This window comes from Streptacidiphilus jeojiense (assembly GCF_000719095.1).
In the GTDB taxonomy this organism is placed as follows: Bacteria; Actinomycetota; Actinomycetes; order Streptomycetales; family Streptomycetaceae; genus Streptacidiphilus; species Streptacidiphilus jeojiensis.
Genome location: NZ_JOEH01000051.1, coordinates 1 through 46,292 on the forward strand (window position 1 = coordinate 1; position 46,292 = coordinate 46,292).

Below are 46,292 nucleotides of genomic sequence, written 5' to 3' on the forward strand. Positions count from 1 at the left end.
GAGCACCACCCGAAGCCGCCTAGGCCGACTCGTCCGCCAAGGCGTCCTCACCCAACCCGGACGAGGCATCTACCAAAAACGGACTTAACGCCCTCTCAGAGATCCTCGACCTGTTGGCGGGTACCTCACGCGAACGGGAGAGCCTGCGCGCGCCATCCATGCCCGAGCCCCTGTCGGATGCCGAGTTGCGCGTCCTGCGCTACCTGCCCTCGCACCTCAAGACCGGCGAGATCGCGAGCGAGCTGTTCGTGTCGCCGAACACGGTCAAGGTCCACCTTCGCCACATCTACGGCAAGCTCGACGTCAACAGCCGGCGCGAGGCCGTCGAGCGCGCCCGCACGCTCAGACTCCTCGCGCCGTCCGCGCGGGCGCGGTGAAGACGCCCAGACGATGCTGGCGGCCGGGTGGCCCCTTCCTCGACCTCACCTTCACCCGTGCTCGGGAAGCAGGACGAGTTTGCCCTGTGCCGAGCCGCTTCGGCTCTTGCGGTGTGCATCGGCGACATCGTCCAGGGCGAACGTCTGCGTGACATTGACCTGCAGTTGCCCGCGTTCGACGAGTGCAACGAGTTCGGAGCGCGCCGTCATCCGGATGTCGTTGCCGTGATCGGGGCCCACTCCGCCGATGACGCGCACACCGAGCTCGGAGGTGACGTCGTTGTGGACGGTGGACAGCAGGCGATCGCTGTCGCGCAGGCATCCGTTCGAGACTTCGACCGCCTCCCGGGTGCCGATGAGGTCAATTGCTGCGTCGACTCCGCCGGCGGCGGCGGCGAGCTTGCGGACGCGGTCGGCCAGCCCGTCTCCGAACATCACGGGCACGACGCCCCAGCCGCGGAGCATCTCGTGGTCGCGCTCGCGCGCGGTTCCGATCACCTTGACACCCCAGGCGGCCGCGATCTGGCACAACATCTGCCCGACGCCGCCGGCGGCGGCGTGGACCAATACCGTCTCGTCCTTGCGCAGCCTGGCTGCGACGACGGCGTGCATGGCGGTCGTGCCAGCCAGCATCAGGCTCGCCGCCTGCTCCCAGGTCATCTCGGCCGGTTTCGGGACCAGGGCGGCAGCAGAGACGGTGACCTCGCTGGCGTACGCCCCGCCCACGGGGAACACGATCACTTCGTCACCGGTCCTTACCAGGCCTGCGGGTCCGGTTGCACCGTATGCGGCATCGACCACGACGCCCGCGGCCTCGGAGCCGAGCCGCAGCGGCAGCCTGTCACGATCGCCGCCGTAGAAGGCGGGTGCGTACTGCTTCCAGTCGATCGGGTTGACGCCGGCGGCCATGATCCGAACTCGTGCCTCGCCCGCTCCGACCGGGGTGGTAGGCACCTTCACTACGCCCAGGACCTCTGCCTCGCCGTAGTCCCGTGCGACGACCACCCGCGGCATTAGTTGCGCCTCGTCATATAGCCCTCGGGCACTTCGCTCGGCGGGCGATCGATCACCTCGTCGTTGTCGCGCCCGCGGTCTTCGATGAAGGTGATCTGGGCGAACTCGTCCATCACCAGCTTCGGGTATGTGGGCCCCTGGTCCCGCAGATGCGCCATTGCGTCCAGATGCTCGTTCTGGTGCAGTGCGATCTTGTCGTAGTTCAGCGGGATCCATGCCGGGAAGAACGTCGCCCCGTGGAAGACGCGCTCGTTGAGGTTGACGGCGAGGCTCACGATGGTTCCCGTGGGCTCGTCCCATGACCACTTGTAGACGCCGTCGGCCAGTCGCACGATGTGCGCTGCCTGGTTGTTGACCCAGCGGCCGGCCAACGGGCCGTCGTGGATGCGGTAGTCGAACGCGCGCTCATTGCGGATGTAGATCTCGTACCCCCAGCCGTTGTCGTAGGTGTAGATGAGGTGCTTGCCGATCAGAGGGGCGATCTCATCCGGTCTGGTCGACTCGAACTCGTCCTGGTACGCGGGCTTGTCACTCATCCCAGGGCTCCATTTCTCCGGTGGCGACTTGGGTGGATACGTCGAGTAGGAACTCGGTGCCGGGGAACCCGACGGCGTCGGGAAAGGCGACGCGCAGCAGGTCGGCCATCTCCCTCGATGAGGTGGCGGCCTTGGCCGCTCTCTTGAACTCGTTGAGGTAGCGGCGGCTCCAGTCGATCGCGCGGCTGTCGTCGGGCAGCCCCGGCTTCGAATGCCCGGCGATGATGCGTACGGGCTGCAGCGATTCCAGGTCGTCCAGGCTCTTCAGCCAGTCGTCGTACTGCGGGGGGCGGTGCTCGCCCAGAAACAGGAAGACCCCGTTGAACAGCAGGTCACCGGCGACCAGCGTCCGGGAGCCGGGGTCCCACAATGCAGTCGCGTGAACGTGGTCGCCCTGCATCGGTCCGAGGATCTTGAGCGTGCGGCCCTCGACCTCGATCTCGTCCTTCACCCATGGGGTCGGCACGACACCGCGCTGAGGAGCGTTGGCCCCCATCCCCTCGGCCCAGCGCTCGAACTTGAGCGGGATCGAGCGCCCAATGTCGGCGACGACCACGGGATGCGCGACGACCGCGGCCTCGGGGAAGGTGTCCCTGAGGAGGTCGAGGCTGAAGAAGTGATCGGGGTGGTCGTGGGTGATGAAGACGGTCCTCAACTCACGGCCGCTGTCCAGGATCATGGCGATCAGCCGGTGCGCGTCGGAGCGCGCGAACGGCACGTCCACCAGAAGGGCCTCGCGCTCACCCAGCACGAGCGTGTAGTTGGCGGGCTGATTGCCGGACAGGCCGTAGTCGCCGGCGACGACCTGGAAGGTGAGCGGGTCGTTCATGAGCGGCTCCTCAGTGCGCCGTCTGGCCGCCGTCCATGACGAAGACCTGGGCATTGGTGAATGTCGCCTCGTCCGAGCACAGATGCAGCACCAGGCCGGTCATCTCCTCGGGCTCCGCCGGGCGGCCGATCGGGCTCGCGGCGAGGAACGCCTTGGTGAACTCCTCGTCGGCAAGCCAGCGGTCGGTCATCGGCGTGTGCACCAGACCAGGGGCGATCGCGTTGACGCGGATCCCATTGCGCGCGTACTCGACACCTGCCGCCTTGGTCAGGCCGACAACCGCGTGCTTGGCCGCGACGTAGGGCGCCATGCCCGGGTCGGCGATCAGGCCGGCCACCGAGGTGGTGTTGACGATTGCGCCTCCGCCGTGCCCGAGCATGTGCCTGAGCTCGGCCTGCATGCAGTTGAACACGCCCTTGACGTCCACATCGATGACGCGATGGAAATCCTCCTGCGACATCTCGTGGAAGGCCTTGGTCGGTGGGAGCACGCCGGCGTTGTTGAACGCGGCGTCGAGGCCGCCGAACTCTTCGATGCACCGCTGGACGAGTGCCGCCGCCTGAACTGGATCAGACACGTCGGTGCGCTGGAAGACAGCCGCCCCTCCGGACTTGATGATGATCTCGGTGGTTTCCTTGGCCCGGTCGTCGATGTCGCCGATCATCACCGCCGCGCCCTCGCGCGCGAACGCGAGGGCAGTGGCTCGGCCGATACCTGTGGCACCGCCGGTCAGAACGACCCGCTTGCTGGAGAACCGGCCCATGGTCAGTTGACCGCCCAGCGGGCGTCCGGGTGCGCCTTGCTCAGTTCCTGCAGCGCAGGCAGGTACCAGGGCTTCAGGATCTCGTCGCGCCAGGCCGCGCCCTGCGGAGTGCGCCAGTCGCGGAAGAGTTCGTCGACGCAGGCGCGTGTGGTGGTCGGTGCGGCGCCGGCGGCGGTGAGGCGCTGAATGCCGGTCTCGTGCGCCAGTTGGGAGGTGCCGCCGACGGCGTCGACGACGACCATGGCGTCGTAGCCGTCGGCCAGTGCCGAGATGACCGGGTAGACCAGGCAGATCTCGGTCCACAGCGCGGCGAAGATCAGCCGAGGGCGACCCGTCGCCACGACCTGGTCCTTGAACGCCGTGTCCTCCCAAGCGTTCATCGTGGAGCGATCGAGAATCGGGTAGTCGGGGAGCTCATTGGCGATCGACTCGAGCGTGGCGGCGTTCGTGCCGCTCCGCACGCCGACCGAGCTGAGCACGACCGGCATGTCCATGGCTTTGGCCGACTTGATCAGGGCGCGGACATTGAGCTCGACCACCTCGGCGGGGATTTCCGAGCGGATTGCGGCGAACATCGGGGGCTGGTAGTCGATCAGTACCAGCGCCGAGTTCGCGTAGGTGAACATGCCATTCGGCTGGCCCATGATTGGCTCCTTTTTGCAGTCGGGATTTCTGAAAGAACACTGCGCCGCTACGGGGTTAGCTCACATCACCCGGGACGGGGTATTTCACAGGTCATGACGACGTGTACAGCCATCGCTTCAGAACGCGCGCCAGGACGGGCATCAGCACATAGGTCATCAAAGTCGCAACAATGACGTTGGTAAAGATATTGGTCACGTAGAACGACCATGACCTGGGCAGCCACGCCATCTCTCGTGGAATGATGACCGCCGTCAGGCAGTAGACGACGACAAACGTGATACTGGCCATCTTCCACTTCTTGGGTGCTGACGATCTGGCAGCGGACCCGATCGCGAACCAGGTCTCCATCCCAGTCGCTTCCTGGCGCTGAAGGGTCGAGAACGCGTCAGCCTCGACCGAGAGGCTACGGCGGATCTCGGAGTCCTCCCATGCCTGCAGCGAAGCCTCGTCGGCGAAGCGGTGAACGATGTGGAAGACGTTCGACTCGCCGGGCTCCGGGGTGAGCACCACCGCCCCGAGGTTGTTGGGGAAGGCTTCTGCTGCGCTGATCAGCCGGCTCAGCCACCCCATGTACTCCTCCTCGTGACCCGATCGGACGGTGCGACTGATCACAACGGTCGCGTGGTCATCCGCACTGGGATCGGCGGGAACGACTTTCCGGATTTCGCTCGGCATGGCAGCGCTCCGTTCAGGGATTCTCGGAGGGCAGGAACATGATGAGCTCCACGACGAAGCCGGGGACGAGCTCGAAGCGGCCCTGCATGGCCACGGGGGTGCGGCCCAGCTTCTGGACGATTTTGAGGCCGTGGCGCTCGGCTGCTTCCAGAACGACGGGAACATCGTCCACTTCGAACATCACCTTCGTGTCCTTCCGCCACTGGTCGAACGACTCGGGATCGTCAGTGAACATGGCCGAGACGTTCCCGTACGGGGATTCCAGCCCGACCACCCGGGTGTTGATGGCGGGCCAGTCGAAGGCGTAGGCCACACGGCCGTTCAGGTTGTCCGTGTAGCGCTGGGTGAGCGGCTTCTCCTCGGAACGCGGCAGGATCACCCGGAAGTACGTGCTCTTGACGTGCGCGGTGATATCGCTCGGGACAAGGGGAGTCGAAGTCATGGAATCCTCCCTTTTCAACTAAAGCTGCACGGAAATACTGCGACGCGGCGGGGTTAGTGCACGTCACCCGGATCGGAGTATTTCGGACATGGTTCAGTCAGCGAAGAGGGGAGAACGCAGCCGGGATCGTGAGGATGTTCTCCTGGCGGAGGAGCATCCCCTCGGCGTGCGTGTTTGGTGGCCAGGCCCCGGTCTCGATCGCCCGCGCGCGGATCCGCTGGCGCTCAGCCGCATCCTGGTAGGCCCAGACGTGTACCAGTTGATCGCGTCGGCCGGTGGTCGTCCGATACGCGCCGATGAACGGTGACAGCTTGCGCCGCTCGGGGATCTTCTCGGCCCAGCGTTCGATCACCTCCGGCATGAAGCCGACCCCGTAGGTGTAGGTGCGGATCTCGTAGATGGCCCCGAACTCGCCGGGCTCGAGTGGTGGCGAGAACGGCAGCGGCTCCAGTAGCCGTACCTGCTCCTCGATCACCTGCTCGTCGATCTCTGGTGGCCACTGGGGAAGGTTCTCCGCCCTGGCCAGGACCGACTCTCGCTCGGCGGCGTTCTGGTACGGCCACAGCTGGATCACCTGGTTGAGTGTGCCGACCTCCGTTGCGAAGAAGCCGGCCAGTGGAGACAGTGCGGTGCGCGCCGGCAGGGCCTCGGCAAAGGAGGCGGCGACCGTGGGCCCTGCCGCGATCTTCAGTTGGAGTGTTCGAAGTTCGACGAGCATCAGACCTCGGCCGCCTTCCGGGAAGGGACGGCCGACGCCTCGGGCACGCCGATCATGACGAAGAAGACTGTCGCGGCCTTACTGCCCGGGTTGCGCCAAGCGTGGCGCGTGCTGTTCTGTACCACGATGTCGCCCGGTCCCAAGACGGCTGTCTCCCCGTCGAGATCCAGAGTGATCTCACCGTCGAGGACTACCCCGTAGTCGACGGTCGGTGTGGTGTGCATACCGGGGTTGTCCGGCTCGAACAGCTCAGCGAGCCCGGGGGTGCCCTCCAACTGCTCGGCGGCAGCGGCCGCCGGATCGAAAGCAGGGTCGGCGTAGACGCTGTCGGGCGGGAAAGTGACGGTCAACGCGATCGTCTCGCCGGGACCAGGAACCCAGGATCGCAGCGACATTGTGGGGTCGGCCCCGGGCGAGGCCGGTACCTGGGTGGCCCACACGAGGCAGTTCGCGAAACCGGGGGTCATGGTGGACTTCGGCGAGCGCGGAACCTCCGCATCGCTGACGATCCTGGGCCTGCCGTTTTCGCTGATACCGGTGACGATCCGACGGACCATGGTTGCCTCCTTGCCGAGGAGCGGTGGAGCACGGGTGACGAACTCGGAGGGATTGCCACTACAGCTTTGGCCGCGACCGGGTTAGGCCACGTCACCCGGTACGGGTGATCGCGACCGATGGCGGGATGCCGCCGACGCGATGCGATGTCAGGGAACTCCCACCTTCGCCCCCGGCCCGGCACATGCCGGGCGTCCAGACTCTCTGTGCAGGTAGTCGCAGAGAGGATTTCCGACCATGAACGGCTTCGAGGACGGCGGCGACACGCCGCACAGCGGGCCCGGGGACGACGGTGCGCCGGCTGGCGAGCCGGACCCCGTGCTCGCGCAGCTGATGCCGCCTGATCCGGTGGATCCGGTGGATCCGCCCGGGCGGCGGGGGTTCTTCTCCCGCAGGCGGAACATCGCGGTCGTTGCCGGGGCGGCGGTGCTCGCGGTGGGCGGCGGGATCGCCATCGGAGTGGTGGTCAGCGCAGGTTCGTCGAACACCACGGCCAGTGCCCCTTCGGGGTTCAAGGGCGGCAAGGGCCGAGGGGCCCTAGGTGCGGGTGAGTCGGGATCCAATGCCCGTTCCGTCAACGAGCCCGGAGGCACCTCGGGCACGGTCAGCAGCGTGTCCGGGACAGGGTTCACCGTGACGGGGCAGGGCACCATCGTCGGCGCGGCCACCGCCGACCAGGCGGTGGCCGCGGCACTGGCCAAGTACCCGGGCGGCCTGATCGACCGGGTCGTTCAGCTCTCCGACGGCGGCTACGAGGTCCACGACATCGGCACCACCATGCATCACATCTTCGAGGACTCGACCTTCAAGGTGATCGGCGCCAACTGACGACGAAACCCGAGCAGGCACCTGGGCCCGTGGCGGTGCCCTGCGACGGGTGCGTGCCTGTCGCGGGACACCGCCACGGGAATGGGGGCACACGTCAGCCGAGGAGAGCGAGCAGGGCCTTCTGGAGGAGGTGGAATGCCTCTTCGTCGTCCCAGACAGGGTGGCCATGGCGCCAGGCGACATAGCCGTCCGGGCGGACGAGCAGTGCCCCGGCTTCGTGGATTTCTCGGGTGCGGTGCCAGTCGTGGTAGGGGTCCTCGGCGCCCTTGGTCCCGATGACGACGGTGTGCAGGAACGGCAGGTCGAGTTTCTGCACCGCTTGTACCCATGCCCGACCCGCCAGACCGGTGATGAGGGAAAATGCGCCCCTCTGGGTTACGTCCAGGCTGGAGAGCCTGTGCCCGCTCTCGTCGACCAGCCAGACGTGCGGGATCTTGGCGCCGGGCCGAGTGGTGGCCTGTAGGTAGAGTTCGGGATCGCGCCGCCAGACCTCTTCGCCAACCTCGGCGTCAGGGATGACGGCGCAGGACCGGTAGCGCTGGTTGAGCTCTACGCCTTGGGCGTTGAACTCGGTGTTCTTCCTCTCGATGGCAGCGACGAGCGCGTCACGGGCCTCCACCCCGGCAGGGCTGGTGTCGCGGATCTTCGCGAGGCCGGCGGTGACCGGATCGGCCTGGCCTTCGGTACGGAATGCCTCGTTGACGGGGCGGTAGTCGATGCGGGACTGGTTGGCCCGGGCGACGACCTGGGCACCGACGGGAGCCCGCTCCTCGGAGTAGGAGTCGAGCAACTTGGGCCCGGCCCACCCCTTGATCACGTAGGCGAGCTTCCAGGCGAGGTTGGCCGCGTCCTGCATGGAGGTATTGGAGCCGAGTCCGCTGGACGGCGGGTGGCGGTGGACGGCGTCGCCACCGCAGAACACCCGCCCCTTGGAGTATTGGGTGGCCCAGGCCTGGTTGACCTGCCACGTGGTGATGTTCTCGATCTCGATGTCCACGCTCGGATCGCCGATCATCTCGCGGATCCGTGGCAGGACAGCCTCGGGGCTGGTGTCCGGCTCCGGGCCGTCGATGTCGTATCCCCAGCCGGCGATCCACTCGTTCCAGGGGCGTACGGCGCGGAAGGTGCCCATGCCGATCTCGCCGTATCCGGCGCCCGGGGTCATGATCCAGTGCAGCACGGCAGGTCGGTGGGCGACGTACCGGGTGAGGTCTGCCCTGAACAGGGTGTAGATGGTGCCGGCGCGCCCCATGACGCCCTCGATGGGCAGGCCCAGTTCCTGCGCGATCGTGGACCGGGCGCCGTCCGCACCGATCAGGTAGCGGCTGCGGATGGTGTATTCGTGCCCGGTGAGCCGGTCACGGACCGTGGAGGTGACGCCGGAGTCGTCCTGCACGTGGCTGAGGTACTGGGCGTTGAAGACGATCTCGGCGCCGCGTGCTGCGGCATTCTTGACCAGCACCGGCTCCATGTAGGTCTGCGGTATGTCCAACATCGGACAGGGGCTGCCCAGCAGGTAGTCGCTGGTCCGGGCTTCGCCGGTGCCCCAGGTGCGCAGCCTGGCGACTTCCTCACCGGCCAGGCTCGTGGTGAAAAGGGTGTCGCCCATCAGGTTCCACGGCGTCGCCACCGAGGTGGCCTCCTGTTCCACGCCGAGGTCGCGCAGTACCTCCAGGGCACGCTGGTTGGCGATGTGTGCACGTGGGCTGTTGGCCAGCCAGTTCCACTTGGTGACCACCCGCACGCGGATACCGAGCGTGGCCAGGGCGAGCGCGCAGGTGGCGCCAGTCGGACCGGTGCCCACGACGAGGACGTCCGTGTCGAACTCCTCGGCGGAGGGGACGCTGTGTGGGGCTGTGCTCATCGATTGTCCTTCGAGTGGGGGCAGGACGGTATCGGTCTCCTGGCCCGCGTAGATGGGGTCGGGGTGCGCGTCAATGCGGCGCAGGAGCCTAGGCGGCCGTACCCGGGGTGATCTCCGCGAGATCGGCCTGCTGCCTGGTGGCAGCGGGTACGACGCCCTGGGGGGTATGGGCGAGGGCGGTCTCGGTGCCGGCGTCGGCAGGCAGGGGGTTGTAGAGGAGGGCCAGGTGCAGCCCGAAGACCCAGTGCCACACGAAGACCGCGAGAATGTACTTCCACCCCAGGTGCAGGCTCAGGAACCCGGGGTCGGCGCCCATGGCGGGTCCGTAGACGCGCGGGGTCATGAATGCGACGGCGACGATGGCGAGCAGAGTGCCGAACGCCAGTCCTTTGGCGATGTTGCCGAGCACAGTGTTGCGCCAGGGAAGCAGGGGGTGCAGTGCACACGCGAAGACCACGGCGAAGACGATGCCATCGGCGTAGTGGAAGACACCGCCGACGGCGAACTTCTCCAGGGCAGACGCGAAGGGCACGTACACCAGGCCGTTCACGGTGTTCCAGTCCAGACGGGGCAGGCCCACGCCGGGGAACCAGTAGCCGAAGATCGTCGCCACCTGGGTGGCCACGAGGCCCGCCATCAGGGCAGCGGCGAGGCGGTGGCGGGTGGCCCACAGGCGCCACCAGGTGATTTCGCCGGTTCTGGTCGTTCTTCTACCTGTCATGGTGCGACTCCTTTGGGTGCAGTGTGGCGGCACTCAGCCACGCGGCTGGTGCGCTCCGGTCATGAGTTCGGCCAGGTCGTCGGGGCGAATGAAGGAGGGGGGTGGTGGCGGGCCCCAGTGGTAGAGGGCGTTGCGGCCGCTGAAGACTTCGGGTTTCCACAGGTCGTCGTCGACGATGACGTCGAGGTCGCTGTAGTACTCGGCGAAGGTGCCGGAGGGGTCGCGCAGGTACCAGAAGAAGTTCGAGCCGACGTGGTGGCGTCCCAGCCCCCACACGTGGCGTGCCGGGTCTGCCTCCAGCATGGCCGCGGCGCCGCGTCCGACCTCGTCGACGTCCTCGACCTGCCAGGAGCTGTGGTGCACGAAGGTGGCCGGGGTGTTCTGGACGAGCAGGTTGTGGTGGTCGGTGGAGCAGCGCAGGAACGAACCGCGGTCCTTGATGCTGTCGCTCACCTTGAAGCCGATGCCGTCGATGAAGAAGCGCATCGAGGTGGCCAGGTCGGTCGAGCCGACGACGACGTGCCCGAGCTTGCGCGGCGTGACCGGCGCTGTCCGGGAGAGGGCTTCGGCGCGGGCGTTGACACGTAGCGGCCGGCCGGGCGCGTTGGGTTCGACGAGCGGGCCGTCGTCGCTCTGCTTGATGGGGGCGGCGATCTCGACGCGTACGGTGACGCCGGTGACCGGTTCCACCGCGCTGACGGAAGCTTCCTGACGCTCGGCGGTGAACCCCTGGGCGTGCAGGCTCGATGCGACGCGTCCGAGGTCGTCCTGGTTGTCGGCGCCGATGGTCATTGCGACCAGGCGCCGGGTGGGGCGGGTGACCAGGCGCAGCTGCTCACCGCCGTCGAGGGTGGCGAAGCGCCCTTGTCCGAGTGGGTGCAGGCCGAACTCGGTGTAGAACTCCGCGACAGGAGTCGGATCGGGGACGCCGAGGGCGATGTGGCGAAGGGTGTGGAGACTCATGGCAGTCGGCTGTCCTTTCGGGCGCGGTGAAGTGAGAGGGGGTCAGATCGCGGGGTGGTCAGGACGATCTTTCCGATGTGGCCGTCTCCTTCCAGGGCCCGGTGGGCCTCGGCGGCCTCGGGCAGGGGGAGGATGCGGTCGATGACGGGGCGTACCCGCCCGGTGTCGATCAGGGGCCACAGGTGCTCCCGCACCTGGCCGACGATGCGGGCCTTCTCGGCTGCCGACCGGGCGCGCAGGGTGCCGGCGGTGAGCGTGAGGTTGCGCCGCAGCAGGGTGTTGAGGTCGATCTCGGTACTGCGGCCGCCGAGCAGCCCGATGACCAGGAGGCGTCCGCCGTCGGCGAGGGCGTCCAGGTTGCGGGCGAGGTAGGGGGCGCCGACACAGTCCAGGACCAGATCGGCGCCGCGGCCTTCGGTGGCGTCGCGGACGGCGGTGACGAAGTCCTCGCGGTGGTAGTCGACCGCGATCGCCCCGGCGGTGCGGCACCAGTCGGTCTTGCGGGCGGAGCCGGCGGTGGCCACGGCCCGGGCGCCGAGCTCGCGGATGACCTGCAGGGCGAAGGTGCCGATGCCGGAGGTGCCGCCGTGGACGAGCACGGTCTGCCCGGCCGTGAGTCCGCCCAACATCACCAGGTTGAGCCAGACGGTGCAGCCCGCTTCCGGGAGCGAGGCAGCCTCGGCGAAGTCCAGCCCATCGGGGATCGGCAGGAGTTGCCCCTGGGGGACAGCCACAAGTTCGGCGTAGCCGCCGCCGTCCAACAGGGCGCAGACCCGGTCCCCGACGGCGACGCCCTGGACGTCGGGTCCGACCTCGACGACCGCTCCCGCGCACTCCAGGCCCAGGATGGGCGAGGTGCCCGGCGGCACGGGGTACAGGCCGCGCCGCTGGCGAAGGTCCGCATGATTGACGGCGGCGGCCGCCACCTGCACCACGACCTCGCCCGGAGCGGGCCGGGGAGCCGTGGCCTCGGCCCATGCGAGCTGTTCGGGGCCGCCTGCCTGGCAGACCGTGATCGCTTTCACGGCGCCTTCCTCAGGCTTCCGCAGCGATGGGGTTGCGCAGCGTGCCGATCCCGGAGATCTCGACCTCCACCACGTCGCCGGGCTGCAGGAACACCGGCGGCTCGTGGAACAGGCCGACACCGCCCGGGGTGCCGGTGACGATGACATCGCCAGGGGCCAGAGGCGTGAACGTGGAGATGTAGGCGATGAGTTCCGGGATGGAGAAGATGAGGTCGCCGACGGAGGCCGACTGGCGGACCTCCCCGTTCACCCGGGTCACCAGGTCCAGAGCCGCGACATCCGCGACCTCGTCTGCGGTCACCAGGGCGGGCCCGAAACCACCGGTGGCCGGGAAGGTCTTGCCGGGCACCCACTGACCGGAGTGCCGCTGCCAGTCCCGGACGCTGCCGTCCTGGTAGCAGGCGTATCCGGCGATGTGCGCGAAGGCATCCTCGGCCAGGATCCGTCGTCCGCCCGTACCGATGACGACCGCGAGTTCGCCCTCGTAGTCGAAGGTCTCCGTCTCGGCTGGCCGCACCAGCGGCTGGTCGTGGCCGACCTGGGAGTCGGCGTAGCGGGGGAAGACGGTGGGATACGCACTCTCGGGACGCGAGGTCTCCTCCCGGTGCGTGCGGTAGTTGACCCCGGCGCACAGGATCTTCGCTGGATCGGGGACCGGCGGCAGCAGCTCGACGTCGGCGAGCTTCACATCGCCGGTGCGGCCCTCGGAGGCCTCACGGACCTGCTCCAGAGCTCCGGCGGCCAGAACGGCCCGCACCGAACCGAGCTCGGGGTTCAGCAGGGGGACACAGTCGATGACGGCGTCACCGTCGCCAGTAAGCCGTCCGAAGCCTGTCCGCCCGTTGCGGCGGAAGGTGACCAAGCGCATCGCTGCCTCCGTTGTACTCATTGCGTTTACAGGATCGTTTCTATGGGTCAAAAATCGATTCGTCAATAGGTAAACGTCTTTTGGTTCTGCAGTCGTCTCCAGCTAGACTGCGCCCATGGCGAGGCGTGGCACAGCGGTGACACTGAACGAGGACATCTACCGGCGCATCCGCGGCGACATCCTGGCTGGGCGACTCCACCCGGGAGACAAACTCAGTCCCGCCGAGCTGCGCGAGCGCTTCGGCGTCAGCCTCGGGGTCATCCGGGAGGCACTGACGAAGCTGACCGAGCAGAAACTGGTGTCGGCGCGCAGCGGCCAGGGCTTCAGCGTGGTCACCCTGTCGCCCGAGGAACTGGGAGATCTGACCCTGGTCCGCATCGACCTGGAGGCCAGGGCACTGCGGCTGGCCATCGAACGCGGCGATCTGTCCTGGGAGAGCGAGGTCGTCTCGGCCCACCACCGGTTGGCGCGCACCCCGATGCGCGATGCAGACGACCCGGAGCGGACCGGTGAGGAGTGGGCGGCGGCGCACGCGGCGTTCCACGAGGCGCTGATCAGCGCGTGCCAAGTGCCGCTCCTGCTGGACTTCTGCCACACCCTGCGCGCAGCCACCGAGCTGTACCGGCGCTGGTCGGGGCCGGCCGCCGCCAGGCTGTCGGCCAAGCGCGACGTCGGCGGCGAGCATCTCGCGATCATGGAGGCCACCGTGGCCCGGGATGCGGACCTCGCGGCCGAACTGCTGGCCGAGCACTACCGGCGCACTCAGCAGGTGCTGCTCGCAGGCGGCTTCACGCAACCTCAAACGCTGCGTCAGGCGCCGTCCAAGGAGCGGGACTGATGCCGGTGGCGCCCCCCTTGAGCGCCGAGGAACGGCTCTGCACCTAGTCGGCCCCGCTTCGTCATCGCAATAGCCGGCCATCGCGTTCTCGGCGGCACCAGTCGCGCCCGCGGCCTGACGCCTCCCCGTCGGGCCGCGAGCCAACGCTTGATTTCGGGAGCCGGCGCCGTAGGGCGCCATGGCCGGGGCCACGGGAATCAGGTGGCCGCCCGCCCGGGGGGCGGGCGGCGCAGCGCCGTTGCGCGGAGCAGAGCCCGGGGATCCGGCTCGGCGCGGTCGTCCTCGACCGCGGCCAGCAGGGTGCGCAGGGCGTCGACGACGGAGTCCTTGGAGCCCCCCAAGCGCTCGATGAGCTGTCCTTCGAAGCGGGTCAGTTCGTGCAGCACCGGCACGACCTGCTCCCGCGCTGCCTCGGTGGCCTCCGCGAGCATGCTGCGGCCGTCCTGCGGGTTCGGCCGACGCACGACCAGCCGCCTGTCGGTCAGCTTGTGCAGCCGCTTGGTCGTCCCGGCAGCCGAGGTCCACAGCTGGTCGCAGATCTCTGTGGGGCTGACCGGCCGTCCCGCCCGGATCAGCAGCGAGAGGATGTCGAACTCGGCCCGGGTCATCCCGAGGCGCTCCAGTACGTCATCGCTGCGTTTCTGCAGGATCCGGGCGATGCGCAGCACCCGCACGACGACCTCTGCCGGGCTGGTGTCCACGTCCGGCTCCGCCGCTGCCCACTGGGCTCGAATGATGTCGATCGCGTCTGCCATGCCCCCAATCTACTTCGGATGGGAAGAAAGTGCTGTACTAGCGAAGGAAAAACTTCTCCAGCGAAGTAGTCTCCTTGTGAAGGAGGTGGGTGACGTGTCGTCGCGCGCACAGCAGGGTCTCCCGATCGCAGAAGCGGTTCCGCGTCTGGTCGACTTCGTGCAGGTCGGTCCCAACGATGGGGCGCACCGGGTTTCCATACGTTTGGCGGTCTCGGCGTTGATGCCGGTCCTCGCGCTCGCTGCGGCGGGGCGGCTGGAGTGGTCTCCCTATGCTCTGCTGGCCTCCACGGTGGCCGTGTACGGTCGGCGGCGCCCGCCCCGGACCCGGCTGCGAGTCCAGGCAGAGGTTGCTGCCGCCCAGGTGCTGGTGATCGTCGGCGGAGCCGCGCTGGCCCTCGCCCGGCCGGCTCCCTGGCTGCTGGTGGTCTGCACGGCTTTCGTCGCCGCCGCAACCGCGGCTCTCGCGGACATCCGACGGTGGAATCCTCCCGGGGCCTTGTTCTTCCTGTTCGGCTTCGCCGTCTGCGCCAGTCTGCCGGGCACCGATCTGGCCGACGTCGCCGTCGCACTGGCCCTCTCCACGGCTTCTGTGGTGACCGTCCTGCTGGTGACCGCGTTGGATGCGCCGCTCAAGCACGCCAGCGATACCGACACTCCGATACCCGGACCCCTGCCCGGCCGCATCATCGCCGCGCAGGCGGTGGCATGCCTGGGAGCGGGGCTCGCGGCAGGACTGGCTGCGGCCGCGCTCGGCATCGATCGGCCCTACTGGGCCATGGTCTCCGCCATCATCCCGATCATCGGATCCACGACGTCCGCACAGCTCTCGCGAGCGGGCCACCGCTTCGTCGGCACCCTGGCCGGCGTCATCCCCGCGGCGCTCCTTTTCCAGATCCACATGAGCCAGCTGGTCTTGCTGCTGCTGGTGGTGGCACTGATGGGATGCACCGAGGCGTTCGTGACGCGGAACTACGCGGGCGCCCTGGTGTTCCTGACGCCCATGACCATCGCCATGGCGCTGACCACACCAGGAGTGCCCTTGTCCACGCTGCTGGTCGACCGCTGCCTGGAGACCGCGGTGGGCCTCATGGCCGCCGTGGTCGCCATCATCGCCACCCACCGGATCCGCCACCCCCGAACCGCCGACGCCACAGGCTGACGGTCGGGCCGCCGCAGAGGCGCGTGCAATCGCTGCCGCTGTGGGGGGCCTAGCGTATCTCAGGAATACATGATTAGTCATGCAAGTTGGAAGTAGTACGACCGCTCCTCGGCACAGAAAGGCCACCCATCATGCAGTTCGGGATCTTCTCCGTGAGTGATGTGACCCGCGATCCGGTCACCGGGTACACCCCGAGCGAGGCCGAGAGGATCAGCAACGTCGTCGAGATGGCCCGGCACGCCGACGAGGCAGGACTGGACGTGTTCGCGATCGGTGAGCACCACAACCCACCGTTCTTCGACTCCTCGCCCACGACGCTCCTGGCCGCCATCGCCGCGACCACGAAGAACATCGTCCTGTCCACCTCCACAACGCTGATCACCACGAACGACCCGGTCAGGATCGCCGAGGACTACGCGATGCTGCAGCACCTGGCCAAGGGCCGCCTGGACCTGATGCTGGGCCGCGGCAACACCGGCCCGGTGTATCCGTGGTTCGGCAAGGACATCCGCAAGGGCGTCCACCTGGCGCTGGAGAACTACAACCTGCTGCACCGGCTGTGGCGCGAGGACGTGGTGGACTGGGACGGGGAGTTCCGCACCCCGCTGCAGGGCTTCACCTCCACCCCGAGGCCCTTGGACGACGTCCCCCCGTTCGTCTGGCACGGCTCGATCCGCACCCCCGAGATCGCCGAGCAGGCCGCCTACTACGGCAACGGGTTCTTCGCCAACAACATCCTCGCGCCGAACGGCCACTTCAAGCCGCTGGTGGACTTCTACCGCAAGCGGTACGAGCACTACGGGCACGGGCGCGCCCAGGACGCGATCGTGGGCCTGGGCGGCCAGGCGTACATCGCCAAGCGCTCGCAGGACGCCTACGCCGAGTACCGCCCGTACTTCGACAACAACCCGCACGGCATCCGGATCCCGCTGGAGGACTGGACGACGGCCACCCCGTCCAGCGTGGGCAGCCCCCAGGAGGTCATCGACAAGACCCTGGGCTTCCACGATATCTTCGGCGACTACCAGCGCCAACTGTGGGTGGTGGACAGCGCCGGGCTGCCGCAGTCCGCAGTGCTCAAGCAGATCGACCTGCTGGCCGAGGAGGTCGTCCCGGTGCTGCGCAAGGAACTGGCGGCGCGACGTGCCCCGGGCGTCCCCGAGGCGCCGACCCACGCCGACCTGGTGCGCGCCAAGTACGGTGACAAGCCCGCCCGGCAGCCGCGTCCCAACCCCAACCGCGGGGACAACACCACCGGCACCTCGCCCTACCAGGACAGCGACCCGGCCAAGGCCGCTGTCCAGCCGGCGCTGTGACCGGCACCGGCCGGCTCGCCGACGAGGCGTGGGAGAGCCTGTTCCGCGCCCAGGTGGTCCTGGGACGGGAGTTCGCAGCCCAGGACACCTGGGACGAGATCCCACGCGGCGACTACGACATCCTGTACACCCTGGCCAAGGCCCCCGAGGGCCTGCGGATGACGGAGATCAACCGGCAGGTGATGCTCACTCAGCCCGGCATCTCCCGTCTGGTCACCCGTCTCGAGCAACAAGGACTGGTGGAGCGGCAGCCGGACCCCGATGACGCCCGCGCGCAGCGAGTCCGGCTCACCGAGGTTGGCCGCGAACTGCAGCGCCGGGTCGGCCGCCGACACGTACGGCACGTCATTCGGGCCATGACCCGCGCCCTGGACCCCGACCAGCTAAGGCAACTGCGAGAGCTGTGTACCGCACTGACCGCAGCCGCTGAAGCCGCATCCCCCGCAACCGAGAAGGGACACCACACTTCATGACCGCCACTACGGTGAACCACATCGTTCCTCGCACCTCTGTACGCAGCATCGTCGTGGTCAGCGCGGGCATAGGCGATCCGTCCTCGTCCAAGCTGTTGGCCGACCGGCTCGCGCAGAAGACCCTCGACCTGCTGCGCGAGCGCGGCGTCGAGGCACAGGTCGCAACCATCGAACTGCGTGACCTGGTGCAGGAGATCGGCAGGGCCACCGTATCCGGCTTCATCGGGCAAGACCTGCGCCCCGCTGTGGAGCGCCTGGCTACCGCCGACGCGGTGATCGCTGCCACCCCGGTGTACAAGGCAGGCGTCAGTGGCCTGTTCAAGTCTTTCGTCGACCTGCTCGACAACGACCTCCTGATCGCCAAGCCCGTCGCTGTCACCGCGACCGCCGGCAGTGCCCGGCACGCCCTGGTCCCCGACGAGCAGATGCGCCCACTGTTCGCCTTCCTGCGCGCGCTGGTGATTCCCACCGCCCTGTTCGCCGCCCCCGAGGACTGGGCCGACCGCGCCCTCGGCACCCGGATCGAGAGGGCGGCGACCGAACTCGCCGCACTCATCCACAGCGGGGTCGCCACCACCATCGCTGACGGCTCCTGGACCCGCTACCAGCACGAATTCGACAGCATCGCACAGCCTACCGGTGCCGAGGCGCAGGTGGCCTCGCCCGCCGACACCGAGTTCACAGGGATCGACTTCGACTCCGACCTGATGCGCCTCGCCACCGGCGGAACACCTGCTGCCGCTGACAGGTCGTAGTGAGCCGCCTGAGAATACGGTCCGACACCCTGGCAGGGACGCTCCGTTGGGCAGAGGGCCGTGGGGCTGGAGGTCCTGACCAAACGCGAGCACGAAGTCCTGGAAGCCCTCGCCCAGGGGCAGACCAACAGCGAAATCGCCGAACGCCTAGTGCTCTCGGAGTCGACCATTAAGACGCATGTCAGCTGGATCCTCGGGAAGATCGGGGCCCGGGACCGCGTCCACGCCGTGATCATCGCCTACGAGACCGGGCTGGTCCGACCGGACGTCCCGCCGCACAACTGACCCGCGCCGAGCAACTCGGGCTGTCTCACTATGAGCCAGGTGATGCCCAACAGCGCCCCCGCGCATCCCCCGTGCCGCTACACCCTGGTCCACCTGGGGTGGTGTTCGCCGACACCAGGTTCTCTCGCCGACCGGATGCGGCCCTTGGGGAGGAATTTCGTTTGCAGGACCGGCCCGGCCCATCCGGCCAGTGCGCCCATCAGCAACGCCGCTGTGATCGTCCACAGGACGTTGTCGCTCACCCCGGCCCGTATTCCGCCCATCTGCATGCCGAACAGGCCAAGGCTGAGATGGACCTGGCCGGTGGCCATCCACGCCACCGCTCCCAGAACGGCAGCGGTGGTCACACTGAACTTGATCGGCAGCCCGAGGGGACCGGCGAGGAGATCCTGGCGGGGCTTGCGCGGGCGGGTCGTCGAGCCGGTGCGAGCCGCGACCGCGGCGCAGCCCAGGAGTGCAACGAGGGCAACCGCGAGGGCGGCCAGCCACAGCGGCCATCCGGCTGTGGTCAGGGAGTCCAGGTGCAGGGTGCGGTCGTGCTGCCCTGCGAACGGGCTGCCTCCCGTGCCGCCCATCATGCCGGCCATCGGGTTGCCGCCCTGGGGGCTGGCGGGGTGCGTGCTGGCTGTCCACGGGGAGCCGAGGCCGAGCGTCAGGAGCACGATCACGGCGTTCGGAGCGAGCAGCAGAGCGGCTCCAGCCGCGGTCTGCACCCGGCCGCCGGCCACGATTCCGACGAGGGTGAAGACGAGCAGCGGAGCGGCTCCCAGGATGAGAAGGGTGCGCAGGAGAGCGGAAAGCCCAGGCGCCCAGTGGGGTCGGAGCCGGTCCAGTAGACCGCCGAGTTGCAGCCTGACGCGGCGGCTGATCAGACACCCCACGGTGAGAACGACTGCCAACCACAGGACGCTGCCGAACATGGCCGATACCGGGTCCACGTGGTAGCCCACAGCGAGTCCGTTCGCTCCGCTGCCGAGGAGGCCGCTGAGGGGGCTTCCGCCACCGGTAGTTCCTGTTGCGGAACCACCGGCGCCCAGTCCGCTCATCGCCGACTTGGGGAGCTTGAGCGTGCCCGAAGCGAGGCCGGCGACGATGGTGAGGCTGATGCTCGCCGCGGTCACTGTCCCTGCGATGCGCACCGCCAGCTCATTTTCGCTGAGCTGAGGTAGCCGCCGGGAGAACACGAACCAGAGCACGAGTGTGCCGAGCAACGTCACTCCCAGCGGCATCAGGTCGACGGCTCCGCTCACCGTCGGGCTCATCCCCCCGCCGAACATGCCCCCCATCCCGGTGGCCTGTGAACCTGTGCTCGACGCGGTGGAGTGAGCGCTGACGGCGCCTCCGACGGCCATGGCGGTCACGGCCAGAGCAAGGGACCGGGTCGAGCCCACAGATCCCGCGTTGACCAGGGACAGGGCGAGGACGGAGAGGAACAGCATGGCGGTGACCGCGCACAAGGACGCGGCCGCGCCCTCCAGGGCGCTGCGCCACAACAGGGCCGGGGCCGGCCTGCGGCGTGGGGGTGTGCGGCGCGCCTGGGACCGGGGGCGGGGTCGGGAGGCTGGAGCGCCTGCAGGGTGAGGACGGGATGCGGCGGGGGACATGGAGGGCACTCCGCTTCGAGGGGTACTGGGCGGCTTTCAACGGTCGGGAGGCGGCGGGCCCGGTGCGTTGCCGGGCCCGCCGCGGGCCTCTTGGCTGAGGCGGTCGGGCCGGCTGCCGAGGTCGCGTCCGGCAGAGAAGCAGGGGGCTCCTTGCCGGACGCGACATCGCAGGTGCGCGTCGGTGGTCAGCTGTGCGCGGGCTCGGCCTCGGGGGCTGGTGTCGCCTGGCGGTGGACCAGCTTGGAGGGCCACCAGTTCCATCGGCCCAGCAGCAGCACGGCGGAGGGCACCAGCAGGGTGCGGACCAGGAAGGTGTCCATGAGGATGCCGAGCGCCAGCCCGGTGCCGACGTCGCGCAGCTGGTTGTTGCCGTTGTTGGCGCCGTTGATGGCCAGGACCGCGAACGTGCCGGCCAGGACCAGTCCGGCGGAGGTGACGGTGGTACCGGTGGCGTTCAGGGCCTTGCATACGGCCTCGCGCAGCGGGAGGTGGTGGGCCTCCTCGCGGATGCGGGTCATCACCAGGATGTTGTAGTCCTCGCCGAGGGCGAGCAGGAAGACGAACATCAGGAAGGGGAGGATGAAGACCAGGCCGCCGGAGTGGTCGAGCTTGATGAACAGCAGCACCGCCAGGCCCAGCGAGGAGAAGTAGGACAGTGCGACCGACGCGATCAGGTAGAGCGGGGCCACGAGGCTGCGCATGACCAAGATCAGCAGCAGGCCGATGACGGCGATGGCGATCGGGATGACGCTTCCCAGGTCGTTGCTGGAGGTGTCGCTGACGTCGTAGAGGCCGGCCGCCTGTCCGAGGACACCGCTGTCGGTGGCACCGATCTTCTGGGCGACGGCGGTGGTCTTCGCGCGGAGGTCGGGGACGGCGTTCATAGCTGCCGAGGTGTCCGGGGAGCCGGCGGTCAGTTCCACGCGGAACTGGACGGTCGTGCCGTCAGGGCTGACGTACTGGGCGGTGGAGCGGTACGCCTGGTACTGGGCCACGGTGAACTTGCCGTCGATCAGCGCGGCCCCCGTGCCCGTGCCGCCTGCGGCCTTCGCTCCCGCTCCGGCCTTCGTGTCGGCGGGTGAGCTGTTGCCGCCGGCCGGGTTCGCCGCTGTCGAGCGGGTTGGGAGCGGGGGTGTGGGGGAGAGTTTGTCCGCGGGGCCGAGCGCGGTGTGCATGTCGGTGTAGTCGGCGGCGGTCAGGTTGACGCCGTTGGGGGAGAGCGGTCCGGTGACGTTCTTGAACTGCGAGGCCGACTGCAGCTGCTGTTGGGCGTCGGCGAGCGCGGTGGTGTCCGCCCAGGCGGATTGCGGCAGTTGGAAGACCAGCATGGTCGGGTTGGCCGTGGTCCGTGGGAAGTGCTCGGTGAGCAGAGCCTGGCCTTGGGCGGAGTCGGTGCCGGCGGGTGCGCTGGTGCCGCCGCTGAAGCCCGCGGGGGTGTAGCCGGTGGAGGCGGCCGCGAGGGCGCCGAAGAAGGCGAGGCCGATGCAGAGGGTCGCCACCGGGCGCTGCACGATGCTCCCCGAGATCCGGCCCCACAGGCCCGTCTTGGGGATGCCGGGCCGGATCCGGCTGGGCCAGAACACCGCCCGGCCCAGGATCGCAAGTAGCGCGGGCAGCAGGGTCAGCCCGGCGAGCAGCATCAGGCCGATGCCGATGGCGAGCGGGATGCCGAGGTTGGAGTAGACCCCGAAGCTGGCTGCCAGCAGTGACAGCAGGGCGGCGATCACCGTGCCCGCGGAGAAGGTGATGGACTCGCCGACCTTCTCCACCGCCGCGACCACGGCCTCCTTGGGCGCGGTGCCGGCGCGCAGCTCCTCACGGACTCGGAAGACCAGGAAGAGCCCGTAGTCAGTGCCGGCTCCCAGGACCAGGACCACCAGCAGCACCGAGGCGAGCGAGGAGATGCTCAGGCCGTGTACCGCCGCTTCCGCGATCAGCGGGCCGGACATCAGCACGACCAGCAGCGCGGGCAGCAGGGTGACCAGCGGGGCCAGAACGGCCCGGAACACGAAGGCGAGTACGACGATGATCAGCAGCAGGGACAGCCCCTGGGTCTGGCTGCTGCTGTTGCCGGACTGCTTGCTGTTGTCCACGTCGGTGGCCACGGGGCCGGCCAGGTGCGACTGCAGGCCGCTGGGCAGGGAGGTCGCCGACACCGCGGACCGCAGGTCTGCGACGATCGTGGTTTCCTCCTGCTGCTTCTGCCCCCCGGTGGCGGAGAGGTTGGCCAGCACCTGGAGCTGTTCGGCCTTACCGTCCGCGGACCTGCCGGTGTCCTTGACCTGGTGGACCGACGGCTCCTTGTCCAGCTTCTGCTGGAGGCCGGCGATGGCGCTCTCGTCCGCTGCGGTCAACTGGCCGTCGCGGGCCACGATCACGGTGATCGAGGTCAGGTTGCTGGGCTGGAGGTTCGAGGCGAGTGTGGCGGCGTGCTGGCTGGGGGCGTTGGCGGGCAGGAAGCTGGTGTTGTCGTTCTGGGTGACGCTGGACAGCGACGGCAGCAGGTGGACCACCGCGATGGCCGCGCCGACCCACAGGGCCACCAGCGGCCATCGGAACCGGACCGAGAACCGGCCGATCGCGCGGAAGACGGAATGCAAGGTGTTTCTCCTCGTCGTGAATCCCCCAGGGCGGGGCGTCGCCGCTGCGGTCGCGGCGGTACGCCTGCACGCCCGCGCAACCGGACGGACCAAGGAGGCGGAGCGCAGGCGAGCAGGCTGTGCTCAACCCTGCCCGGGCGCCGACGGGGCCCGCGTCCCGCTCAGGTCGGTTTGCCCGTACCGCGACCGCGGTATCGGGTCCTGTCACGCGCTACCCCCACCGTGGTGCCGTGACCGGTACCACGGCATGAAGCCCGGGGCCCGCCGGCCGTTTAGCGTGGGTGCCATGGACGGTTCCACCCGCAGGCCACTTGCTCCCCCCGCCGCTGGCTGCGCCCGGCAGCGAAGCCGGGACATCGCCGGGGCGGCGGGAGTCGCCTGCCTGCTCCTGGTCAGTGCCCTCGCCGCGAAGGCCACCGGTGGAGCCGAAGCCCTCGGCCCGACCCGTCAGGCGACGCACCTGACCGGGTGGCTGCTGGCCGTCATCCTGGTCACCTGCGTCGCGCTGCCCTGGCGGCGGCGCCGACCGCTGACTGTGGTCGCCGTGACCACCGCTGGCGCGGCCGTCTACCTGGCGGGACGCGGCTCTCCGCCCACCCTGCTGATCGCCCCCATGATCGCGCTCTACCACCTCGCGGCCACCTTCGACCGCCGCAGCGCCCTGGTCTACGGGCTGCCGGCGGTGGCCGTCCTAGTGGGCTCGGTCGGGCTGCTGCGTCCCGGTGTCTGGTACGACCCGATCATCCTGGCGGTGACCGCGCTGACGCTGCTGGCCCTCGCCGCAGGGGACGCCACGCGTAGCCGTCGGGCCGTGCTGGCCGCGGCCCAGGAGCGGGCTCACCGCGCCGAACACGAGCGGGACCTGGAGTCACGCCGCCTACTCATCGAGGAGCGGCTACGGATCTCCCGCGACCTGCACGACCAGGTCGGCCACCAACTGGCCCTGATCCACGTGCACGCCGGAGCGGCCGACTACGTCCTGGACGAGCAGCCCGCCCAGGTCCGGGCCTCCCTCGCGCACATCCGCGACGCGGCCAAGACCGCGCTTGAGGAGCTCAAGGACACCGTCGGCCTGCTCCGGGAGCCCTCCGACGGCATCCGGCCCACCGAGCCCACGGTCGGTCTCGACGCCCTCGACGAGCTCGTCGAGACCTTCCAGGCATCCGGCCTGCCGGTGGAGTGCCGCCGCGAGGGCCGGCCGGGACCGCTGGCATCGGCTGCGGACGTGACGGCCTACCGAATCGTCCAGGAAGCGCTGACCAACGTGTGCAAGCACGCCGGGTCCGTCCGCACCACCATCGGCCTGACCTACGAGCCCGGACGGCTGCGCATCGTCGTCGACAACGAGGGCCAGCGGCTTGGGCCGCTGAGCGACCAGAGTGACGAGGGACGTGGCCACGGCCTGCGCGGCATGCGTGAACGCACGCAGATCATCGGCGGCAGCCTCGACGCCGGCCCCCGCGACGCAGGCGGGTTCCGCGTCAGCGCCACGCTCCCGCTCTCCCCTGTGCCCGACCCGGCCGAGCAGTTCGCGTCGGCCGGGGGCCGCTCATGAGCATCCGCGTGCTGCTGGCCGACGACCAGGCCCTGCTGCGGGCCGGCTTCAAGGTCCTCATCGACGCCACTGCGGGCATGGATGTCGTCGCCGAGGCCGCCAACGGCCACGAGGCCGTCCGGCTCACCCGGCAGAGCAGGCCGGATGTGGTCCTGATGGACATCCGCATGCCCGAACTGGACGGGATCGCCGCCACCCGCATGATCACCGGCGACCCGGACCTGGCTGACGTCCACGTCCTGGTCCTGACCACCTTCGAGACCGACGACTACGTCTACCAGGCCCTGCGCAGCGGAGCGAGCGGCTTCCTGGGCAAGAGCGTGGGACACCGCGAACTCATCGACGGCATCCACACCGTCGCCCTGGGCGACGCGCTGCTGACACCGGTCGCGCTCAGATCGCTCATCACCCGGCTGCTGCCCCGACAGGAGCTGCAACAGACCCCTCACCCGGCCTTGGAGCGTCTGGCGACGCTCACCGAACGCGAGCGCCAGATCCTGGTCCTGGTCGCCGCGGGCCTGTCCAACGAGGACATCGCCACCCGACTCGACGTCAGTCCGCAGACCGCCAAGACGCACGTGAACCGGGCCATGTCCAAGCTCCATGCCCACGACCGTGCCCAACTCGTGGTCATCGCCTACGAGACCGGACTGGTCCGGCCCACGCACCTCACGCAGTGAGGTGCGTGCCGCACCTGGCGGACGCGCACCGCGCTCGCGGTACGCCGCAGAGTCACGCATACCGCGGGCGCGGTATGCGTGTGGCAACCAGAGGTGGACGCGCGCGGCATCGGGGGCGGGCAGGCTGGTGCGCAATTCGCAGTGCCTTTCGTCCGCAGCGTCACCAACACACCCTGTTCGGGAATTCCCGCAAGAATTGGGCCCGTCGCTGTTTCTGGCATGCCGGAAAACCGCCCGGTCGGTGACGCCCTGACGACATGGCCAATAAGCGCCAGTCACAGCCGTTGCCCCGAAAAGTCAGCCGTCCCTACCGTCCTCCGGTACCGGTGCACGACGTGTACCGCGTCCCCCCACGGAGGTTCCACACGTGCGTGCAAGAAGAACCCTGCGCGCAGTGGCCACAGCCGCTGCCGCACTGGCAGCGCTCATAGTGCCGCTGTCATCCGCAACTCCCGCCGCAGCCACCCCCGCGGCTGGTTCCCCGTACTCGGCAGCCCAAGGCCAGACCCCGGCGCAGACCACTGCCGACCAAGGCATCACCCAGCACCCGGTGCGCAACGCGTGCGACACCGCGCCGAAGACCGGATTCGCACGCTGCTTCGCCGAGGTCCGCACCGACGTCAAGGGACACATCGGCCCGTCGGCCGCCACGGACAGCGTCGCCGGCTACGGTCCGGCCGATCTGGTCAGCGCCTACAAGCTGCCCTCGTCATCGACGGCCGGCACCGGGCAGACGGTCGCGGTCGTGGACGCCTACGACGACCCGAACGCCGCCGCGGACCTGGCCACCTACCGGTCCCAGTACGGCCTGCCTCCCTGCACGACGGACAGCGGCTGCTTCACCAAGGTCGCGCAGGACGGCAGCAAGCACTACCCGGCCCCGAACTCCGGTTGGGCGATGGAGATCTCCCTGGACCTGGACATGGTCTCGGCCACCTGCCCGAACTGCCACATCCTGCTGGTCGAGGCGAACGACAGCTGGCTGCCGAGCCTGGGCGCCGCCGTCGACGAGGCCGTGGCACTGGGCGCCAAGTACGTGTCCAACAGCTACGGAGGCAGCGAGGACCCCGCGGATGTCACCGCGGAGAACAGCTACTACAACCACCCGGGCATCGCGCTCACCGTGAGCAGCGGCGACAACGCCTATGGCGTCGAATACCCGGCCGCCTCGCAGTACGTGACCGCGGTCGGCGGCACCTCGCTGACCCCCGACACCTCGGCCGCCCGGGGCTGGCACGAATCAGCCTGGTCAGGCAGCGGCAGCGGATGCTCTGAATACGTGACCAAGCCCTCTTGGCAGAAGGACACCGGCTGTCCCGGCAGGACCGTGGCGGACGTGTCGGCCGTCGCCGACCCGAACACCGGCGTGGCGATCTACGACAGCTTCTACACCAGCGGCTGGGCCGTCGTGGGCGGAACCAGCGTCTCCGCCCCGATCGTCGCGGGTGCCTACGCGCTGGCGGGAACCCCCGTCGCCGGCACCTACCCCGCCTCCTACCCGTACGCGAACACCAAGGCCCTGTTCGACGTCACCGGTGGCCTCAACGGCACCTGCACCCCGGCCTACCTGTGCACCGCGGGCGCTGGCTACGACGGTCCGACCGGCCTGGGCACCCCCAACGGCGTCGCCGCGCTCACCACCGGGCCGCACGGCAGCGTCACCGGGACGGTCACCAACGCGGCCACAGGCAAACCGATCACTGGCGCGGTAGTCGACGCGGGGCAGCAGTCCGCAGTCACCGACGCCGCCGGAAAGTACACCCTCACCCTGCCAGCGGGCAGCTACAGCCTGACGGTCAAGGACTTCGGGTACGCCACCCGGACCGTCGGCGGCGTGGTGGTCAAGAACGGCGCGGCCACCACCCGGAACATCACGGTCAGCGCCGTCAAGAGCACCACGCTGACCGGCAAGGTCACCGACGGATCCGGGCACGGCTGGCCGCTGTCAGCCAAGGTGAGCGTCCAGGGTACCCCGGCGTCCACCTACACCGACCCGGCGACCGGCCGCTACACCCTGACCCTCCCGGACAACGCCGCCTACAAGATCGTCGTGGATCCCGCCTACACCGGCTACCAGCAGACGACCACGGACGTGACGGTCGGTACTGCCGGCGTGGCAAGGGACGTCAGCGTGCCGGTGGACGCGTACACGTGCAGCGCCGCGGGCTATCACCTGTCCTACGACGGGGCCACGCAGACCTTCGACTCCACCTCGACGCCGTCCGGCTGGTCGGTTGCCAACGCGACCGGCACCACCTATGGCTGGGAGTTCGACAACCCGGAGAAGAACCAGAACAACACCGGCGGATCGGGCAACTTCGCGATCGCCACCAGCCTCAACTACGGCCCCGCCGGCAATGAGGACACCGAGCTGACCACACCGGTGACCGACCTGAGCAAGGACTCCTCGCCCTACCTGCAGTTCGACTCCAACCTGCTCGGCGGCTTCTACGACCAGCAGTCAGCCGACCTCAGCGTGGACGGCGGTGCCACCTGGACCAGCGTGTGGTCCAAGACCGGCGACGCAGGCGCCCCGGGCCCGGACCAAGTGGTGATCCCGCTGCCGACGGCCGCGGGCAAGAGCCAGGTGCAGGTCAGGTTCCACTACTACAGCATCAATGGCGTGTACTGGGAGCTCGACAACGTGTTCCTGGGCAACCGGACGTGCACCCCGACGGCGGGCGGCCTGGCCGAGGGAACCGTGCACGACAGCAACACCGGGGCCGGCGTCGACGGCGCCACCGTGACGGCCGCCGGACAGAGCACGACGACCGGAGCCGGACCCGCGGCCGGCTCGTTCTCCCTGTTCCTCCCGGCCACCGGCAGCCAGCAGTTCACCGCCGCGAAGACCCACTACGTCACGGGCAAGGCGACCGGCATCCTGGCCGCGGACCAGGCGACCCCGGTCAGCCTCACGATGCAGGCCGGACGGCTGACCGTCTCCGGACCGGTCAAGGCCACGGTCGCCATGGGCAGCAGCACCACCAAGACGATCAAACTCACCGACACCGGCAAGACCCCGGTCCACGTCAAGCTCTACCAGGCGCCCGGCACCGTCACCGTCCTCGGTGCCAACCCCGACGTGAACGGCGCGCCGGTCCAGCGCATCAGCGGGACGTTCAGCCCGCTGCCCGCTTCCCGCCTCAAGAAGCCCACCAGCACGCCGGCACCCTCGGCACAGCCCTACAACACCCCGTGGACCCCGCTCGGCAACCACCCCACCACCATCATGGACAACGCGGCGGCCACCGACCCGGCCACCGGCCTGGTGTACTCCGTCGGCGGCTACGACGGCCTGTTCATCACCGACGCCGCCTACGCGTACAACCCGGCCACCAAGGCATGGAAGACCCTCCCGCCGATGCCGCACACCAGGGAGGCCGCGCAGGCCGCGTTCATCAACGGGAAGCTGTACGTCGTGGGCGGCTGGAGCGTGGTCGGCGGCTGGGACATCCACACCATCACCATCCCCCAGGTCGACATCTACGACCCGTCCACCAACACCTGGTCCACCGGCGCGAACAACCCCAAACCGTACGCCGGCGCGGCGGCCGCCGTGGTGGGCGCCAAGCTGTACGTCGTCGGTGGCTGCGACCCGGACAACTGCGGCCACACCGACGTGCAGATCTACGACCCGCTGACGAACACGTGGGGCAGCGCGGCCAGGTACCCCGAGTCCATCGCCTGGGAAGGATGCGGCGCCATCAGCGGCCGCATCTACTGCGCCGGCGGCTCGAACACCACCGCGGACACCACGGACGCCTTCACCTACAACTCGGCCACCGACCGCTGGACCCAGATCGCCTCGCTGCCCATGGACCTGTGGGCGATGAGCTACACCGCGGCCGACGGCAAGCTGCTGCTGTCCGGCGGTGTGACCAACGGGTTCTCGACCGTCACCAACCAGGGCTACGCCTACGACGCCGCGCTGGGCGAATGGGCGGCGCTGCCGAACGCGAACACCACCGTCTACCGCGGCGGCGGCGCGTGCGGCTTCTACCGGATCGGCGGCTCACTGGGCGGCATGGCCCCGGTCAACACCGCACAGCAACTTCCCGGCTACGCCGACTGCGGGACCTCCCAGGTCTCGTGGCTGACGCAGAGCAAGGACGGCTTCACCGTCAACCCGGGCGCGTCCGTCACGGTCACCCTCAAGCTGAACGCAGCCGGCAAGTCGGTGTCCCAGCCGGGCGCCTACACGGCGCAGCTGCTCGTCACCGACGACACGCCCTACGCCGGCCAGCGAGTCAAGGTGACAATGAACGCCACCCCGCCCAAGACCTGGGGCAAGATCACCGGCACCATCACCGGACTCGCCTGTGCCGGAACCACGCCCCTGGCAGGAGCCACCGTCCAGATCACCTCCGGAGCGACCAGCTACACCCTCAAGACGGACGCCAACGGGACGTACGCTCTCTGGCTCCCCGCCAGCAAGAACCCGCTGACCGTCATCGCCTCGCGAGACGGCTGGCAGCCGCAGGCTGCCAGCCTCACCGTCCGGCAACAGCAGACCCTCGTCAAGAACTTCGCCTTGAAGCCGAACGTGGCGTGCTGACGAGCAAGCCCAACACCGCATGAACCGGCGGCCGAGGCGCACTCCAGCGCCCCGGCCACCGGCAGCACAGCACTCTGGACCGGGACCCCGGGCGAGGGGACGCATGAACAAGCCGTCGCTGCTTTCTCCGCTGGCACATGGAAGTTGGATCATGCTCGAAGCTCTGGGACTGAGCACGGCAGAGGAGGCCGCATACTCCTGGCTCCTGGATCGGGGCCCCACCGCGGAGGAGGAGTTCATCGAGCGGCTCACCGGTCTCGGGCCCACCGACGGCGAAGACGGTACCCTCGCGACGCTGGTGGCGAAGGGGCTGGTGACCCGCCTCCCCGGGATTCCCCGACAGGTCACCGCCTCCCCACCTGAGATCACACTCGAACATCTCGCCCACGCACGCGAGACAGAACTGCACCGGGCCAGGCGAGCGATCGTCGACCTGCAGAACCGCTACCGGCTCAGCTCGGCCAGGGACTCCTCCCATGAACTGGTCGAGATCCTGCACGGCTCCGAGGCCATCGCCAGCAGAGCAGAGGTCATGGTGAGCAGCACGCGCACGGAGTTCTTCGGCATCGACGCACCACCGCACCACGCCAACACCTCAGTGCCGAACCCCCACGAGCTCCAACTGCTCGCCCAGGGCGTCAGATGCCGGTCCATCTACGACAGCAGGAGCCTGGAAATACCTGGCTACCTGGAGGTCGTCGAAGAAATGATCAGCTCCGGCGAAGAGGCTCGAGTGATCGACCGTGCCCCATTGAAGCTCGCGATCTCCGACCGCACCTTCGCCCTCGCACCCCTGGAGAGCGACATGACCAAGAGGGCCGGCATGCTCTTCATCCGCAAGTGCGGACTGCTCGACGCCCTGGCCGAACTGTTCGAGTCCGTCTGGGCCCGCGCGATCCCGCTGAACCTGACCGGCACCTTCGACACCGGCTACGGCGCCGACGGCCGACCGGGAGACGACGACCGCAGGCTGCTGGCCATGCTCGCCTCTGGCCTGCCCGACGACAGCATCAGCCGCGCCCTGGGAATCAGCCACCGCACGATGCAGCGCCGCCTGCACCGGCTGCAGCAGCAGCTCCACGCCCCCACCAGGTTCCAGCTGGCCATGCAAGCCTGCCGCCGAGGCTGGCTGTGATCACCCACTGGATGATCCGCCAGAGCAAGTGCACAGAACACCCACCTCCGCTAGGCCATACGGACGTCCGCGGCTGCGACCCCTGCACGGGATACCTACCATGACACTCAGGTTGAAGATGGTGACTCTATGCAGTCAGTTCAGATCACCCAATCGACCGAACAGACGGCAATGGGGACGCGAGGGAGCGGATACGACATGCAACCAGGAGTCCTCACGCTTGCGCTGATCAGCATCGCCGGCCTCGTTGGCTACCTGGGACTATTCGTCGCGCTGCACCGTCTGCCCACCGGATACAGCCCCGTCCGGCATGCCGTGAGCGACTACGCCGTAGGCGATTCCAAGTCCCTGTTCGGCAAGGCCCTGGCGCTGTCGTCCTTCGCCGTCCTCATACTCGCCCTCGGCCTCACCTGGGAACCCGGCGCTCCGCCGCTCGCCACGAGCAGCCTCGTCTTCCTCTACCTAGTGCCCGCCATGCGCGTCGGCATGATCCTCTTCCCCACCGACCTCGAAGGCGAGAAACTCACCCCCACCGGCCGCCTGCACTACCTCTTCGCCATCGCGGCCTTCGGCTTCACCTACGCTGCGATCTCCGGCATGACCCCGGACCTGACTCCTCTCGCGCCCTGGCAGTCCGCACACGTCCTCCTCAACGCGCTCCAGTGGGCATGCCTGGTCTCGCTCGTCCTCCTCGTCGTGACCCTGCTCCCACGCTTGCGGGGCACCTTCGGACTCTTTGAACGAGCATTCCTGGTCAGTACGAACCTCTGGCTGCTCACCGTCGGCGTCTGCCTGGCGGTCAAAGCTGCCTGACGAGGTCGGGATTAGACGCAGGCAGGCCCAGGGTAAGCCTCAAGTCTCTGTCCATTTGACAAGGAAAAATGTCATCTTGACAGCTTGTGTCGGCGACGGGTGAATCGTGACCCAGTATCGGCGGGTGAAGGTTGACCCCCACTGCGTCAGTTGATGTTGGTCAGTCCTGCGTGTTGGCTGCGGGGACGCGGCCGAGGTCGCGGTTGCGCAGTCGGTAGCTGTCGCCTTTGAGGCTGATGACTTCGGCGTGGTGGACCAGGCGGTCGATCATGGCGGCGGCGACGGTGTCGTCGCCGAAGACCTCGCCCCAGCGGCCGAAGGGTTTGTTGGAGGTGACGATCACCGAGGCGCGTTCGTAGCGTCCGGAGATGAGTTGGAAGAACAGGTTGGCGGCTTCGGGTTCGAAGGGGATGTAGCCGACTTCGTCGACCACGATCAGCGGGATGCGCCCGAGGCGGGTGAGTTCGTCGGCCAGGCGTCCGGCGTGGTGGGCATCCGCCAGGCGGGTGACCCATTCGGCGGCGGTGGCGAACGCGACGCGGTGACCGGCCTGGCAGGCGCGGATCGCCAGTCCGGTGGCCAGGTGGGTCTTGCCGGTGCCGGGCGGCCCCAGGAAGATCACGTTCTCCTTGCCCGTGACGAAGTCCAGGGTGCCCAGGTGGGCGATGGCCTCGCGTTTGAGGGAGCGCTGGTGGTCGTAGTCGAACTCCTCGAGGGCTTTGCGGGCGGGGAAGCGGGCGGCGCGGATGCGGCCCTCGGCGCCGTGCGCGTCGCGGGCGGCGACCTCGCGTTGCAGGCAGGCGGCCAGGAACTCCTCGTGGCTCCAGTCCTCGGCGCGGGCGCGCTGGGCCAGGCGTTCCACGCAGTCGCGCAGGGCCGGGGCCTTCAGCGCACGGGTCAGAAACGCGATCTCGGAGGCGGTGTCGCGGCTGGGCTTGGCGGTTGCGGCCATCAGGCGACACCCTGCCCGCGGCCGCCCTCGATCACACCGAAGGCCCGGTCGTAGTCGCCCAGCGAACGCTCTTCGACGTCCAGGTCGATGCCCTGGGAGCCGGTGGAGCGCGGCCGGTGGGCCTGGGCCCGGGCGGTCCTGGCGGCTTCGGCATGGGCCGGGTCGGTGATGCTCTGGTGCCTGGCCCAGCACCGGGCATGGCGGGCGACCTCGGTGTTCTCGCAGGTCACGATGACCTGGTCGAGGTCGGCGGCGACCTCGACGCGGCGGCCGACCGCGAGCGGGTGCACCGAGTAGTCGACGGTGTCCACACGCACGTAGTGGTCCCGCGGCAGCCGGAGCGAGGCCTTCCACCAGCCCGGCGGGGAGATCGGGGGCAAGGGCAGCATCCGGGCCCGGTCGGCCTCCAGGCGGTCGGCGGGACGGGCCTGCAGAGTGCGGTGGACGCGCCGGTTGGCCCGGGTCAGCCAGTCCGCGAGCTGGATGTTGAAGTCGGTCGGCGAAGCGAAGACCCGCCCGGGCAGGAACGAGGTCTCCAGGTAGCCGTTCGCCCGCTCGACCAGGCCTTTGGCCTCCGGATCACCCGGTCGGCACTGGACGACCTTGACGCCCAGCAGGCCCGCGAAGGCCGCGAAGTCGCCGGTCAACTTGGGGCGCCCACCCTGCCAGGAGCCCACCGCTCCCTCGTTGTCCCAGACCAGGGCCCGTGGCACCGCCCCGAGTTGGGTCAGCAGCCGCCAGTGCCCGGCGATCAGGTCCGGACCGCTGCGGGTGGGAACCATTCGCGCCGACAGCCACCGCGAGTAGCCGCAGACCATCACCAGCACCGGCGGACTGGCACTCTGCCCGAAGCCCAGCGGGATCTCGGCCGGCGGGAACCACAGGTCGCACTGCGCCAGCTCACCGGGTTCGTAGGTGGTGCGCGAGGCCGGGTCCGTGGGCCGGTAGACCGGCCGCAGGTCCCGCACCCGCTCCTTGAGGACCGTCAGCGAGCGCTCCCACCCGATCCGCTCGGCGATCACCGTCGCCGGCATCTCTGGCCACTGCTCGAGCAGGGCCCTGATCTGCGGCTCGACCGCATCCACGATCGAGCCCTTTGCCGCGCGCCGGTACTTCGGCGGCTCGTTGTCCGCCACCGCCCGCCGCACCGTGTTCCGCGAGATCCCCAACTGCCGTGCGATCGCACGGATCGGCATCTGCTCGGCCCGGTGAAGACGCCGGATCTCCGCCCAGTCCTCCACACTGATCACCCTTCCTCCCGGCCTGGTTCAACGATCCAGGCCCTCGAAGGGGGTCACATTTCAAGCGTCGCTACTGGTCCACTTTTCACCCGTCGCCGACAAGCTTGGAGTGGCTGAGGAAGAGTGGCGCTCGATACCGATGCAACAGGTGTGTTCATGCGCCCGCCGTACTGACCAGGGGACGGTCTTCGCCCGTGGGAGGTTGGCCAGAAGCAGAGATCGACGCCTGGGTGGAGGAGCACATCGCTCGTTCGCCGGCCTGGTCCTCGGAGCGGTGGGCCAGCATCCTCGCCATCCTCGGCAATGGGGAAGAGGCGTGATGCGTTAAGGCAAAGGCAGTCTGGCCGCGCGGGGCCAGGGGCTCGACCCCTGGCCCCGCCGCTGGTGCAACCCACCTGTGCCCCGCATCCGGGCTCGTCGCGGGCCGGGGGTGTTTCGGTGTGGCTCATTGGCGGCCGGTGAGTCTTGTTCGTAGGCGCTGGGGGTTTGCGATGCAGTCCAGCCAGTAGAGGTATGGCAGGAGGGCGAAGTCGTGGGGGAGTTCTCCGGTGTGTGACATCAGGAGGACTTCGTCGCGTCGTCGTCCAGCATCGTCCTTGCCGCCGAATCCGTGGCTGGTATTGCGAAGCACGCGAAGGTACTGCTTGGTTGCGTTCTCCAGCGAGACGGTGACGGCTCCGCCGTTCTTGCTCGGGATGGCCACCCCGCCGCCGGAGACATGGCTGCTGGGGAGAAATCCGTTCTGGCACTCACGCAGGGCTTCGACGGCCCGCCGTGCTGACGGGAGCAGTACTGCTGCTACTTCTGCGGGCAGGGCGCCCTCCAGAGCGTGCAGGACCCGCTCCGCCTTGGTCAGTTCGAAGGCGTTCTCCAGACTGGAGACGACCTTGAGCCCTTCGAGGGTGTCGAGGGCAGCGAAGGCGAGCAAGCGCCTGCTCGCGGGGTCTCGCTGGTGCGCGAGCACCGCTTGAACGCGCTTTCCTGCCTGTTCGAGGCTGAGGAGCGTTTCGAACTGGCGTCGCGGGCGGTAGGCGCCAGCGGCATCTCTGAAAGTCGCAGGGTCTGTCGCCACGGACAGCAGTTCGTTGAGGTGGTCGGCCCACCAGGCCAACGTGGAACTGATCTGTGTTGCAGCGATCGGTGGGCAGGCGGGGAAATTGCTGGGACCGGAGGGCATGAATTGCTGGATGAGTTCCGCCGGGTCGGGCGTCTGACCGCCAAGCGGCTTGCCCAGGCTGAGGACGGTGACGCCTTGCTGACGGGGGCCCACGATCGACCAGAGGTACGGGCTGTGGCACAGGAACAGCGGTGCCAGGTAGGCGTCGCGGGTGACTTGGATGTCCGTCTGAAGCATGGTCCCTGAACCGAAGGCAAGTTGGCCCGTCGGCGTCGGCGGTGTAGCCAGCAGGGCGGGTTCTTCTTCTATTCGGAGCAGGACGCGAGCAAGTCCGGAGCGCCACGACACTGCTGGGTCGAAGCTGACGAAGTAGGCGGCCAGATCGGGGAACAACGGCTTCGCCTCGTCGGTCTGCACGCTCTTCAGGCTCTGAAATGCGCTGTCAGCAGCCGAGATGAACTCCTCGTCGCGGGCCAGGGTCAGGCTCATATGCAACCAGTTCAACCGCGCCAGCAAATTCTCCGGCGAGGTGCTCTCCACGAGCTCGTGGCGCTTATGTGCCACGAGCTCAGGGGACACGGTGTTGGGCACCCTGGACGCCGGCAACCGCCGCAGCCGTTCCCACTGGGGGCCGCCTCCCGGCGGGGCAATTTCGATCAACCGCACGAGGCGGGCGGTTCGGTGTTCATGGCGCTCCAGGGCCTGCACGGACCAGCGTTGTTTGTCCACGTCGACCGGCGTGATCTTCAGCTGGGCCGTGTGGGCGAACCCGAGGATGTCGTTACCCCAGAGCCATGGGGGTAGCTTCGCCTGAACGGCCTCGGCAGATTGCAGAGTGTTCACGCTGTGAGGCTAGTCATCTCCTGTGGGTGATGGCATTGGTTTTCCGCGGTACGGCTGTATGGGCGGCCAACGGGAAGGCAGCTCTGTCCGGCATGACGAGGCGTAGGCCGGTGAGGGCGGCGGTCAGGGTGGTCAAGGCGGCGATGGCCAGGCTGGTGCGCAGGCCGGCCAGGATGTGGTGTTGGTTGGCGATGAGTGCGCCGAACACAGCGACGGCGAGTGCGCCACCGAGTTGGCGGCTTGTGTTGAACACGCCGCTGGCGGTGCCGGTCAGGTGGGCAGGCACGCTGTCAACCAGTTGTGCGGTGGTCGGGGGCATGGCCAGCGGGCCGCCAAGTCCCACTGGGAGCATGAGCAGTGCCAGTACCCAGGTCGGTGTTGAGGACGGCGTCAGCGCGAGTACCGCCAGGCCGACGGTCATCAGGAACATTCCCGTGACGATCGGAAGCCGGTGTCCGTAGCGCTCGGCCACGCGGGCGGAGAGCGGGTTGACGAACGCGGACAGGATCGTCATGGGCACGAACGCCAGACCGGTTGCCAGCGGTGACAGGCCGCGCTGCTGCTGGAGGTAGATGCTGAAGACGAAGACCATGCCATAGAACGCGACCATGAAGGCGAAGCCGGTGCCGCAGGCCACCAGCACGGTGCGCGTGCGCAGCAGCGCTGGCGGGACCATCTGGTGCGCGGCCCGGCGCTGGGTGCGGACGAAGACCATGGCTGCGGTGAGCGCCAGCAGTGCTGCTGCCCATACCCGTAGGGAGCTCGGTCCTTCGGACCCGGCCCCGATGGCGGCGAAGGTCAGGGCTGCCATAGCGACCACCGCGCTGCTCTGGCCCAGGGCGTCGTAAGGCGTGCGGTGGCGTGATGAGCGTGCAGTGAAGGCCAGCAGCGTCAGGGCGAGTGCGCCGACGGGCAGGTTGATGAAGAAAATGATCCGCCAGCTGATCAGGCTCGCCGCGCCGCCGGCGACCGGCCCCGCAGCGGAGGCGACCGCCCCGCCCACCGCCCACAGCGCCACCGCCCGCCCGCGGCGTACCGGGTCCGGGTACGCCTCGCGGATCAGCGCCAAGCTGGTGGGCATCACGGCCGCGGCCCCGGCCCCCTGCACCATTCGCGCCGCGATCAGGACGGGCAGAGAGGGGGCGAGCCCGCAGACAGCCGATGCGGCGACGAACACGGCAAGCCCCAGCGCGAACGCGCGGCGGGCCCCGATGCGGTCCGACAGGGAGCCGGCCGACAGCAGCAGCGCCGCGAATATCAGGGTGTAGCCGTCGAGCACCCACTGGAGACCGGTGATCCCACCGCCCAGGTCCTGACGGACGGAGGGCAGCGCGACGTTCACGACCAGGGCGTCCAGCGTGATGACGAAGAATCCCAGGAGCGCTGCCGCCAGCGCGGCCCCCGGCCGCACCGTTCTGGCACTGCGCCTGATCACGTCCGATTCCAGCTTCGCTGATGTGGGACCACCGTCGGTTGCGGGGGAGCGCAGCGCGGGGATGAGCAGTCGGCGGACAACTGGTGACGCCCCCATGGAGGTTCACCCCTTTCAGTGTGAGGAGCAGCCCGCAGGCGGATGCGGTCGGTGCTGGGTCACTTGCCGACCAGGCTCATGTGGTGGGCGTTGTAGCGCTCGCCTTGGACGCCGAGGCGGGCTGCGGCCTGGTCGAGGTCGGCCTTATCGTCGGCGGACAGGGCGACGCCGGTGGCGGCGGCGTTCTCCTGCACGCGGGCCAGCCGGCGCGTGCCGGGGATGGGGGCGATGGCCGGGTGCTGGGCCAGCAACCAGGCAAGGGCGACCTGTCCGGGGGTGGCGTCCTTGGCGTGGGCGAGGGCGGCGACGTGGTTCACCAGGGCCTGGTTGGCGGCGCGGTTGGCCTCGCTGAAGCGGGGGATGGTGGTGCGGACGTCGCCGTCGGCGAAGGCGGTGGTGGTGTCGACGGTGCCGGTGAGGAAGCCCTTGCCGAGGGGGCTGAACGGCACGAAGCCGATGCCCAGTTCGGCTAGGGTGGGCAGGACTTCGGGTTCGGGGTCGCGGGTCCACAGCGAGTACTCGCTCTGCACCGCGGTGACCGGGTGGACGGCGTGGGCGCGGCGGATCGTTGCGGCCGATGCCTCGGAGAGTCCGAAGTGGCGGACCTTTCCGGCGGCGACCAGCTCGGCAACGGCTCCGGCGACGTCCTCGATGGGGACGTCGGGGTCCACCCGGTGCTGGTAGAACAGGTCGATCGTGTCGGTGCGCAGGCGGCGCAGCGAGGCGTCGGCGACGCGCTTGATCTGCTCGGGCCGGCTGTCGAGGCCGACGGAGGTGCCGTTCTCGATGCGCCAGCCGAACTTGGTCGCCAGCACTACCCGTTCGCGGACGGGGGCGAGGGCTTCGCCCACCAGTTCCTCGTTGACGTAGGGTCCGTAGACCTCGGCGGTGTCGAAGAGGGTGACGCCCTGGTCGACGGCGCCGCGCAGGACCTTGATCATGTCGTTGCGGTCGCCGGGGTTGGGGCCGTAGCTCTGGGACATGCCCATGCAGCCCATGCCGATGGCCGAGACCTCCAGGCCCTGGCCGAGAGTGCGCGTGTGCACGGGGGAACTCCTTGTTGAGGTGGTCGGGGATGTAGGGAGGGGCGGTGCCGGTGGGCTCAGGGCGTGAGGAGGGCCTTGATGGCGCGGCGCTCGTCCATGGCCCGGTAGCCCTCGGCGACTTGGGACAGCGGCAGGTGGAGGTCGAAGACCTTGCCGGGGTTGATGGCGCCGGCCAGGACGAGGTCGATCAGCCGGGGCAGGTACTGGCGTACGGGGGCGGGGCCGCCGCGCAGGCCGACGTGGGAGTAGAACAGTTCCGTGCCCTCGATCTCCACGCCGTGGGGAACGCCGACGAAGCCGACGTTGCCGCCGGGTCGGGCCGAGCGCAGTGCCTGCCGCATGGAGTTCGCGTCCCCGACGCACTCCAGGACGCGGTCCGCGCCGATGCCGCCGGTCATCTCCTTGATCCGGGCCGCGCCGTCCTCGCCGCGCTCGGCGACGATGTCGGTGGCGCCGAACTCCCGGGCCAGGGACTGGCGGGAGGCGTGGCGTGACATGGCGATGATGCGCTCCGCGCCCATCTGCTTGGCGGCGATGACCGCGCACAGGCCCACTGCGCCGTCGCCGACCACGGCGACGGTGTCGCCTGGCTGCACGTGGGCGGCTGCGGCGGCGTACCAGCCGGTGCCCATCACGTCGGAGCATGCCAGCAGGCTGGGGACCAGGTCGGCGGAGGGCGGCTCCGGGGTGGCGACCAGGGTGCCGTCTGCCAGCGGGATGCGGATGCGTTCGGCCTGGCAGCCGCCGGCGCCGACGAACTCGCGGTGCAGGCAGTTGGTCTGGTAGCCGTTGCGGCAGTTCGGGCAGGTGTTGTCGCTGGCGAAGAACGAGCCGACGACGAACTGGCCGGGCCGGATGGCGCGTACTTCGTCGCCGACCTCCTCCACGACACCGACGTACTCGTGGCCGAAGGGGGTGGGCTGGTCGGTGGGGTTGATGCCTCGGTAGTTCCACAGGTCCGAGCCGCACACGCACGTGGCGACGGTGCGGATGACCGCGTCGGTGGGCTTGAGGATCTGCGGCTCGTCGCGCTCCTCGAAGCGCACGTCGCCGGGGGCGTACAGGACTGCTCCGCGCATGGTGGTGCCTTCCGGTCGGGGGCTCAGGGGGTGCGGGTGCTGTGGCGGGGGCCGGTGTACTGGGCGTCGGTGACGTGGTCGAGCCAGGCGACGTCGTCCGTCTCCCACAGGGCGATGTGGACCATGAAGCGGTCGGGGGCCGCGCCGTGCCAGTGCTCCTCGCCCGGCGGGGTCCACACCACGTCGCCGGGGTGGGCTTCGAGGATGCCGCCGTCACGGGACTGGATCAGGGCGATGCCCTCAACGATGTAGAGGGTCTGGCCCAGGCCGTGGGAGTGCCAGGCGGTCCGCGCGCCCGGCGCGAAGCGCACCACGTTGGCGCGGGCCCGCGAAGGCTCCTCGCCGCGGTAGATCACGTCAGCCCAGGCGTCGCCGGTGAACATCTTCTCCGGCAGCTTGAGCGTCGGCTGCTTGCTCAAAAGCTCCATGGTGCGGTTCTCCTCGTGCAGGTGGTTCGGGGTCGAGCGGAGGTCAGGAGGCTGCGCGCTCCTCGGTGATCCGCTTCAGCTGGGTGATCGCGCTCATCGCGGTAGGCCATCCGGAGTAGAACGCCAGGTGGGTGATCGCCTCGGACAGCTCCTCGACGCTCAGCCCGTTGTCCAGGGCCAGGCCCAGGTGGTAGCCCAGCTGCTCGCCCCGGTACAGGGCGACCAGCGCGCTGACCGTCACCAGGCTCCGATCCCGCGGCGAGAGCCCCGGGCGCTGCCACATGTCCTCGAACAGGACTTCGTTGCTGACCTCGACCAGCTTGGGCGCGATCGCGGCCAGCTCCTTCGGCGCGGACATCTTCGGCACGGCGCATCTCCTCGTTCAGCGCAGCGAGCAGGACGGACCGCGACGGGTGCCGGCGAGCTGCCCTCTGGGAGCCAGGTGCTCCGATTTCGATGAAACCCCAGATGGATAGGGCGGGGGAGGGTCTGCTCTTACAGGTACTGACAGGACCCCCCACCCGCGGGCGGTCCGACCTAGCCTGGAAGGCGTGAGCACCCAGAGCGACATCCGCGAGTTCCTGGCCTCCCGCCGAGCCAAGGTCACCCCGCAGCAGGCCGGCCTGCCCGCCTACGGCGGCAACCGGCGCGTGCCGGGACTGCGCCGCGAGGAAGTCGCCCTGCTCGCCGGCGTCAGCATCGACTACTACGTCCGCCTGGAACGCGGACACATCGCCGGAGCCTCCGAAGAAGTCCTCGACGCCGTCGCGCGCGCCCTCCAGCTCGACGACGCCGAACGCGCACACCTGCACGACCTGGCCCGCGCCGCCGCCAAGCGCCCCACACGAACCACCCGCCGCCCCCGCGGACCCATCCCGGACAGCCTCCTGCGCGTCCTGCACTCGATGACCGACGCCCCCGCCTTCATCCGCAACGGCCGACTCGACATCCTCGCAACCAACACCCTGGGCCGCGCCCTGTACGCACCCCTGTTCCCCGACACCACCGCCCGCACCACCAACATCGCCCGCGCCCAGTTCCTCACCCCCCAAGGGCGCGACTTCTTCCCCCACTGGGACACCTCCGTCAACACCACCGTCGCCCTGCTGCGCACCGAGGCAGGCCGTACCCCGCACGACAGCGAACTGACCGGCATGATCGGCGAACTCGTCACCCGAAGCGAGGAGTTCCGCACCGTCTGGGCCCGGCACAACGTCCGCCTGCACTACACCGGCCGCAAGTCCTTCCACCACCCCGCCGTCGGCGAGATCACCCTCGACTTCGACGCCATGGAACTACCCGCCCAACCCGGCCTGACCCTCAGCGCCTACACCGCCGCCCCCGGCACCCCCGACCACGACACACTGCAACTCCTAGCCACCTGGGCAGCCACCACCAACGCCGAGGCCAACCAAGGCCAGACCGCGCCCAGCGAGCAGGGGAGTACCGGCTGAACTGCCCATTCCATGGTCGCGCTCGCCACATCCTCACCATCCCCGCTGGCTGTGACGTGTACCCCCAGCTCTCCCGGCCGTCCGTGCATAGCGGTGTTCGGTCGCCAGCTTTATTGACTGATCATCAGTTTCGTTCTGCCTCGGCCCTGGCAGACTCGAAGTGAGCGTCCCTCTCTTTCCCAGAGGTACTCAAACCCGCCGCAGTGGTTGAGTGCTTCCGGCGCAGAGAGGGTGCGGGGCTAACCGTCGAGGGGAAGACCCTGGTGTGCCGGGAGTTTTGGTGCGCTGGTGGTAGCGGCGGCTGGCTGTCCGGCGAGCCGGCCCGGTGGCGGCGAGCCGTGCCCTGAAGGGACCGCACTCCGCAGGAGGATGCGCGCGCGTACGCCGGGTGCTCGTGCGCGAGCCGCTAGTGGGCCTACTCATCCACATCCTTGCCACCAGTGCCGTCTTCAGCGGCGCCTACGTGACCTGCATCGTGGTCGCCACCTTGGTCGCCTGCCTCGCCAAGACAGATTCCCAGCGCCGCGACGGCAGACGCGCCCTGGCACTCCTGCTGCTCCACCCGATCGAACCCCGCAATCCGAGGATTCGAGCGGCGAGGCGTAGGGAGTGATCAATTCATTGTGGACTGCGTGATTCGGGCAAACATGGGCAGATGGCTCCGACCACGTGATGGCGCAGTGCGTTGGGAAGCGTCGGTGTTGCCGCATGGATTGGTACGGTCGCGGTGCGGTGGTTGCAACAGGCGAGTGTGCAACGCTGTTCCCTGTGAACCGACTTGGGGCCATGAGCTCGCCATATCTGCAACAGCACGCCGGGAACCCGATCGACTGGTGGCCCTGGTGCCCGGAGGCGTTCGCCGAGGCAAAGAGGCGAGATGTCCCGATTTTGCTGTCTGTGGGATATGCGAGTTGTACCTGGTGCCAGTGTACGTACAGAAGCAAGAGCTTCTGACCTGGCGTTATGTCAGGAGGTAGCGACGTGAGCACCAGCGGTGATGGACTCGAAGCGGAGATTGACGCTTGGGTGGAGGAGCACATCGCCCGATCCCCTGCGTGGACCCCGGAGCAGTGGGCGAGCATCCTTGCGCACTTGGAGTCCGGTGAGGCCGCCAAGGAGTGACCGGCCATGAGCAGAGGGCGGAGAGCGGCCCCCAGAGCCTCCGCCTCCTGCTTGTGGGTCGATGGGTGGGGGTGCCCTCGCGGGCGGCGCCATTTTGCCTCTGGCCCACGCAGCTGCGGACGGCTGTTGGCTCGCACCACGACCTCGGCCAGCCGAACGGTCCGTAGCATCGACGGGTGAGAACTACGAACGTGGTGAGCCTCCAAAGCCGCAGTGCGATCCGAGCCAAGTGCTCTGCGAGCCTGAAAGTGGCTGACATCGAGGTCTGCTGGGCCAGCGGGGGATTCGAGAAGGCCCACGCTGTAGAGGCCGGTGAACGCGTACGAAGCCGCGCGTTCGATGCCTATGCCGGCGCAGTGAACTGGTCGGATGAGGACCAGGTAGCGGCTGCCCTCTTGGTGTTCGAGCGAATGCTCCGCAAAGTAAGGGGAGAAGACCGGCAGCAAGGTCGTTCGGTGGATGACTTCCAGGAGGTGCGCCGTGCCTTCGCCGAGGACGGATACCAGATCACCGAAGGGCTTCAGATTCTCCGGTTTGGAGCCGAGCGCCCCGAACACGCGACGTCGGCCGGCGAATCGTATGCTTCCGCGCTGCGCATCCTGCGCAACGCTCGGAACCAGATCGAACGCAGCCCACGACTCACCGAGCTGCTGGACGAGGAGCTGATTCGAGACGTTCTGCTGGTGGCGCTGAACGGTCACTTCGAAGGCCGTTCAACGGGCGAGACTACGAATCACCGCGGAAAGACCGACATCCTGGTCAGGATCTCAGACCTCAACGTTCTGGTCGCTGAGTGCAAGGTCTGGCGCGGGCGGCAGGGCGTACTCGATGCCCTTACGCAGCTTCTGGGCTACCTGAGTTGGGCTGACACCCATGCTGCACTGCTGATCTTCATCCGCACCGGCAACCCTGGAGAGACGGTGGCCAAGGCGGTCTCCGCATTGGAGCAGCACTCTGCTTTCCTGCGGGTGGGGTCCGTTGACGAGAACGCAAGGCAGGTGAACGTCGTGGTGCAGTCGCCCGTCGATGCTGCCAAGGAGGTTGAGATCGCCCTGATCCCGTTCGTGATCGCTTCGCTGCCACGTTGAGGGCTCGCGGTCGAGTTGCCAGGTTCAGGTTGAGCGGTTGAAGTCACCAGACCTCGGGACCGCCACTCCTCCAGCGAACCAATTCCGGATCGGTGATGTCTGGGTCGTCCAACCCGGCTCGCCTCAGGAACTCCTCTACGTCGCCGCGTTGGAACGCGTACCCCACCAGCTGGTGCCGGACCTCGACTCGGCGCGCGCTGCGCTCGCCGAACGTCGGGTGCGGCTGGACAGGGTGAACAACCACCGGCGGGTCGGTCGGGGCGTCCTGGGTTCCTTGCTCGTCCACAGCATCAGCTTCACCCCCACTTCGCGCCTCCGCACGCCGGGCAACGCGCCGCGGGTGACGGTACGCCGCCGCTAGTCTGGCGCGTATGGGCAAGCACTCCCGGCCGGACCCGCGCAACGAGTCAGAACTGCCGGACGACGTTGACCCGGCCGACGAGGCGCTGCTCTACCCCTACATCCGGCGCCGCCGACCCCCGCTTGCTGGACGGAGAATCCACCACCCGATCAACGGCGGCGCCAGCCATGTCCGTCCCGACGAAGCCAGGCTGCTGCTCGAATGGGACGGCTTCGCCTACCAGCCGGGCGGAGTCGCGGTCAGCCTGGCGGAAGCCCACAAGTGGGCGTCGAAGGGCGTGTGAGTTCGGCCCCGCGGCACCAGCCCACCCGCAGTTCTCGTCACTGCACGATGCGCCGGAAGGCCACGGCTTCCTTGTTCCAGTAGCCGTCATCGAACTTGGTGATCTCGATGTTCTCGCCAGTCCGGGGGGCGTCAATCACAAGATCATCCCCCAGGAACATGCCGACGTGACCGGGGTTCGTCGGCGTGCCGTCGCTGCCGGCGGTGAAGATCAAGTCGCCCGGCTTGAGGTCGGAGGCGTTGTAGACCGGCGTGCCGTCGTTGACCTGTGTGTAGGTGGTACGGGTGATCGTGACGCCTGCGGCCTGGTAGGCCATCATCATCAGGCCGGAGCAGTCGTAGCTCGGGTCTCCTGTGCCGCCCCACTGGTATGGCAGGCCCAGCTTCGAGACGGCGAACTTGATGGCGGTCACCACGGCGACGGGAGTGCCGGTCGGCAGGGTGAACCCTTCGGGGAGGCTGACGGGATTGGTGATCGCTCCGCCGTTGCCGTCACCGTCGCCGCCGGAACAGTTCGTGGCTCCGCCGCTGGCTGCGGCGACCAGCTGGCGCGCCAGGGACTCCCACTTGGCGTAGGCGTCGGGATAGGCAGACTGCTGCACGTCCTGGGCTGCCTGGCCCACAGGCAGGTTCTGCCAGTTGGAGACTTGGACGAGGCGGCTGTAGAACGCCTTGCTCGCGTACACCGGGTCCATCAGCTGTGATGGCGACCCCCACCCCTGGCTGGGCCGCTGCTGGAAGAGTCCGATGGAGTCGAGGTCGCCGCTCGGCAGATTGACGAGGCTGCTCTCCTGCATGGCGGTGGCGATGGCGATCACCGCGGCCTGCTGGGGAAGGTTTAGGTCGGCGGAGACCTGGTAGATGATCTGGGCGTTGCTGACCTGCTCGCTGGTCAGGCTGACGCCGCCGGCCGCGGGCGATCCAACTGTGACCGGTGTCGAGCAGTTGCTCGTGCCAGCCACGGCGGCAGGGGTCACCGCTGTCGCCCCACCCGCGGCGAGCGCGATCGTCATCACCAACACGATCGGCGTTGCGATCCCGGCCCCGATGCCGAGCGCAGCCTTGTTCATGAGCCCCCCTTCACAGCCAGGCCACGCACGCCCACCGCCTTGGTGGAGTGGCGCAGCCTGATTCACCACAGCTAAGGCGTGGGGCAGTAAAGATAGGCAGGATGCGAACAGAGAAGTCAACTGAAGTTTCTCGAAATGTGGACTTCCATGCGCTGGTGTTCAGCAGCGGGGGATTGAAATGGAGCCCAATGTCCGTATTGCACCACTGGTGATAGTGGCGCTGCGTGGCCGGAGGCCAGTGATAGCGGGCGGCGGGGCGGGGCGATAACGATCTGAAAACAGACGAGCCCCCCAGATGGGGGGCTCTACGTATTCCTCGACAAAAACATTCAAACGGACATAGTGGGCAAGTTGGACTCTATCCGGACTGCTCTGGCTCGTCCTCGTCGCCGTAGAGACCTTCGATCCTGCGAAGGGACCGCGCCAAGTCGAGCAGGGCGGCGCTGCTGGCGGGCGAGAGGCCGTCGGCTTGGCGGGCAAGCTCGCGTATCGAGGGCTTCTGGAGCGCCTGGGCCAAGTGCAGTTCGGCGCGTGAGGGCGCCTCCTGCCTGGCCTCGTTGAAGAAGTCCAGGCGCACGTTGAACAGGGCGGCAATGGCCGTGATCCGGCTCAAGGTCGGGTCCGTGCGCTTCCCGGTCCTCAGTTGCCAGAGGTAGGTGGGCGAGATGACCGAGCGGCCGGCGCGGTCGTTCATGCGCTTCGCTGCTTCGGGGTTGGTGTACGGCTTCTGGTCCTTCGGGTGCACGTTGCTGAACAGATGGTTGAGCTTCGCGGCAAGAAATCCGTGCTCGCTGCCGTCTTCGCGCAAGTCTTCCTGGTCCTCTGTGGTCATGGTCGGCGTTCTTCTCCCCTCGATCGCCATCGGGACATCGTTGCGCACAGTGATGGCCACCCGCCATGGACTACGCTTTGTATAGATGTGACCTCGATCACACGAATTCCAGTTGACGGCACATCTTTATTTCTGACTATTGTTTGCCCACAGCTCATTAGCCAGAGTGAACACGCCAGTCGGGCGCACTGTGGGACGAACGGGCTTTCCTGTCAGCAAGATCACGGCGCGGGGGTGGCCGACCGGACCGGCGTGGGCCGATCCGGGGCGGTTCTACCGATCCGCTGCGTTTGGAGCCCACATGTCTCTTCCTCTGCACGTCGCGCACGCTGCGCACACCCTGCTGGCCGGAGCGGTCAGCAACCCGGCCCCGGCCGACCCGACCAACGGGAGCAAGGGCACTACTGAGGTTGTAGGCGTGGTGTCGTCATGGTGAGTCCGGTGCCGGCGAGGCATCCGTCGATGAGGTCGGGCCGGTACTGGACTTGGCGAAGGCCTCG

At 68.5% G+C, this 46,292-nt stretch carries 42 protein-coding genes and 2 pseudogenes; 17 read left to right on the forward strand and 27 right to left on the reverse strand.

Annotation, left to right across the window (positions count from 1 at the left end):
* Positions 1-158: 158 nt before the first annotated feature.
* Positions 159-377 (forward strand): response regulator transcription factor, encoded by a 219-nt coding sequence (locus IF29_RS0139680; protein ID WP_030266829.1) that lies wholly within the window; start codon positions 159-161, stop codon positions 375-377.
* A 51-nt stretch (positions 378-428) separates the two neighbouring features.
* Here IF29_RS0139680 and IF29_RS0139685 read toward each other — a convergent pair whose 3' ends face one another.
* The 9 genes from IF29_RS0139685 to IF29_RS0139725 all read right to left on the reverse strand — a co-directional run bounded on the left by IF29_RS0139685 (position 429) and on the right by IF29_RS0139725 (position 6,556).
* Positions 429-1,391 (reverse strand): quinone oxidoreductase family protein, encoded by a 963-nt coding sequence (locus IF29_RS0139685; protein WP_030266832.1) that lies wholly within the window; start codon positions 1,389-1,391, stop codon positions 429-431.
* Entirely contained in the window at positions 1,391-1,927 is a 537-nt protein-coding gene (locus IF29_RS0139690) for a phenolic acid decarboxylase (protein ID WP_051726641.1), read from the reverse strand. Before IF29_RS0139690 ends, IF29_RS0139685 begins: the two co-directional genes overlap by 1 nt.
* Positions 1,920-2,756, reverse strand: coding sequence for an MBL fold metallo-hydrolase (locus tag IF29_RS0139695; protein ID WP_030266837.1), 837 nt, complete (start codon positions 2,754-2,756; stop codon positions 1,920-1,922). The genes IF29_RS0139690 and IF29_RS0139695 overlap by 8 nt, the downstream gene beginning before the upstream one ends.
* Positions 2,757-2,766: 10 nt before the next feature.
* Complete coding sequence (locus IF29_RS0139700) at positions 2,767-3,519, reverse strand: SDR family NAD(P)-dependent oxidoreductase (RefSeq protein WP_030266840.1); 753 nt, start codon at positions 3,517-3,519, stop codon at positions 2,767-2,769.
* A gap of 2 nt (positions 3,520-3,521) precedes the next feature.
* A complete protein-coding gene (locus IF29_RS0139705) occupies positions 3,522-4,163 on the reverse strand; it encodes an isochorismatase family protein (protein WP_051726642.1) in 642 nt (213 codons plus the stop codon).
* 91 nt (positions 4,164-4,254) lie between these two features.
* Positions 4,255-4,839, reverse strand: a complete 585-nt coding sequence (locus tag IF29_RS0139710) for an antibiotic biosynthesis monooxygenase (RefSeq protein WP_030266846.1) — start codon at positions 4,837-4,839, stop codon at positions 4,255-4,257.
* Positions 4,840-4,852: 13 nt separating this feature from the next.
* A complete protein-coding gene (locus IF29_RS47210; protein ID WP_030266849.1) occupies positions 4,853-5,281 on the reverse strand; it encodes a hypothetical protein in 429 nt (142 codons plus the stop codon).
* Between the two features lie 97 nt (positions 5,282-5,378).
* A complete protein-coding gene (locus IF29_RS0139720) occupies positions 5,379-5,999 on the reverse strand; it encodes an NIPSNAP family protein (protein WP_030266852.1) in 621 nt (206 codons plus the stop codon).
* Entirely contained in the window at positions 5,999-6,556 is a 558-nt protein-coding gene (locus IF29_RS0139725; protein WP_051726643.1) for a cupin domain-containing protein, read from the reverse strand. Before IF29_RS0139725 ends, IF29_RS0139720 begins: the two co-directional genes overlap by 1 nt.
* Positions 6,557-6,791: 235 nt before the next feature.
* Here IF29_RS0139725 and IF29_RS0139730 point away from each other — a divergent pair, with 235 nt between their 5' ends.
* Positions 6,792-7,382 (forward strand): hypothetical protein, encoded by a 591-nt coding sequence (locus IF29_RS0139730; protein ID WP_030266858.1) that lies wholly within the window; start codon positions 6,792-6,794, stop codon positions 7,380-7,382.
* A 94-nt stretch (positions 7,383-7,476) separates the two neighbouring features.
* Here IF29_RS0139730 and IF29_RS0139735 read toward each other — a convergent pair whose 3' ends face one another.
* The 5 genes from IF29_RS0139735 to IF29_RS0139755 all read right to left on the reverse strand — a co-directional run bounded on the left by IF29_RS0139735 (position 7,477) and on the right by IF29_RS0139755 (position 12,823).
* Positions 7,477-9,246: an FAD-dependent oxidoreductase gene (locus tag IF29_RS0139735; protein ID WP_030266861.1), complete on the reverse strand. Its 1,770-nt coding sequence runs from the start codon at positions 9,244-9,246 to the stop codon at positions 7,477-7,479.
* A gap of 88 nt (positions 9,247-9,334) precedes the next feature.
* Positions 9,335-9,967, reverse strand: coding sequence for a hypothetical protein (locus IF29_RS0139740; RefSeq protein ID WP_157624174.1), 633 nt, complete (start codon positions 9,965-9,967; stop codon positions 9,335-9,337).
* 33 nt (positions 9,968-10,000) lie between these two features.
* Positions 10,001-10,930, reverse strand: a complete 930-nt coding sequence (locus IF29_RS0139745; RefSeq protein WP_030266865.1) for a VOC family protein — start codon at positions 10,928-10,930, stop codon at positions 10,001-10,003.
* Positions 10,927-11,955, reverse strand: coding sequence for an NAD(P)H-quinone oxidoreductase (locus tag IF29_RS0139750; protein WP_051726644.1), 1,029 nt, complete (start codon positions 11,953-11,955; stop codon positions 10,927-10,929). The genes IF29_RS0139745 and IF29_RS0139750 overlap by 4 nt, the downstream gene beginning before the upstream one ends.
* A gap of 10 nt (positions 11,956-11,965) precedes the next feature.
* Positions 11,966-12,823: a fumarylacetoacetate hydrolase family protein gene (locus IF29_RS0139755; RefSeq protein WP_030266870.1), complete on the reverse strand. Its 858-nt coding sequence runs from the start codon at positions 12,821-12,823 to the stop codon at positions 11,966-11,968.
* A 115-nt stretch (positions 12,824-12,938) separates the two neighbouring features.
* Between IF29_RS0139755 and IF29_RS0139760 the strand changes: the two genes are divergently transcribed.
* Entirely contained in the window at positions 12,939-13,661 is a 723-nt protein-coding gene (locus IF29_RS0139760; protein ID WP_051726645.1) for a GntR family transcriptional regulator, read from the forward strand.
* A gap of 197 nt (positions 13,662-13,858) precedes the next feature.
* Here the strand turns inward: IF29_RS0139760 and IF29_RS0139765 are convergent, their stop codons facing one another.
* A complete protein-coding gene (locus tag IF29_RS0139765; RefSeq protein WP_084715522.1) occupies positions 13,859-14,416 on the reverse strand; it encodes a MarR family winged helix-turn-helix transcriptional regulator in 558 nt (185 codons plus the stop codon).
* A 94-nt stretch (positions 14,417-14,510) separates the two neighbouring features.
* Between IF29_RS0139765 and IF29_RS45635 the strand changes: the two genes are divergently transcribed.
* The 5 genes and pseudogenes from IF29_RS45635 to IF29_RS0139790 form a co-directional block, all read left to right on the forward strand.
* Positions 14,511-15,575 (forward strand): FUSC family protein, encoded by a 1,065-nt coding sequence (locus tag IF29_RS45635; protein WP_198037681.1) that lies wholly within the window; start codon positions 14,511-14,513, stop codon positions 15,573-15,575.
* Between the two features lie 131 nt (positions 15,576-15,706).
* Complete coding sequence (locus IF29_RS0139775) at positions 15,707-16,891, forward strand: CE1758 family FMN-dependent luciferase-like monooxygenase (RefSeq protein ID WP_030266883.1); 1,185 nt, start codon at positions 15,707-15,709, stop codon at positions 16,889-16,891.
* Complete coding sequence (locus IF29_RS0139780; RefSeq protein ID WP_030266886.1) at positions 16,888-17,364, forward strand: MarR family winged helix-turn-helix transcriptional regulator; 477 nt, start codon at positions 16,888-16,890, stop codon at positions 17,362-17,364. Before IF29_RS0139775 ends, IF29_RS0139780 begins: the two co-directional genes overlap by 4 nt.
* A complete protein-coding gene (locus IF29_RS0139785; RefSeq protein ID WP_051726648.1) occupies positions 17,361-18,119 on the forward strand; it encodes a CE1759 family FMN reductase in 759 nt (252 codons plus the stop codon). The genes IF29_RS0139780 and IF29_RS0139785 overlap by 4 nt, the downstream gene beginning before the upstream one ends.
* Before the next feature lie 66 nt (positions 18,120-18,185).
* Positions 18,186-18,404: pseudogene (locus IF29_RS0139790) on the forward strand (response regulator transcription factor); the annotation flags it as partial.
* 77 nt (positions 18,405-18,481) lie between these two features.
* Here the strand turns inward: IF29_RS0139790 and IF29_RS0139795 are convergent.
* The gene (locus IF29_RS0139795; protein ID WP_269665115.1) at positions 18,482-20,008 is read right to left on the reverse strand and encodes a streptophobe family protein; all 1,527 of its coding nucleotides are present in this window, start codon (positions 20,006-20,008) and stop codon (positions 18,482-18,484) included.
* Between the two features lie 185 nt (positions 20,009-20,193).
* A complete protein-coding gene (locus IF29_RS0139800) occupies positions 20,194-22,608 on the reverse strand; it encodes an MMPL family transporter (protein ID WP_030266897.1) in 2,415 nt (804 codons plus the stop codon).
* Positions 22,609-22,894: 286 nt separating this feature from the next.
* Between IF29_RS0139800 and IF29_RS45640 the strand changes: the two genes are divergently transcribed.
* From IF29_RS45640 to IF29_RS0139825, 5 genes are all read left to right on the forward strand, one after another.
* A complete protein-coding gene (locus IF29_RS45640) occupies positions 22,895-24,163 on the forward strand; it encodes a sensor histidine kinase (protein WP_051726650.1) in 1,269 nt (422 codons plus the stop codon).
* The gene (locus tag IF29_RS0139810) at positions 24,160-24,843 is read left to right on the forward strand and encodes a response regulator transcription factor (protein WP_030266903.1); all 684 of its coding nucleotides are present in this window, start codon (positions 24,160-24,162) and stop codon (positions 24,841-24,843) included. Before IF29_RS45640 ends, IF29_RS0139810 begins: the two co-directional genes overlap by 4 nt.
* A 394-nt stretch (positions 24,844-25,237) precedes the next feature.
* Positions 25,238-29,398, forward strand: coding sequence for a carboxypeptidase regulatory-like domain-containing protein (locus IF29_RS0139815; RefSeq protein ID WP_232242856.1), 4,161 nt, complete (start codon positions 25,238-25,240; stop codon positions 29,396-29,398).
* A gap of 151 nt (positions 29,399-29,549) precedes the next feature.
* Positions 29,550-30,533: a hypothetical protein gene (locus IF29_RS0139820; RefSeq protein ID WP_051726652.1), complete on the forward strand. Its 984-nt coding sequence runs from the start codon at positions 29,550-29,552 to the stop codon at positions 30,531-30,533.
* 198 nt (positions 30,534-30,731) lie between these two features.
* The gene (locus IF29_RS0139825; protein WP_198037683.1) at positions 30,732-31,346 is read left to right on the forward strand and encodes a DUF998 domain-containing protein; all 615 of its coding nucleotides are present in this window, start codon (positions 30,732-30,734) and stop codon (positions 31,344-31,346) included.
* Positions 31,347-31,506: 160 nt separating this feature from the next.
* Here IF29_RS0139825 and istB read toward each other — a convergent pair whose 3' ends face one another.
* From istB to IF29_RS0139865, 8 genes are all read right to left on the reverse strand, one after another.
* Positions 31,507-32,298 (reverse strand): IS21-like element helper ATPase IstB, encoded by a 792-nt coding sequence (gene istB, locus IF29_RS0139830; RefSeq protein WP_030266916.1) that lies wholly within the window; start codon positions 32,296-32,298, stop codon positions 31,507-31,509.
* On the reverse strand, positions 32,298-33,548 hold the full coding sequence (istA, locus tag IF29_RS0139835) for an IS21 family transposase (RefSeq protein ID WP_030266919.1): 1,251 nt from the start codon (positions 33,546-33,548) through the stop codon (positions 32,298-32,300). Before istA ends, istB begins: the two co-directional genes overlap by 1 nt.
* Before the next feature lie 436 nt (positions 33,549-33,984).
* Entirely contained in the window at positions 33,985-35,499 is a 1,515-nt protein-coding gene (locus IF29_RS0139840; protein ID WP_030266923.1) for a hypothetical protein, read from the reverse strand.
* Positions 35,500-35,512: 13 nt separating this feature from the next.
* Positions 35,513-36,934 carry an MFS transporter gene (locus IF29_RS0139845; RefSeq protein WP_232242860.1) on the reverse strand — a complete coding sequence of 474 codons (1,422 nt, stop codon included), beginning with the start codon at positions 36,932-36,934 and terminating at the stop codon, positions 35,513-35,515.
* Positions 36,935-37,089: 155 nt separating this feature from the next.
* Positions 37,090-38,076, reverse strand: coding sequence for an aldo/keto reductase (locus IF29_RS0139850; protein ID WP_030266929.1), 987 nt, complete (start codon positions 38,074-38,076; stop codon positions 37,090-37,092).
* A gap of 56 nt (positions 38,077-38,132) precedes the next feature.
* On the reverse strand, positions 38,133-39,155 hold the full coding sequence (locus IF29_RS0139855; RefSeq protein ID WP_030266932.1) for a zinc-dependent alcohol dehydrogenase family protein: 1,023 nt from the start codon (positions 39,153-39,155) through the stop codon (positions 38,133-38,135).
* A 23-nt stretch (positions 39,156-39,178) separates the two neighbouring features.
* The gene (locus IF29_RS0139860; protein WP_030266935.1) at positions 39,179-39,583 is read right to left on the reverse strand and encodes a (R)-mandelonitrile lyase; all 405 of its coding nucleotides are present in this window, start codon (positions 39,581-39,583) and stop codon (positions 39,179-39,181) included.
* Positions 39,584-39,626: 43 nt separating this feature from the next.
* Positions 39,627-39,950 carry a carboxymuconolactone decarboxylase family protein gene (locus IF29_RS0139865; RefSeq protein WP_030266939.1) on the reverse strand — a complete coding sequence of 108 codons (324 nt, stop codon included), beginning with the start codon at positions 39,948-39,950 and terminating at the stop codon, positions 39,627-39,629.
* Between the two features lie 175 nt (positions 39,951-40,125).
* On the opposite strand from IF29_RS0139865, the gene IF29_RS0139870 reads away from it, so the two are divergent.
* The 4 genes and pseudogenes from IF29_RS0139870 to IF29_RS0139895 all read left to right on the forward strand — a co-directional run bounded on the left by IF29_RS0139870 (position 40,126) and on the right by IF29_RS0139895 (position 43,891).
* Positions 40,126-41,037 carry a helix-turn-helix transcriptional regulator gene (locus IF29_RS0139870; RefSeq protein WP_030266944.1) on the forward strand — a complete coding sequence of 304 codons (912 nt, stop codon included), beginning with the start codon at positions 40,126-40,128 and terminating at the stop codon, positions 41,035-41,037.
* A gap of 768 nt (positions 41,038-41,805) precedes the next feature.
* Positions 41,806-41,961 (forward strand): annotated as a pseudogene (locus IF29_RS48310) (DUF255 domain-containing protein); the annotation flags it as partial.
* A 446-nt stretch (positions 41,962-42,407) separates the two neighbouring features.
* Positions 42,408-43,247, forward strand: a complete 840-nt coding sequence (locus IF29_RS0139885; protein ID WP_157624176.1) for a hypothetical protein — start codon at positions 42,408-42,410, stop codon at positions 43,245-43,247.
* A gap of 371 nt (positions 43,248-43,618) precedes the next feature.
* Complete coding sequence (locus tag IF29_RS0139895; protein WP_030266954.1) at positions 43,619-43,891, forward strand: DUF6087 family protein; 273 nt, start codon at positions 43,619-43,621, stop codon at positions 43,889-43,891.
* Positions 43,892-43,928: 37 nt separating this feature from the next.
* Here IF29_RS0139895 and IF29_RS0139900 read toward each other — a convergent pair whose 3' ends face one another.
* Complete coding sequence (locus IF29_RS0139900) at positions 43,929-44,960, reverse strand: NlpC/P60 family protein (RefSeq protein ID WP_030266956.1); 1,032 nt, start codon at positions 44,958-44,960, stop codon at positions 43,929-43,931.
* Between the two features lie 358 nt (positions 44,961-45,318).
* On the reverse strand, positions 45,319-45,852 hold the full coding sequence (locus IF29_RS0139905) for a helix-turn-helix domain-containing protein (protein ID WP_157624177.1): 534 nt from the start codon (positions 45,850-45,852) through the stop codon (positions 45,319-45,321).
* Positions 45,853-46,292 lie beyond the last annotated feature (440 nt).

Bases quoted from the DNA above. Each gene is read 5' to 3' on its own strand.
- IF29_RS0139900 (WP_030266956.1), bottom strand. From the start codon at position 44,960: ATGAACAAGGCTGCGCTCGGCATCGGGGCCGGGATCGCAACGCCGATC.
- IF29_RS0139760 (WP_051726645.1), top strand. From the start codon at position 12,939: ATGGCGAGGCGTGGCACAGCGGTGACACTGAACGAGGACATCTACCGG.
- IF29_RS0139705 (WP_051726642.1), bottom strand. From the start codon at position 4,163: ATGGGCCAGCCGAATGGCATGTTCACCTACGCGAACTCGGCGCTGGTA.
- IF29_RS0139795 (WP_269665115.1), bottom strand. From the start codon at position 20,008: ATGTCCCCCGCCGCATCCCGTCCTCACCCTGCAGGCGCTCCAGCCTCC.
- IF29_RS0139710 (WP_030266846.1), bottom strand. From the start codon at position 4,839: ATGCCGAGCGAAATCCGGAAAGTCGTTCCCGCCGATCCCAGTGCGGAT.
- IF29_RS0139730 (WP_030266858.1), top strand. From the start codon at position 6,792: ATGAACGGCTTCGAGGACGGCGGCGACACGCCGCACAGCGGGCCCGGG.
- IF29_RS0139720 (WP_030266852.1), bottom strand. From the start codon at position 5,999: ATGCTCGTCGAACTTCGAACACTCCAACTGAAGATCGCGGCAGGGCCC.
- IF29_RS0139700 (WP_030266840.1), bottom strand. From the start codon at position 3,519: ATGGGCCGGTTCTCCAGCAAGCGGGTCGTTCTGACCGGCGGTGCCACA.
- IF29_RS0139855 (WP_030266932.1), bottom strand. From the start codon at position 39,155: ATGCGCGGAGCAGTCCTGTACGCCCCCGGCGACGTGCGCTTCGAGGAG.
- IF29_RS0139860 (WP_030266935.1), bottom strand. From the start codon at position 39,583: ATGGAGCTTTTGAGCAAGCAGCCGACGCTCAAGCTGCCGGAGAAGATG.
- IF29_RS0139775 (WP_030266883.1), top strand. From the start codon at position 15,707: ATGCAGTTCGGGATCTTCTCCGTGAGTGATGTGACCCGCGATCCGGTC.
- IF29_RS0139735 (WP_030266861.1), bottom strand. From the start codon at position 9,246: ATGAGCACAGCCCCACACAGCGTCCCCTCCGCCGAGGAGTTCGACACG.
- IF29_RS0139810 (WP_030266903.1), top strand. From the start codon at position 24,160: ATGAGCATCCGCGTGCTGCTGGCCGACGACCAGGCCCTGCTGCGGGCC.
- IF29_RS0139725 (WP_051726643.1), bottom strand. From the start codon at position 6,556: ATGGTCCGTCGGATCGTCACCGGTATCAGCGAAAACGGCAGGCCCAGG.
- IF29_RS0139765 (WP_084715522.1), bottom strand. From the start codon at position 14,416: ATGGCAGACGCGATCGACATCATTCGAGCCCAGTGGGCAGCGGCGGAG.
- IF29_RS0139685 (WP_030266832.1), bottom strand. From the start codon at position 1,391: ATGCCGCGGGTGGTCGTCGCACGGGACTACGGCGAGGCAGAGGTCCTG.
- IF29_RS0139755 (WP_030266870.1), bottom strand. From the start codon at position 12,823: ATGCGCTTGGTCACCTTCCGCCGCAACGGGCGGACAGGCTTCGGACGG.
- IF29_RS0139680 (WP_030266829.1), top strand. From the start codon at position 159: ATGCCCGAGCCCCTGTCGGATGCCGAGTTGCGCGTCCTGCGCTACCTG.
- IF29_RS0139820 (WP_051726652.1), top strand. From the start codon at position 29,550: ATGCTCGAAGCTCTGGGACTGAGCACGGCAGAGGAGGCCGCATACTCC.
- IF29_RS0139690 (WP_051726641.1), bottom strand. From the start codon at position 1,927: ATGAGTGACAAGCCCGCGTACCAGGACGAGTTCGAGTCGACCAGACCG.
- IF29_RS0139895 (WP_030266954.1), top strand. From the start codon at position 43,619: ATGGGCAAGCACTCCCGGCCGGACCCGCGCAACGAGTCAGAACTGCCG.
- IF29_RS47210 (WP_030266849.1), bottom strand. From the start codon at position 5,281: ATGACTTCGACTCCCCTTGTCCCGAGCGATATCACCGCGCACGTCAAG.
- IF29_RS0139745 (WP_030266865.1), bottom strand. From the start codon at position 10,930: ATGAGTCTCCACACCCTTCGCCACATCGCCCTCGGCGTCCCCGATCCG.
- IF29_RS0139785 (WP_051726648.1), top strand. From the start codon at position 17,361: ATGACCGCCACTACGGTGAACCACATCGTTCCTCGCACCTCTGTACGC.
- istB (WP_030266916.1), bottom strand. From the start codon at position 32,298: ATGGCCGCAACCGCCAAGCCCAGCCGCGACACCGCCTCCGAGATCGCG.
- IF29_RS45640 (WP_051726650.1), top strand. From the start codon at position 22,895: ATGGACGGTTCCACCCGCAGGCCACTTGCTCCCCCCGCCGCTGGCTGC.
- IF29_RS0139825 (WP_198037683.1), top strand. From the start codon at position 30,732: ATGCAACCAGGAGTCCTCACGCTTGCGCTGATCAGCATCGCCGGCCTC.
- IF29_RS0139740 (WP_157624174.1), bottom strand. From the start codon at position 9,967: ATGACAGGTAGAAGAACGACCAGAACCGGCGAAATCACCTGGTGGCGC.
- IF29_RS0139695 (WP_030266837.1), bottom strand. From the start codon at position 2,756: ATGAACGACCCGCTCACCTTCCAGGTCGTCGCCGGCGACTACGGCCTG.